The sequence below is a fragment of the Bradyrhizobium iriomotense genome (genome assembly GCF_030160715.1).
In the GTDB taxonomy this organism is placed as follows: Bacteria; Pseudomonadota; Alphaproteobacteria; order Rhizobiales; family Xanthobacteraceae; genus Bradyrhizobium; species Bradyrhizobium iriomotense.
The window spans coordinates 1-54,838 of sequence record NZ_BSOW01000007.1 but is presented as its reverse complement, the minus strand read 5'-3'; the positions used below and the strand labels follow the sequence as shown (position 1 = coordinate 54,838).

The following is a 54,838-nucleotide window of genomic DNA, read 5'->3' as shown; positions in this document are numbered from 1 at the left end:
CCACAACGTGCTCAAGCCCTATCAGGTCAATGCCAAGCTGATGTCGTTCGCCAAACCCGACGCGCTGTTCATGCACTGCCTGCCCGCCCATCGCGGCGAGGAGGTCACCGACGAGGTGATCGATGGCCCGCAATCGGTCGTGTTTGACGAGGCCGAAAACCGCCTGCACGCGCAGAAGGGCATTCTGGCCTGGTGTTTTGACGCGGTGAAGTAACGACGAGCAGTGTGAGGCGTCGCTGTCGCTTCACACACCGCTGTCGTCTCGGACAAGCGAAGCGCAGATCCGGGACCCATAGCCACAGGATTACGTGGTGGCACGAGATGACAACTCCGAGTCTTCGCCAAGCGACTTCCTGTGATTATGGGTCCCGGGCTCGCGCTGCGCGCGCCGGGACGACCCCGAAATTTGCGGCACAATCCGCGTCCGGAACACGCTGCCTCGTCGCCCCCTTCCATTTCATCTCCTCCGACCCCAGATAGAGCGCCATGGTCTCCCAATCCCCTGACATCAAAGCCGGGCCTGAAAGCCCGGTTCGTGCGCCGTCTTCCGTTCCCGTCGACGATGCCGTGCTGCCCTTCGAGGTCGATGCGCTCGACGTGCGCGGGCGCTTGACCCGGCTCGGGCCAGCGCTCGACGATATCCTCACCAAGCACGATTACCCCGCGCCGGTCGGCAAGCTGCTCGGCGAGGCCATCGTGCTGACGACGCTGCTCGGCTCGGCGCTGAAATTCGAGGGCCGCTTCATCCTCCAGGCCCAGACCGACGGCCCGGTGTCGTTCCTGGTGGTCGACCTCAAGGCGCCCGACCGCCTGCGCGCCTATGCTCGCTACGACGCCTCGCGCCTGGGCGAGACCAAGGACTCCGGCACGCTGCTCGGCCGCGGCCATCTCGCCATGACCATCGACCAGGGCTCGGACATGAGCCGCTACCAGGGCCTCGTTGCACTCGACGGCGGCAGCCTGGAAGACGCCGCTCATGAGTACTTCCTGCGCTCCGAGCAGATCCCGACCCAGGTTCGTCTCGCCGTCGGCGAGGAATGGCGCTCGAGCGACGGTGGCAAGCACCGCTGGCGCGCCGGCGGCCTCTTGATGCAGTTCCTGCCGAAGGCGCCGGAGCGCGCGCGCCAGGCCGACCTGCATCCCGGCGACGCGCCCGAAGGCACCACGCCGCATACGGTCGCCGAGGACGATGCCTGGGTCGAAGCGCGCTCGCTGATCGGCACGGTCGAGGACGTCGAGCTGATCGATCCCGATCTCTCCGGTGAGCGGCTGCTGTACCGCCTCTTCCACGAGCGCGGCGTGCGCGTGTTCAATCCGCAAAATCTGAAAGCGGAATGCTCCTGCTCGCGCGACGCAGTGGCGGCGATGCTGAAAAGCTTCACGCCGGACGACCGCGCCGCGATGGTCAAGGACGACAAGGTCGTCGTGACCTGCGAGTTCTGCAGCTCGGTGTATCAATTCACGCCGCACGAGGCGGGCGTGGAAAACGCGTAGCCAAACACTCGGAAATCGTAGGGTGGGTTAGCGAAGCGTAACCCACCAAAATCTATCCGCGTGGAAACCAAAGAGGTGGGTTACGCCTTCGGCTAACCCACCCTACGGCAGCGCACCGTGCGTCAATTCAACACCCGCTTGCCGCCGTCCGGGCTGTCCAGCGAGAACGTTGGCACATCGATCTCGAAGCGCTCGCCGCTTTCGTTGACCATCTGGTAGCGGCCGGTCATGAAGCCCGAGGCGGTCGAGAGCGGGACGCCGGAGGTGTATTCGTAGCGCTCGCCGGGCGCGAGGATCGGCTGCTCGCCGATCACGCCTTCGCCCTTGACCTCCTGCTGCCGCCCCGTCGCGTCGGTGATGATCCAGTGCCGCGTCTTCAGCTGCACGGTTTCGTCGCCGGAATTGGTGATCACGATGGTATAGGCCCAGAAGTAGCGCGAGCGCTCGGCTGACGACTGCTCCGGGACAAAGTTCGGCTCGACGGTCACTTCGATCTGGCGGGTCACGGCACGGTACATGGTTGCCATCATAACGAAAACCTTGCCGGGAACCAATCGTGGCCCGCAGCGTCAGCGACATCGTGCCGCCCGAATTGGTACCGTAGTTACACTCCAATGTGATCCGGTCGCTTTGCGAGCAGGCCAGCCGCCCGGTACACTCCTCAAACGCCGCGATTTGCGCAAGGGTTTTGGCCCCGATGACCATTGCCGACCAAGTGACGGGATTGCCGATCGCCGGAACCGCGGATGCCAAGTCCTTGGATGCCAAGTCCTCGGATGCTAAGTCCTCGGATGCTAAGCCCGTGGAGGCTAAGGCCTTGGAGGCAAAGCCGCGCGCGGCGGCGCCCGCCATCACGCTGCCCGTCATCGGCGAGCGTGAGCTTCGCCTCGACCTGTTCCGCGGGTTGGCGTTGTGGCTGATCTTCATCGACCACCTGCCGCCGAACCTTTTGACCTGGTTCACCATCCGCAACTACGGCTTCAGCGACGCCACCGAGATCTTCATCTTCATCTCCGGCTACACCGCAGCCTTCGTCTACGGCCGCGCGATGCTGGACTCCGGCGTCGTCATCGCCACCGCGCGCATCCTGCGCCGGGTCTGGCAGATCTACGTCGCCCACGTCTTCCTGTTCACGATCTTCCTCGCGGAAATCTCCTACGTCGCGACCAGCTTCGAGAACCCGCTCTACACGGAAGAGATGGGCATCATGGATTTCCTCAAGCAGCCCGACGTCACCATCGTGCAGGCGCTGCTCTTGCGCTTCCGGCCCGTCAACATGGACGTGCTGCCGCTCTATATCGTGTTGATGCTGGCGCTGCCGCTGATCCTCTGGCTGATGAAATGGAAGCCGGATCTCACGCTCGGCCTGTCGGTCGCGCTCTACGCGGTGACCTGGCAGTTCGATCTCTATTTTTCGGCTTACCCGAACGGCTTCTGGGCCTTCAACCCGCTCGCCTGGCAATTGTTGTTCGTGTTCGGCGCCTGGTGCGCGCTCGGAGGGGCAAGGCGCATGTCGCGGATCCTGGCATCACCCGTGACGATGTGGATCTCGATCGCTTATCTGGCCGCGGCGTTCTACGTGACGCTGACCTGGTACGTGCCGCAGCTCTCCCACTTCATGCCGAAACGGATCGAGCAATGGATGTATCCGATCGACAAGACCGATCTGGACGTGCTGCGCTTCACGCATTTCCTGGCGCTGGCCGCGCTCACCGTTCGCTTCCTGCCACGGGACTGGCCGGGCTTGAAATCGCCCCTCCTGAGGCCGCTGATCCTCTGCGGCCAGCATTCGCTGGAGATCTTCTGCCTCGGCGTGTTCCTGGCCTTTGCCGGCCATTTCATCCTGGCCGAGGTGTCCGGCGGCCCGGGCATGCATGCGCTGATTAGTCTCTGCGGAATCCTGATCATGTGGGCCATGGCCTGGGTGATTTCGTGGTACAAGCAGGTGGCTGACAAAAGCGGTTCGAAAACCAAAAACGCCGTCGGCAACGCCGATCTGGCGGGAGGGGGCTGATGAAGGCGAAGGTTCTCCTGAGCCTGGTCCTGCTGTGCAGTGCTTTCGCTGCGCCTTCTGCGCGCGCGGAGGATAATGCTGCGCCTCAAGCTCCCACAGGGCCTGCGGCCTGCGAGGTGCCGTCCTATCTGCTCGCCACCGAGAGTCAGCTGCACAAGGTCGCTGACACCATCAAGGACGCAAAACCGCTGGAAATCCTGGTCATCGGCAGCCGTTCGACCACCATCCCGTCGTCGGAGGACAGCTCCTATCCGGCCCGCCTCCAGGCCATCCTGAAGGAGAAATTACCGTCGGAGCCCGTGCACGTATCCGTAGAACTACAGAGCAAAAAGACGGCTGAAGAAGCCGCAGCCGGCTTCGTTAAGCTCATGGAAGCGAAAAGGCCTACTTTGGTCATCTGGCAGACCGGGACCGTGGATGCTATCCGATCTATCGATCCCGATGAGTTCCGCGGTGCCGTCACTGATGGTGTTACTGCGCTGCAAAATGCGGGGGCCGACGTTATATTGATGAACTTGCAGTATAGCCCGCGGACCGAAACCATGATCTCGGTACCGCCCTATCTCGATAATATGCGCGTGGTGGCGCAGGAGCATGAAATCCCGCTGTTCGACCGTTTCGCGATCATGCGTCAATGGAATGATCAGGGTCAGTTCGACCTGTTCAATCCGTCACGCGGACCCGAGTTGGCGAAACAGGTCCATGATTGCCTTGGCCGGGCGCTGGCGCAGTTCGTCGTCGATGCCGCCCATCTCGGTCCGGCCCAGCAGCAAAATTGAGGTTTAGCGTAAATGAGTTCTTTCCGCCCTTTTGGCCTGACGGCATGGCTGGCTGCGCCCATGGCGGCCGCGCTGCTGATGCCGGTGTCACTGTCGCCTGCCCGCGCGCAGGCCGTGGCTGTCGCGCCGACGGCGCCGCGGGCCGCTAACCCGGCGCCAGCGCCGCAGACCATGCCCGCCGCGACCAGCCAGCAAGAATCTCCCGACCAGCGCGGCCTCACCGCGCGGGCCATCGACAAGGTCAAGCAGGTCGCCAAATCGGCCGGCGACATCTTCAGCCGCGTGCCGTGCCTGCCGCCCAAGGGCGGCGCGAAACCGATGGGTTCGCTGCCGCATGTCGCGAGCAAGCTGGTCGCGGGCAAGCCGGTCGTGATCGTCGCGTTCGGATCGTCGTCGACGGCGGGCTTCGGTGCGAGCTCGCCCGATTTCAACTATCCGAACCGCCTCGCCGGCCAGCTTCGCCGGCAATACCCGACCGCCGACATCACCGTCGTCAACGCAGGTGTCGGCGGCGAGGACGCGCCCGAGATGATGAAGCGCCTCCAGAAGGAGGTGATCGACGTGCATCCGGATCTCGTGATCTGGCAGGTCGGGACCAACGCGGTGCTGCGGAACCTCGATCCCACCGACACCGCCAAGCTCGTCGAGGAGGGCATCACGCGCATCCAGGCGGTCGGCGATGCCGACATCGTGCTGGTCGACCCGCAATATTCGCCGCGCGTCACCGAGCGCCCCGAAAGCGCGAGCAAGATGGTGAAGCTGCTCGGCCACGTCGCCGAGCTCCGCCATGTCGGCATCTTCCCGCGCTTCGAGGTGATGCGCGACTGGCACGAAAAGCAGGCCATTCCGGTCGAGAGTTTCGTGATCTCCGACGGCCTGCACATGAATGATTGGGGCTACGCCTGCTTCGCGCAGCTTCTCGGCGACGACATCATCCGCTCGGTCGGCCAGATCAAGCTCGGGGTCAACGTGCCCGCGGACGTGCGGACCTACCGGCCGATGTAACTCCGCTGCCGTAGGGTGGGTTAGCCGAAGGCGTAACCCACCACGGTCTACCCTCGCTGAAGCAAGGGGTGGGTTACGCTTCGCGAGCCCACCCTACGATTCAACGCAGCCTCACGCCTTCTCCAGCGCCGCGGTGAGATCCTCGATCAGATCATCGGCATGCTCGAGCCCCGCGGAGAAGCGGATAAAACCTTCGCTGATGCCGAGTGCGGCGCGGTCTTCCGGCTTCAGGCGTTGATGCGTCGTGGTGGCCGGATGTGTCACCAGGCTCTTGGCGTCGCCGAGATTGTTGGAAATCCTGGCGAGCCTCAGCGCATTGAGCACGCGGAATGCGGCCTGCTTGCCGCCCTTGACCTCGAAGCCGATCAGCGTCGAGCCGCCGCGCATCTGCTTCTTCACCAGCGCGGCCTGTGGATGATCGGCGCGGCCGGGATAAATCAGCCGCGAGATTTTGGGATGGCTCGCGAGCACCTCGGCAACGCGGGCCGCGGTGTCGGTCTGGGCACGCACGCGCACGCCGAGCGTCTCCAGCCCCTTGAGCAGGACCCAGGCGTTGAACGGCGAGATCGACGGGCCGGTCTGGCGCATGAAATTGTGGATGTGCTCGGCGATGAAGGCTTCCGAGGACAGGATGATGCCGCCGAGGCAGCGGCCCTGGCCGTCGATATGCTTGGTCGCGGAATAGACCACGACGTCGGCACCGAGCGCGAGCGGGCTCTGCCAGATCGGCGTCGCGAACACGTTGTCGACGACGAGCCGCGCGCCGCCCTTGTGGGCGATCTCGGCGATGGCGGGAATGTCGAGCACGTCGAGCGTCGGATTGGTCGGGCTCTCCAGGAAGAACGTCTTGGTGTTGGGCTTGACCGCGCGCTGCCACTGGTCGAGATCGAGGCCGTCGACCAGCGTGGTCTCGATGCCGTAGCGCGGCAACAGATCCTGCACCACGTAGAGGCACGAGCCGAACAGCGCGCGCGAGGCCACGACGTGATCACCAGTCTTCAAGGGCGCCAGGATCGCGGTCGTCACCGCCGCCATGCCGGTCGCCGCCGAGCGGGCTGCCTCCGCGCCCTCGAGCTCGATCATGCGCTGCTCGAACATCGCAATGGTCGGATTGGAGTAGCGCGAATAGATGAAGCCGGGATCCTCGCCCTTGAACCGCGCCTCGCATTCTTCGGCGCTCGCGTAGACGTAACCCTGGGTGAGGAACAGCGCCTCGGACGTCTCGCCATATTGCGAGCGCAGGGTGCCGGAATGGACCAGCCGGGTTTCGGGACGATATTGCGCGGCGGACGCCGGGGACTTCGACATAGGACCTCCAACGTGACCACCTGAAATGGTCACAAAAAAACCGGCCTGGATATCTCCACTGGCCGGGATCACAGAGGTCCCCGGCCTGTTTAGCGATTTATTTAACGTGGCTGCAAGCCGGCCGGCTCAAATCACCACGGGATAAGTCATGCTCATATTCCGCCATGCCCTTTTCGTCAAGGCATCCATCGGATAGCGGTAAAAGGTTCGTTTTTCCGCATTTTTGGATGCGTTTGACCCGAGATGAGGACCACCGGTTGACGTTCACGGTCGCCGCCGACGCCAATGGTATCCTGCCCGACCGCATGATCGCGGCGATGGCGGATGGCGGGCTCATCCTGCCCGCCTACGACTTCGTCGAGAGCCAGATCCAGCCGGCGAGCCTCGATCTTCGCCTCGGCGACATCGCCTATCGCGTGCGCGCGAGCTTCCTGCCCGGACCCGGCGCTACCGTCGCCGAACGCATCGACGAGTTGAAGCTGCACGAGTTCAGCCTCGCCGACGGCGCGGTGCTGGAGACCAACTGCGTCTACATCGTGCCGCTGCTCGAGAGTCTCGCGCTGCCGCCGGAGATCGTCGCGGCCGCCAATCCGAAAAGCTCGACCGGCCGGCTCGACGTCTTCACCCGCGTGATCGCCGACGGCACCCGCCGCTTCGACATGATCGGCGCCGGCTATCACGGTCCGCTCTATGCCGAGATCAGCCCAAAAACCTTTCCGGTGCTGGTGAGCGAGGGCTCGCGGCTGTCGCAGGTGCGCTTCCGCACCGGCGATGCCATCCTCAACATCGATGAGCTCGAGGCGCTGCATGCGGCCGAGCGTCTCGTCGACATCGACGAGGCCGATCTCACCGGCGGCGTCGCCGTCTCCGTCGATCTCTCCGGCGAGAAGGGCGGCGGCTTCGTCGGCTATCGCGCCAAGCGCCACACCGGCGTGGTCGATGTCGATCGCCGCGCCGGCTACGCGGTCGAGGATTTCTGGGAGCCGATCTCCGCACGTCCCGACGGCAGCCTCATTCTCGATCCCGGCGAGTTCTACATCCTCGCGTCGAAAGAGGCCGTGCAGGTGCCGCCGGACTACGCCGCGGAGATGGTGCCGTTCGATCCCCTGGTCGGCGAATTCCGCGTGCACTATGCCGGCTTCTTCGATCCCGGTTTCGGCTATGCCGGCGCCGGTGGGCAAGGAGCGCGCGCGGTGCTCGAAGTGCGCTCGCGCGAAGTGCCCTTCATCCTCGAGCACGGCCAGATCGTGGGCCGCCTCGTCTACGAGAAGATGCTGGCACGCCCCGACGCCATGTACGGCCAGCGCATCGGCTCGAACTACCAGGCGCAGGGCCTGAAGCTCTCGAAGCATTTTCGAGTGTAGCGTCGTACTCCGCCGTCATCCCCGCGAAGGCGGGGATCCAGTACGCTGCGGCGTCTCGATTCAATCATAGCCGTCTCTGGAATACTGGATCGCCCGGTCTTCGCCGGGCGATGACAGCGAGTGTGTGTCTGGTTGCACCGCTCCACCTGCGATGACACACTCCGCCAAAACAAGATTGGGAGCGAGACCGTGACCGCAGCAGACTCCGCGCAGGAAGCCCAATGGAAACGCTGGCGCGCGGTCGCCGATCTCTACCACGCCTATTTCACCGGCCTCATCCTGACCGTGGTGACGCGGCGCGGCACGGCGGACGCTGCTGAATTCGTGTTCCGCGTGTTTCGCCGCCAGCAGCAGGAGCGCTTCCTGCCCGGGCTCGACAAGCTCGGCTTAAGTCATCTGCCGCCGGCGGTCGCGGCTGCGCAATATCACTATCTCTCCAACTGGATCGGCGGCGTGCATGTCGAATACATGTACGAGAGCGACGCCAAGGCCTGGATCCGCTATCCACCGCCGCGCTGGATCTGGAAGGGCACCGCGATCTGCGGCATTCCCGGCGAAGTATCGCGCGCGATGCTGCGCGGCTGGCACGCCAACAACGGCGTCGCGCTCGGCGATCTCAGATTGGGCTTCGTCTGCACGAAGCAGAGCGTCGACGGCCAGGACGGGCTCGAAGGCTATTACTACCAATACGACCATCCGCTCGAACTCGATCAGCGCCTCGTGTTCGCGCGCCATCTCGAAGCACCACCGTTCGATGCGAAAGCCGCTCCGGCATTGCCGGTCGCGAGCTGGCCAAAGCCGCGGCTGGAAAAGGCCTATCGCAACTACGCGATGGAATATGTCCGCACGGCGGCACCCGTGATGGTGCAGTTGTTCGGGCCGGAGGATGCCGGCTATCTGCTACACCTCACGGGCAAGCTGATCGGCATGCAGTATTTTGATGAGGTAGCGGCGGCGCTGGGGCTGAGCCGCGGCCGCACGAAGGAATTTGCATCCTTCCTGAACGCGCTGCTCGCCGCGCAGGACGATGCGGCCGATCTTGCGCAGTCCGAAGGCGGCTTCGAGATCTACCAGCAAAGCTGGAGGCTGATGGACGATGTCGCCGATTATCACCGCGCCTGCGCAAAAGTGTTGGAGGGACTGTTCGATGGCCTCGCTGCGGGATGCGGGCGGCACATCAGCGTCGGCCTGAGGGCTGGTGCGGGCGGCAAGCCTCCGCTGGTCTGGACGATCAGTTAGCGAATTCTGTCCCCTGAAATGCGCTGCCGCAGGGGCACGATTGCGCCGGACGCAGGAGGAATCCGCCCGTGGCGTGCTAACACGAGCCGTTCATCGCGTTCGTTCAGGGGTTGCATCAGTCAATTGACCGTGAACGTGATCATATTGACAGACGCTCCGGCCAAACCGCCCTAGCGCTCTTTAAAAGTCTTTATCGGAGAGGAAATGTCCGACGTCGGCGTTGCCGAGATTCCGGTCGATCAGGAGGAGCGTCCCAAGCCGCCACGGTCGCGGCCGGCCAAGGCTGGCGCGCCACGCAGCGCGCTGGTCGACGGGCCGATCCTGCGCACGCTGCTCAATCTCGCCTGGCCGAACGTGATCGGGCTGTCGGCGGGCACCTGTGTGGTGATCGCGGAGACCTCCTATATCGGACGCCTCGGCGTGGAATCGCTCGCCGCGATGGCGCTGGTGTTTCCCTGCGTGATCCTGATGATGACGATGTCCGGCGGCGCCATGGGCGGCGCCGTGGCTTCCGCGATCGCGCGTGCGCTGGGTGCGGGCGACCGCGAGCGTGCCGGCACGCTCGCCGCGCATGCGCTACTGATCGGCATCACCTTCGGCCTCGTCTTCATGCTGGGCATGCTGATCTTCGGGCCGCATCTGCTCGAATTGCTCGGCGGCCGCGGCAATGTGCTGGCGCAGGCGATTGCCTACACGCAGGTGTTTTTCGGCGGCGCGGTGCTGGCCTGGCTGCTCAATACCCTGGCCGGCGTGCTGCGTGGCACCGGTAACATGAAACTGCCGTCGCTGCTAATGCTCAATTCGGCGGTGTGCCAGATCATCTTGGGCGGCACGTTGGGTCTCGGGCTTGGGCCGATCCCGCAATTCGGCATGCGCGGCGTCGCCGCCGGTGCGCTGATCGCCTACACGATCAACATCGGCGTGATGAGCTGGTATCTGTTTTCCGGCCGCGCACGCGTCGTGCCCAAGCTGGCCGGCTTGAAGGTCCAGTGGGCGATGTTCTTCGATATCCTGAAAGTCGGTGCGATCGCCTGCTTCTCGCCGCTGCAATCGGTGCTGACCGTGTCGATCCTCACCCACATGCTGGCGAAATTCGGCACCGCGATTCTCGCAGGCTACGGCGTCGGCGCGCGGCTCGAATTTTTGCTGATCTCGATCGCGTTCGCGTTCGGCATCGCCTCGGTGCCGATGGTCGGCATGGCGATCGGCGCCGGCAAGATCGCACGCGCGCGCCGCATTGCCTGGACGGCCGGCGTGGCCGCGTTTCTCGCCGTCGGCACGCCCGCGAGCCTCGTTGCCATCTTCCCCGATCTCTGGGTCAATATCTTTACCGACAGCGCGACCGTGCGCGCGACGAGCCATCAATATCTCTCCACCGTCGCGCCCTTCTACGCCTTCATGGGCCTCGCCACGGCAATGTATTTTTCATCGCAGGGCGCGGCCAAGGTGCTGGGACCGGTGCTGGCGCAGACCGCGCGGCTCATCTACATCGCAATCTGCGGCTGGTGGCTGTCGACGCATGACGCGACCGCGCAAAGTTTCTTCTGGCTCGCGGCAAGCTCGATGGTCGTGCTCGGAACGCTCTCGTGTTCCAGCGTCGTGCTGACGCGCTGGGGACCGCGCGCGAGCAAGCCGAATATCCGTACCGCCTTGTCTGGCGCTGGGGACTAACGCACGATCCGGAGAAGTGTGCAGCGGTTCTCCGAAGAGATCGTGCGCAAACAAAAAGCTAAAGCGCGATGATAAAGATCGCGCTTTAGTGACGTCTGTGGCGGCGATGGCCGCCACCGCCGACATTCGCGAGCCGCATCAATTGCGGGATCATCGCCATCATGTCGCCAGCGCCCGAACCGCCGAGCATGCCCATCATGTCGCCGCCGCCCATGCCACCCATGCCCATGCCGCCCATGTTCGGGGGCATGTAGCCGCCATAGCTGCCCATCGGCATGCCGCCGCCCAGGCCGCTGCCGCCCATCATGCCGCCAAAACCGCCGCCGTTCTCCATCATGCGGCTCATCATCGGGCCCATGGTCTGCATCAGCATGGCGAAGCGGCGCTTGCCCATCTTCGCCTTCATCATCTCCAGCATCGGCGCCATCTGGGTCATCATGTCCTGACCGCCGGCGCCTCCGCTACCGCCGCCGAGACCTGCGAACTGTGCGCGGGCCGGCGTGCTCGTGATGGAAAACAGCAGCAGCACGGCGGCTGCCTGGCAGATTACCTTGTCAGCACCTCTCATCGCCTGCTCCTTTGGCTTGCTCCCTGCACGCGTGGCGCCGCGGGGAGCGCGGAGCCAAACGGACACATGGCGCCATGGTTACAGCCGGCGAGGGGAGGGCTCTGTGAGAATTCTCACAGAGGAACCGCCAAAGCACGATCCGGACCCGAAGGGCCGCGTTAGCGCAAAGTGTGCAGCGGTTTTCCGAAAAGATCGTGCGCAAAAGAAGCTAAAGCGCGATAGCGCTTTAGCCCGGGAATGCTTTGTGCATGGCGTGCACGGCCTCCTTCGTCTGACCCTGCACATAGGGTGCGAGCTCGTTTGGCAGCATGTCGATGATCCAGACCAGCCGGCACCTCGCCTCGCCGTCGGCGATCACCTGAACCGAGGCGCTGTAGTGCTTCAGCCGCTCATTGTTGATCGCATAGACCAGCCGCTGCCGCGCCTCGTCGCAATCGACCAGTGTTTCGCGTGCCACCGAGCCGTTGGAGAAGGTGACGATGCGCGCATCGCCGTCGAGCGTGCAGGCGGTGACGAAGCCCGGCACCAGGCGTTCGTGCAGGGCGCCGAAATCGCGCACCGCGTCCCACACCTTTCGCGCGGGGGCGTTGAGAGGAACGTCATTGTGGATGGAGGCCATGGGAGGTGTCCTTGATTGGGAAAGTAGCTGCCGCAGGCACCGTCATTGCGAGCGTAGCGAAGCAATCCAGGAATGTATCCGCGGAGGCAGTCTGGATTGCTTCGTCGCTTCGCTCCTCGCAATGACGGAATTAGCGACAAGAGCTCACGTGCACACCGCCTCGACATTGTTGCCGTCAGGATCGATCAAAAACGCTGCGTAGTATGTCGGGCTGTAGTCCTTGCGCGGGCCGGCGCCGCCATTGTCGCGGCCGCCGGATTTCAGGCCTTCGCTGTGGAATTTCTTGACGGCGTCGTGGTCCTTGGCGCGGAAGGCGATGTGGGCGCCGTCGGCTTTCCGTCCCTTGTTCAGATGCAGCCAGAGCGCCGGCTCGCCTTTCGGTCCGAAGCCGGCATAGCCGTCGCCGCTCGAGCACAGGACATGGCCGAGCGGGCCAAGCACAGCGGTGTAGAATTTCGTGCTGGCGTCGAGGTCGGCAACGCGCAATCCGATGTGGTCGTACATGATCGTCTCCATTCCAAAAGCGCACGCGTGTCGGCGCTGTCGGAGACGACCCTAGTCAGTTGAGGGCCAACTGCTCTTGGAAAATCTTGCGCATCCCGCGCGAGGCCTGGCGGAACTTGGTCGGCGACACGCCGGCGGCGCGATGGAAGGTGCGGACGAAGTTGGAAAGATCGCCGAAGCCGACGTCATAGGCGATGTCGGTGACCGCGATGTCATCATCGCTGAGGAGGCGCGCGGCGTGCCGCAGCCGCGAGCGCACCAGATATTGATGCGGGGTGACGCCGAGCACGTTTGAAAACAGGCGCAGGAAGTGGAAGGGACTGAGGCCCGCCTGCCGCGCGGCGTCGTCGAGGTCGATGTCCTCTCCTGAATTCTCGTCGATCCACAGCGCGGTCTCCACCGCGCGGCGGCGGTCGCGTGCCGTCGGCGCAACCTGTTTGCGCGCCTTGCCCGAGACCACCTCGACGAAGCGGCCCGCAAAAATCTGGCCGATCTCGTCGATGCCGAGGTCGCTGTTGCCATCTGCTGCCGTCTGGGCCAGCTCGCCCAGCACCATCAGCTCGGGCAGTGGCGGCGTGGCGCCGACCCGCCAGACCTCGCGCCGTCCGCCCAGCGCTTCGACGAGGTCCTCGCCGATGAAGAACGACAGGCACTCGTCGCCACTGACATGCTCATGCGTGCAGGTGTATTCGTCGCCGGGATGGCCGACCAGCACCGAGCCTGCTACCAGCTCGAAGAAGCCGGCCCGGCAGTGGCAGCCAAAGCTGCCTTCGCGGACATAGGCGAGCGAATGGCCGGTGCGGTATTCGGCAAACGGCGTGTCGTCCGGTCCCGCATCGCAGCGAAACCGCGACACCGTCATCGAAGGCGTCGTCTTCAGCGTGGTCGCTTCCATCCGCTCTATCTAGGTCTGCACCCGTGGCGGGGCAACGGGCAGCAGCACCTCGAATAGCGTCTTGCTGGCGACCGGATGGGCGCCCTCGAGCGAGAGCAGGCGGCGTTTCGAGATCACCCCGCCATAAGGCGAGATCCGGTCGGCGTAGTTCCCGACCTCGAGCACGCGGTGGCAGGGCACGATGATCATGAATGGATTTTTGCCGATCGCCTGCGCCACCGAATGCAAGGCGCCGGAGGCGCCCAGCGCCTTGGCGATCTCGCCATAGGTGCGCGTCGCCCCGCGCGGGATGGCGCGGGTGAAGTCGTAGACGCGCCGGTTGAAGCCGGGCACGCCGCTCATGTCGAGGCTGATGTCGGGGACATCCGCGGCGTCGCCATGCAGGAAGGCCGCGATGGCCTCGATCGCAAGCTCGGTATTGCCAGACGGCCGCTGCTCGCGGGCTTCAGGGTGGACCTGGAAAATCCGGCGGCGGGTGTCGAGCTCCCGCGCCTCCGGCAATTGCACGGCCACGATGCCGGCGCCGCTCCAGACGATGCCGCAGCGGCCGATCGCCGTATCGAATATCGTGTAAGACCGCCCCACCATGTGCACGCCCCATTCATGCACGTCCTTGCCCACCAAGGATCATAACACCGCCACAGTCCGGCGCACCCAGAATCTTGCCAACAAGTTAAGAAGTGTCAGGGCGACCGCGCCAAAGCGCTTGGCGCGAGGCGCCGTCTCGGCTAATCAGGAGAGCGCGGACCACGCATCAAGCGGGCGTAGTTCAATGGTAGAACGGCAGCTTCCCAAGCTGCATACGAGGGTTCGATTCCCTTCGCCCGCTCCAAGCTCTCGCTTTTCGAGCCAATCTGAACGTTCGTGACTGTCGGCGTGCGCGTCCGTTGCCGCTAGATCGGCAGGCTCCGCAGGAACTCGATCATCGCCGCATTCACCTCCGTCGGCCGCTCCTGCTGGGTCCAGTGGCCCCAGCCGGGGAGCATCTGGATGTCGCGGAGCAGCGGCACGGAGTGTTTCGTGTTGGCGAGATGCTCAGCAGCACCGGGGAATGCGATGACCATGTGGTGGTCGCCGGCCATGAAGAGTGTGGGCACCGTGACCTTCACGCCTTCGAAGGCGGCCATCATCTCCAGTTGCGATCGAGGTTGCGATAATAGTTGAGGGGGCCGCGAAATCCGCTGCGGGCGAATTCGGCGGCATCAAGGGTTAGAAGGACAAGCTCAATGACCACAATCAAGCTCTTCGCGACTGGATTGATCGCGATCACCATGCTTACAACGACCGCCGTGGCTCGCGAGAAATTCGCAGCCAGGCGAACGCGCATCACAGTACACGGCACACCCTGTCTTATATTCAATACCGGCCCCGTCGGCTGCTGGATTGTCTGGGAGGGCATTCCAATATGGTTCGGTCCGTCGGTCCGGGGCGTGCCCGGCCACATTTGCGACGATGGCGACAATGCGAGGATATGTTGAGATGCGAAGGGCCATGCCGCGATAAATCTTTGATTCTCGGAACCGTGGAGAGGGCGATGCTTGATGAGCCTCGAGCGCTCGAGCAAATTGATGGGCAGATTTGGGGAGATGTGGAGACGGCTCCGACGGGTATGGTGGCGAGGGTGATCGAGTAAGCTGTTGAACAGCTGCACGGCAGGAGTCCGTTAATGGCCCTTCTCGGACCATCGGCGATATGCGCTTTGGGCGCGACCGCATGGAAACCGCTAGCTGCCAGCGCCGCGAGCTGATGGCGCCAGGAGTACCAGCTCTCGGGAAAGCTGTGGCAGAGCAGCACGAGCGGCCCATCACCCTGCTCGGCGACGTTGAGGCCGTTGGTCCGGATCATCCGCTGCGTAGGCTGGCTCATGTGATTGCCTCGCTCACGCATTGTCCGTGCCGTCGATGCATTCTAACCGGGCGTACGAGGCGCGCAAAGATTCTAATATATTAGCCTCTCGATCCCGGCGTTCACCGCTCCCCGCGCTAAGTTCTTCTTGCCTCGGCGGGTGCGGTCCAGCCGCCGGGCGATGTTCGGATGAGGGCGAGGACCGGCAAGACAATGGACCAGCAAAAGCTCGACCGTGCGATCGGTCGCCGATTGAAGACGCTGAGGATGCAGGCAGGCATGACCCTGAATGAACTCGCCGCACGCTCGGGCGTCAGCCGCGCGATGATCGGGCGGGTCGAGCGTGCGCAGAGCAGCGCGACAGCGTCGCTGCTCAACAAGCTTTGCGCCGCGCTCGACGTGTCGCTGAGCGGCGTGGTCGCGCTTGCCGACAAGCCGCCGGAGCGCCTGGTGCGGCTCGCCGACCAGCCGCAATGGCGCGATCCCGAGAGCGGCTATCGCCGGCGTCACGCCTCGCCGACGGATGCGGCGAGCGGCATCGAGATCATCGTCGTCGACCTGCCGGCCGGTGCGCGCGTGCCCTACAGCCCCTGGGGCCGCACCGCCTTCACCCAGCAGCTCCTGATGCTGCAGGGCGCGATCTCCGTGCACATCGACGCCAAGACGCTGCGCCTGCGCGAAGGCGATTGCCTCGACTTCGACGTCATGCGCGCGGTCACCTTCGAGAACGAAAGCCGGCAGGATGCGCGCTATGTCATCGTCATCCGGCGCGGTACAGCCCAAGGGAAAGCCTGATGCCGCTGATCGTGCGCGATGCCACGCTGGAAGACGCCGCCGATATTTTGGCAATCTATAATTTCGCGGCGGTGAACACCACCGCAGTGTGGACCGACGGCCCGTCGGATCTCGAGTCGCGGCGCGACTGGATCCGCGCCCGCGGCGAGGCCGGCTATCCCGTGCTGGTTGCGATGCGTGGATCGGATGTCGTGGGCTTTGCCTCCTTCGGCGACTTCCGCCCGTGGCCCGGCTATCGCCACACGGTGGAGAATTCGGTTTATGTCGACGTGCGCCATCACCGCTGCGGCATCGGTCGCAGCCTGATGGCAGCGCTGATCGAGCGCGCCACCGCGATGCGCAAGCACATGATGATCGCGGGGATCGAGGCCACCAATGCGGGCTCGATCGCGCTCCACGCCTCGTTCGGCTTTAGCGAAGTGGCGCGCATGCCAGAGGTCGGCTGCAAGTTCGGCCGTTGGCTCGATCTCGTGTTCATGCAGAAGCGGCTCGCCACCGACATCGCGCCGTGAGATGAGGAGCGACATGCAGATCCGCACCGGCGATACCTACGATCCGCGCGTCATCGCGATGCTCGACTATCACAGGACGAGCGCGGCCGCGCAGACGGCGCCGGGCAGCGCGCATGCGCTCGATCTCAGCGGCTTGCGTGCGCCCGACGTCGCCTTCTGGACCGGCTGGGATGACGAGACGCTGGTCGCCGTCGGCGCGCTGAAGTCGCTCTCCGCCTTCCATGGCGAGGTCAAGTCGATGCATACGCTCCAGACCGCGCGCCGGCGCGGTTTTGGCGCACTCATGCTCGGTCACATCATCGCAGAGGCCCGCGCCCGCGGCATGGCGCGGCTGAGCCTCGAAACCGGATCGTGGGATTATTTCAAGCCCGCGCACGCCCTCTACCGGGCGCATGGCTTCGTCGATTGCGGACCGTTCGAGGGCTATGTCGAGGACCCCAACAGCCTGTTCCTGACGCTCGACCTGACCGGGCGCTGAGGTCCGCAGCGCAAGCGACGGGCGCACAATCGGGCGGCCGGTCGTCCCCAGCCCGGTCCTCAAAATGAGTTGCGCACCTCAGAAAACCTCTGCTAGCCTTCAGCCCATGAAGCAGGACGCCCCCGCCGCGCTGACATTGAGGGACATCGCCCGCCAGGCTGGGGTCAGCCTCGCGACGGTCGACCGCGTCCTGCACAACCGGCCCGGCGTGCGGCCGGATACGGTCCGGCGCGTCAAGGATGCGATCGAGCGCAATTCCTTCCAGCCGCATGTTGCTGCCGCCGAGCTCGCCCGCGGCCGCGCCCGGCGCTTCGCCTTCGTGATGCCGTCCGGGCCGAACCTGTTCATGCAGCAGATCCAGTCCTATCTCGGCGAGATGACGGCCTGGCTTTCGGCCCGTCGCCTCGCGGTCGAGATGATCGCGACCGACGTGTTCGACGCTTCCGTGCTCGCCTCCTCGCTCGAAGAGCTCGTCGGCACCTATGACGGCATCGCCGTGGTGGCGCTCGATCATCCCGGCGTGCGGGCGGCGATCAACGATCTCGTCGATGGCGGCACCAAGGTGGTGACCCTGGTCTCCGACGTGCCGTCGTCGCGGCGTCACCATTATGTCGGCATCGACAACATCGCAGCCGGGCGCACCGCGGGTGCGCTGGTCGGCCGGCTCGTGGGGCCAAGGTCTGATTTAAGCTCCGGCAAGGTCGCGATCGTCGCGGGCTCGCAGGGCCTGCGCGACCATGCCGAGCGCATCTTCGGCTTCAACCAGGTGATGGCCTCGGAGTTTGTCGAGCTGAGCGTGCTGCCGGTGTTGGAGGGGCGCGACGAGGACGAGCGCTCCTGGCAGCTCTTGGCGCGGCTGCTTGCCAAGCATCCTGACATCGTCGGCCTCTATAACGTCGGCGCCGGCACGCAAGGCGTGGCCAGGGCGCTGATGGAGTCCGGTCGCGACAAGCAGATCGTGTTCGTCGGACACGACGTCACGGTCCTGACGCGCAAGCTGCTGCTGCAGGGCGTGATGGATGCCGCGATCTCGCAGAACCCCGGGCACGAGGCGCGCGCCGCCGTGCGCGTGCTGCTGGCGCTGGCGCGCGGCGAGCCGATCTTGAGCGAACAGGAGAAGATCCGCATCGACATCGTGATGCGGGACAATCTGCCCTAAGAGGCAGAACGGATGTGAGGACGGCCCGTGCGGGACAGGCGACAGAGATCGCCAGCCGGGCCGGAAAGGGAGGACGAAAATTGTTTCTCGGATTGGACGTCGGCACGTCCGGTGTGAAGGCGGTGCTCGTGAGCGAAGCCGGCGCGATCGTCGCGACGGCCGCGCGCGAGCTTGCGCTGTCGCATCCCGCGCCGCTGTGGTCCGAGCAGGATCCAGACGCCTGGGTCGAGGCCGCGATCGGTGCGGTCGACGATCTCGCCGCCGGCCATCCAGCCGAGGTCGCGCAAGTTCGTGGCATCGGTCTCTCCGGCCAGATGCATGGTGCGACGCTGCTGGGTGATGACGGCCGTCCGCTGCGCCCGGCCATCCTCTGGAACGACGGCCGCTCGCATGCCGAATGCGTCAAGCTGGAGCGGCGCTGCCCGTCGCTGCACGCAATTGCGGGCAATCTGGCGATGCCCGGCTTCACCGCGCCAAAACTCCTGTGGGTGGCGGGGCACGAGCCCGAGATCTTCAGGCGCGTCGCAAAAGTGCTGCTGCCGAAGGCCTATGTCCGCTATCGCCTGACGGGCGAGATGGTCGAGGACATGTCTGATGCCGCCGGCACCCTGTGGCTCGACGTCGGCCAGCGCCGCTGGTCCGCGCTGCTGCTGCATGCCACGGGCCTCGATCTGCATCACATGCCGCGCCTCGTCGAGGGCAGCGAGGTCAGTGCGTTGCTGGCGCCGGAATACGCGCAGCGCTGGGGCATGGCGAACAACGTGGTGGTTGCCGGCGGCGCCGGCGATAACGCGGCGAGCGCGATCGGGCTCAGCGCGATTGCTCCCGGCGATGCCTTCCTGTCGCTCGGCACCTCCGGCGTCATCTTCCGCGTCACCGACCGGTTCGCGCCGGCGCCAGCTTCGGCCGTGCACGCCTTCTGCCACGCGCTGCCCGGCCTGTGGCACCAGATGGGCGTGATGCTCTCGGCGGCCGCTTCGCTCGCCTGGCTTTCGAACGTGATGGCGACGCCGACGGCCGCGCTGCTCGCGCCGCTCGGCGAGGGCGTCGACGGGCCGAGCCCGATCAAATTCCTGCCCTACCTCGATGGTGAGCGCACGCCGCACAATGATGCCGCGGCGAGCGGCGCCTTCGTCGGCTTGCGCGGCGCCAGCGGCCGCGACCAGATCGTGCAGGCGGTGCTCGAAGGCGTCGCCTTCGCCGCGCGTGACAATCTCGCCGCGCTCGGCAGCGCAAGCTCGGCGATTTCGGAGGTCGATCTCGTCGGCGGCGGCTCGCGCTCGGCCTTGTGGGCGCAGATCTGCGCCGACGTGCTCGGCATTCCCGTGCACCGCGTCGAGGAAGGCGAGGTCGGGGCTGCGCTGGGCGCCGCGCGGCTCGGCCGCCTTGCCGCGACCGGCGAGGAGCCCGCGCAGGTCTGCACACGTCCGCGGCGGCTCGCGAGCTTTGCGCCGCGCGCGTCCGCTGCGGCTGCCTATGACGACGCCTATCATCAGTGGCGAAAACTGTATCCTGCGCTGAAGGAGTTCTCCCCGTGAACGCATCCCCAAATTTCTTCGGTGCGACCGTGCCGGTCGCCTATGGCGGCACAAATGCCAAGAGCCCGCTCGCGTTCCGCTGGTACGACAAGGACCGTATCGTCCACGGCCGCAGGCTGGAGGATCATCTGCGCTTTGCCGTCTGCTACTGGCATTCGTTCTGCTGGCCCGGCGGCGATCCCTTCGGCGGTGAGACATTCTTGCGGCCCTGGCATCACGGCAGCGATGCCATGGCGATGGCGCGCGCCAAGGCCGATGTCGCCTTCGAGCTGTTCCGCCTGCTGGATGTGCCCTTCTTCACCTTCCACGACGTCGACGCAGCGCCCGAGGGCGCTTCGCTCGCCGAATCCGTCGCCAATCTCAATGCGATTGCGGATCTGTTCGAACAGAAGATGGCCTCCGCCAAGGTGCGCCTGCTCTGGGGCACGGCCAATCTGTTCACGCACCGACGCTACATGGCGGGCGCAGCGACCAATCCCGACCCTGACATCTTCACCTATGCCGCGGGACAAGTGCGCGCCGCGCTCGAGGTCACGCATCGGCTCGGCGGCCAGAATTACGTGCTGTGGGGCGGCCGCGAGGGCTATGAGACGCTGCTCAACACCGATATCGGCCGCGAGCTCGACCAGCTCGGCCGCTTCGTCTCGCTCGTCGTCGAGCACAAGCACAAGATCGGCTTCAAGGGCCCGATCCTGATCGAGCCCAAGCCGAGGGAGCCGACCAAGCATCAATACGATTTCGACGTCGCCACCTGCTATGGTTTCCTCCAGCGCTATGACCTCCTCAAGGATGTGAAGCTCAACGTCGAGCAGAACCACACCATCCTCGCCGGCCATTCGTTCCACCACGAGGTTGCGCTCGCCGAAGCCCTCGGCGTGTTCGGCTCGCTCGACATCAACCGCGGCGATGATCTGCTCGGCTGGGACACCGATCAGTTCGCGATGAACGTGGGCGAGCTTGCGCTGGTGTTTCACGAGATCCTGAACCGCGGCGGTTTCACCACCGGCGGTCTCAATTTCGATGCCAAGATCAGGCGGCAATCCATCGACGCCGACGATCTGATCCATGCCCATGTCGGCTCGATGGATGCCTGCGCGCGGGCCTTCCTCGCGGCGGCCGACATGCTCGACACCAGCGCGCTCACGGCGCCGCTCGCCGAGCGCTACCAGGGGTGGGCCGGCAACGAGGGCCGCGCCATCCTTGCCGGCCAGCGCTCGCTCGCCGATCTCGCCGATCGCGCGCTCGCCCCCGGCTTCGATCCGCAGCCGCGGTCGGGCCGTCAGGAATATCTGGAATCCCTGGTCAACCGGTACGTCTGAGCGAGGCTGCTGATGACAAGCGTTGAAGCAACACGGCAGCCGGTCCTCGAACTGACCGGGATCGGCAAGGAGTTCGGCGCCATCCGCGCGCTGCACGACGTCGACATGCAGGTCTATCCGGGCGAGGTGGTCGGCCTGATGGGCGACAACGGCGCCGGCAAGTCGACGCTGGTGAAAATCATCGCCGGCAATTTTCGTCCCAGCCACGGCGAGATCCGCTTCGATGGTAACGCAGTGCACTTCCACCGGCCGATCGACGCCCGCGCCGTCGGCATCGAGGTGGTCTACCAGGACCTCGCACTCGCCGACAATCTGACGGCGGCGGCGAACGTCTTTCTCGGCCGCGAGCTCAAGCGCAATTTCGGTCCCGTGTCCCTGCTCGACCACAGAGCGATGGCGGCGCGGGCGCTGGAATTGTTCGGCGAGCTGCGCTCGGAGACGAGGCCGCATGATCTCGTCAAGCAGATGTCGGGCGGCCAGCGCCAGGCGGTCGCGATCGCGCGGACGCGGCTGTCCAATGCGAAACTCGTGATGATGGACGAGCCGACCGCGGCGATTTCGGTGCGCCAGGTCGAGCAGGTTCTGAGCCTGATCCACCGCCTGAAGGAGCAGGGCGTCGCCGTGATGCTGATCTCCCACCGCATGCCCGACGTGTTCGCGGTGTGCGACCGTGTCGTCGTGATGCGCCGCGGCGAAAAGCGCGCCGACAAGGCGATCCACGATACCAGCCCCGAGGAAGTCACCGCCCTCATTACCGGCGCGAAGGAGGCTGCGTGATGGCCATCCAGATCGAATCCCCGATCACCTTCACCAATGTCGGCAAGGCAAGATGGTGGCAGCGCGGTCTCTTTGCGACGCAGACCGGCTACGTCCTGCTCGCGCTCCTGATGCTGCTCGCCATCATGCATTTTGCCAGCCCCTATTTCTTCACCGAGGGCAACATGCAGAACGTGGCGAAGAACTTTTCCTTCATCGCCATCGCCACCCTCGGCATCACCTTCGTCATCATCACCGGCGGCATCGATCTCTCGGTCGGCTCGATGATGTGCTTTTCCGCGATGATCACCTCGATGGTCATGGTCGAGCTGTCGGCGCCCGGATCGCTGTTCGTCCACCTGGCCGCTGACGGCAAGACCGTGGTCGCCAATGTGCCGGGCCTGATCCTGCTGGTGTCGGTGCTTGCCGGGCTCGGAGTCGCGCTGATCGTCGGGCTCGTCAACGGCTTCTGCATCGCGGTGCTGGGACTGTCGCCTTTCGTCACCACGCTCGGCATGCTCTCGATCGTGCGCGGGCTCGCTTATGTCGTCTCGAACGGCCGCGGCAGCTTCCCGGGCGGGCCCGACGCCGATTATTTCTACGCGCTCACCTCGGGCGATGTGCTTGGCGTGCCCGCGCCCTTCATCTACCTCGTGATCCTCGCGCTGGTGATGGCCGTCGTGTTGCACCACACGACCTTCGGCCGCCACGTGTTTGCGCTTGGCGGCAACGAGAAGGCGGCCGAATTGACCGGCATCTCGGTCGTGCGGGTGAAGATCGAGGTCTACGTCATCTGCGCGCTCGCCGCCGGGCTCCAGGGCATCATCATCTCCGGCTGGCTCGGATCGGCGCCGGCGAACATGGCGACGTCCTACGAACTCAACGTGATCGCGGCCGCCGTCATCGGCGGCGCCAATCTCGCAGGCGGCATCGGCGGCCCGCTCGGTGCCATCGTCGGCTGCGTGCTGCTCGAGGTGATCCGCAACGGCCTCGTGCTCGCGCAGGTCAACTCCTACTGGCAGCAGACGCTGGTGGGCGTGATCATCATCATGGCCGTGCTGGTCGATCGCATCCGTTCGCGCATGGCCTGAAAGAGTTACTCCGGGGGGACAAGAATGTGTGGTCTATCCGCCTCCCGGAGTCATGGTTTTCAAAAGGATAGGCACAAAAGCGGAGGGAACGTAATGAGGAAGATCCTACTTGCCGGCATGGCCATCGCGATGATGGCGACCCCGGCGTTTGCCCAGACCTACAAGTTCGCGGTCGTGCCCAAGGCGATGAACAATCCGTTCTTCGACGTCGCGCGCGACGGCTGCCTCAAGCGCGCCAAGGAGCTCGGTAACGTCGAATGCATCTACAAGGGGCCGATCGAGCACGAGCCGGCGACGCAGGCGCAGATCATCCAGGACTTCATCACCCAGAAGGTGGATGGGATGGCGATCTCGGTCGCCGACGTCGCGGCGATGACCAAGTCGATCGAGGCGGCGACCGCGGCGGGCATCCCCGTCATCACGTTTGACGCGGACGCGCCGGGCTCCAAGCGCATCGCCTATATCGGCACCAACAACAAGGACTTCGGTCTCGCGCTCGGCAAGCAGCTGCTCCAGCTCCGCCCCGAGGGCGGCAAATACGCCATGGTCTCCGGCGGCCCCGGCGCCAAGAATCTCGCCGAGCGCGTTGACGGCGTGCGCGAAGCGCTCAAGGGCTCGAAATGGGTCGAGGTCGCGGGCTCGCCGACCTTCTGCAACGACGATTCCACGCTCGCGATCCAGCAGATGGCGGACCTGCGTACCGCTACGCCGGATCTCGCTGCGATCGTGCCGGTCGGCGGCTGGCCGATGTTCGCGCCGGAAGGCTTCAAGGCCTTCGTCAACAAGAACAAGAAAGACATCGATTCCGGGAAGCTGACGCTCGTTGTCGCCGACACGCTCAAGATGCAGCTTGAGCTGTTGCGCGACGGCTATTCCAACGCGCTCACCGGCCAGCGCCCGTTCGAGATGGGTGAGAAGTCGATGGACGCCCTGCTCGCGATCAAGAAGGGCGAGAAGGTGCCGGAGATCATCTACACCGGCCTCGACCTCGTGACGAAGGACAACGTCGCGAAACTCTTGAAGTAGGAGTGTTGTCCAGCCCCGACACTTCTGCAAACCCTCTCCCGCTTGCGGATATCGCAAGCGGGAGAGTTCAAGGGTCGTCAGCGGCGCACGAGGAGCGTAGTATAAAACGCGTGCGAGGCGCGGATCGGCGTTGTCGCGGTGCGGAGTGCCAGACATGATCATCGACGCACATCAGCACTTCTGGGACCCGGCCCGCGCCGACTATTCCTGGATGGAAGCAGCCGAACTCGCCCCGATCCGCCGCGCCTTCGGCCCCGCCGATCTCGCACCGCTCCTGAAGCAGAACGGCATCGACGCGAGCATTTTGGTGCAATGCCGCTCCTCGGTCGCGGAGACCGAGGAGTTCCTGCGCATTGCTGCCGCGACGTCCTTCGTCGTCGGCGTCGTCGGTTGGGTCGATCTGACCGATGGGGCGGTCGGCGAAACGCTCGACCGGCTGCGCGCCGCGCCGGTAGGCGACAGGCTGGTCGGCATTCGCCATCAGGTCCACGACGAAGCTGATCCCGACTGGCTGCTGCGCGAGGACGTGCAGCGCGGGCTGGCCGCGGTATTCGCGCACGGTCTCACCTACGATCTTCTGGTCCGCACCCGCGAACTGCTCGCTGCCATCGCGACCGCGCAGGCCTTTCCGCAAGCGCGTTTCGTGCTCGACCACGCCGCCAAGCCGCCGATCGCCGAAGGCTTCAGCCGCGACTGGGCCGACCGCATCGCCGCGCTCGCGGCCTGCGGCAATGTCTGGTGCAAGGTCTCGGGTCTCGCGACCGAGGCCAAATGGAACGACTGGGACGTCGAGCGGCTGTTGCCCTATGTCGAACACGTAGCAAAGTGTTTCGGCGAGGATCGCCTGATCTTCGGCTCGGACTGGCCGGTGTGCCTGCTTGCAGGAAGCTACGTTGAGATCAAGGGCGCGCTCGCGGAGTGTCTTGCGAAGCTTGGTCCACACGTACGTGACAAGGCGTTTGGAGCGAACGCGCAGCGGGCATATCGACTGGTTTCCACGTAGGTCTGGCAATGCGCCGGAGGGCTCGCGCCCTATCCCTCCGATGGATCGGCGAACTCTCCGATCTTGTTGACCGTGACGCTGACCGACATGCCCAGATAGTCCTTCGCGTCCCCAAACCACGAGCCTTCCAGCGGGATTGCCTGGCCGGGATGCCGGGCAACTGCAACGGGGATCAAGTCGAAGCCGGCATTGATCTGGTTTGTCGGATCATAGTCCATCCAGCCTCCACCCGGCAGAAACACCTGCAGCCATGCATGCGTTGCGCCTGAGCCGGTCATGCCCACTTCGCCGCCGTCCAGCGCCTTGTCATACAGGTAACCGCTGACGAAGCGGGATGCAAAGCCGAGACGGCGCAGCGCCTCCGTCATGAGCCAGGCATAGTCGCGGCAGGTGCCGGATTTCGTCCGAAGCGTTTCACCGGGCGTCTGGGTCCCTTCCGTTTCCCTCGCACGGTAACTGAATTGGTTGCCGAACGCGGCCAGCATCCGCCGCAGCACATCCACCGTTTGATCCCGATCGCCGGCAACGAAGCTCTTGGTCCATGTGGCCAGGCTACCGTCGGGATCTTCCGCGTGAGGACGCAAATAGCCTACGAGATCGTTCCACTCATCAGGCGTGTACTGGATCGGCACCTCGTCGGCCCGAGCCTCCAACGGAAAAGCCTCGATGCCCCTTATGCCGAAATAGACTCCGCGAACCCTGAAGGTAAATGTCAACTCGCTGCCTGGTTCGCTGGGAGCGATCACCGTGACGGCGTTCGAGCGGGCATCACTGACCCAATGTATCTTTGAGCGGATATTGGTCTCAGCCGACCAGCCGAGAAGGCGAGCGGTCGAGCCACGCCTCGGCAGGAACATCGCTCGGTGCGCGCCGAAGGTGACGGGCTTCGCATATTTGTAGGTGGTGGTATGTGTGATCAGGCCAAGCACCGCCATGCGTCTCTCCCGCTCTCTCGTCGAACGACGTCAAGAGTGACCTTGCCCAGGGGCTTCGACCGCGGTTGTCATGACGTCGATGATGCGGTTATGACATTCGTCGCTCGCAAGCCTGGCCAAAGGCAAGTGAGGATGGTCCAGCACCTTCGGGCTTGACATAGGTCAAGGGCTTTCGAAGGCTCGCATCGATCGATGCGCCACGCTTTGGGAGATATGCGGGAAACTCGATCCAGCCTGATCGGCAGGATCGGCGTGAAGCGGGTTCAACCACCGCCTACTTCTGCCCGCGCTCGAGGCGCCGCCTCTGGGCTCTCATGCGCTCGATCTCTTCGTTGAGTGCATCGATCTTTTCACCGTGCAGCGCGTCTTTGGTTTTCTGATCGGATTCGCGGAGCTTTTCCAGCGCCTTCTCAACGGAGAGCTTGGTGGTTTCCGCCATGATGGTTCTCCCGACTCGCCGGCATGAGATCACCGAGTGTCGAGAAGCACCATTGTCCTGACGGGCAGTTGTAGGACAGTGAGACTGCCTCACCCGGCGTCGCGTCGCGGAGCCACCCTCTTCCACAAGGGAAGAGGGGAAGACGGCGTGCGCGTCCTTACGCGCCGGCGGGCACCTGGTCCAGAAATCCCGTGATGCTTTTGATGCGGCCGTCCTTCAGCACGGCGAAATCGGTGCCCTTGATCGGGCTGTCGACGCCGTCGGGGCCGAGGCCCCAGGAAAAGCGTAAGTTGTCGCCGTAGCCATTGGGCTCGCCGATCAGCTTGAACCTAAACTCGGGAAACCGCTGCTGTACGTCGGCGATCAACGCGTCGACGCCGTCACGGCCGTCACCGCGCATCAAAGGATCGACGTAGCTCGCATCCGCCGTCCAGTTCTCGCTGAGCAATTCGCGCCGCCGGCTCGGTGTGCGCTCGTTCCAGAGATCGATATAGCGACGGGCGAGGGTGATGTGGTCGGTCATGATGGCCTCCTTCGAAAAGCGCCGGATGGTTCGGCTGTCCCTGACTATCGAAGGTTTGCGCGCGCCAATCGATTACCTCGGAGGTCATGCGCATGATCCGGAGAAGTGTGAAGCGATTTCCCCTCGCGACAAACGCAAAACGCGTTTGCGCGGAGATCATGCGCCAAAAAGGAACTGAAGCGCGATGATGTTTTCATCGCGCTTCAGACGCACGTCATAGTCTTCGCGCGAAAATTACTTCGCTGCGGTCACCATGATCTCGACGGTGTATTGCGGGGCGGCGAGCTTGGCTTCCACAGTGGCGCGCGCCGGCGTGTTGCCAGGCGACACCCACGCGTCCCACACCGCGTTCATCTCCTGGAACGTCTTCATGTCGGTGATGTAGATCGTTGCCGACAGCAGCTTCGACTTGTCGGTGCCGGCCTTGGCGAGATGGCCGTCGATGGTCGCCAGAATGTCCTGGGTCTGCTTCGTCACGCTTTCACCGCCGGCCTTGCTGGCGACGACACCGGCGAGATAGACGGTGTTGCCGTGCACGACGACCTGGCTCATGCGCGGGCCGGCCTCAAAACGCTCAATGCTCATGTGGATCTCCTGTTGGAATGGCGGCCCTGTCTAGCCCAGCGCCTTGTGCTCTGCCACCCCGGTGACGCATGCGTCGCCGGTGACGCATGCATCGCGGCCGATGTATGCGCGGCTTAGGGAAAGCGGCTGAAGAACGCCCAGATCGTGTCGGCGCCGTCGATGTCGCCGTTCTGCGGGCCGAGCAGGCCGTTCGCGAGTTTTGGGAAATGTGCGTCGGGGAAATGCCCGGGCATGCGATGACCGCCGCCATTGACGCGATAGAGCACGACGTCGTGCCCTTTCGGGCAGCGCGAGGTAATCTGCGTCACCGTGGACTCGTCGTGAGGATTCCTGTCGGGCAGATCGGTCGCACCGACGTCGCCAGCTTCGCAGCCATCGATGCTGCGCCAGAACGCCAGCGTCTTCGCGGTCGACCAGAAGCCGTCGGCCGCGAAATAGCTCGAGCCTCGGCCGCCGTCATAGGGGATCAGCGGATCGACCGTGCCGTTCATCAGCAGCATCGGCAGTGGGTGCGACGGATGGCAGCCGGCGGCCGATTCGTCGGTGAGGTTCATGATCACGCTGGCGGCGGCTGCGAACAGATCGGCACGGGCGCAGGCCAGCGTCATGGCCATGGCGCCGCCATTGGAGATGCCGGTGATGTAGATACGGCGCGGGTCCGCCGTTCCGTTCTTGACGAACCTGTCGACCAAAGCCGCGATGAAGGCGACATCGTCGGTGCCCTCGGGCGGCCCGCGGCCGGCGCGTCGCGCGTCGGATCGCGCATCGGCCCAGGCGTTGTTGAGTCCATCGGGAAACACCACGGCAAAGGAGTCGCGCCTGGCGATCAGCGGCCAAGATGTCCGCGTCACCATGTCGGCGCCGCGCTGGGTCTTGCCGTGCAGCACGATGACGAGCGGCGCCGGCTTGGTCGGCGCCGGCATCATGATGAACGTGCGCGTCACACCATTGACGTCGATCGTGTCGGCCTGCGCCGGCATGGCGAACAGCACGACCGCAGCCAGAACTCCGATGCCCACCCGCCTCAGCACGATGCTACCCCGCAGCCTTCGCCGCCGCGCGCCCGGCGTTGCGGCCGGAGAACAGGCAGCCGCCGAGGAACGTGCCTTCCAGTGAGCGGTAGCCGTGCACGCCGCCGCCGCCGAAGCCGGCGGCTTCGCCCACAGCGTAGAGGCCTGGAATGACCTGTCCGCTCTCGCCGAACACGCGCGAGTCCAGATCGGTCTCGAAGCCGCCGAGCGTTTTGCGCGTCAGGATGTTGAGCTTGACCGCGATCAGCGGCCCGTGCTCGGGATCGAGGATGCGATGGGGGGAGGCGGTGCGGATCAACTTGTCGCCGATATAGCGGCGCGCATTGTGGATGTTCATCACCTGCGCGTCCTTGACGAAGGGATTGGCGATCTCACGGTCGCGCGCCTCGATCTGCATCCTGACATGGTCGAGCCTGAGAAGATCGTTGCCGGCGAGCTTGTTCATGGCAGCCACGAGCTCCTCGAGCTTGTCGCGCACGATGAAGTCGACACCATGGCTCTTGAACGCTTCAACCGGCGCCGGCGCGCCCTTGTTGGTGGCGCGCCGCAGGGTCATGCGCCAGCTTTTTCCCGTGAGATCCGGATTCTGCTCGGAGCCCGACAGCGCAAATTCCTTCTTGATGATGCTCTGCGTCAGCACGAACCAGGAATAATCATGGCCGGTCGCCATGATGTATTTGAGCTGGCCGAGCGTGTCCGAGCCCGGAAACAGCGGCGCCGGCAGCCGCGTGCCCGTGGCGTCGAACCACATCGAGGAGGGGCCGGGCAGGATGCGGATGCCGTGGCGCGGCCAGATCGGTGACCAGTTCTGGATGCCCTCGACATAATGCCACATGCGGTCTCGGTTGATCAGCCGCGCGCCGATGCCTTCCGTGATGCCGATCATGCGGCCGTCGACATGCTCGGGCACGCCGGAGATCATGAACTTCGGCGGCTCGCCAAGCCGCTTCGGCCAGTTCTGCCGCACCAGATCGTGATCGCCGCCGATGCCGCCGGAGGCGACGATCACAGCCTGCGCCTTCAGCGCGAAGTCGCCGACCACGTTGCGCGAGGAGCTCTTGCCCCGCTCGACACTCGTCGGCTCGAGGATTTTTCCGCTCACGCCGTCGACCGTACCGTTCGTGACATTCAATGCATCGACGCGATGGCGGAACTTGAAGGTCAGCCGGCCGCTTCTGGCCGCCTCGCGCGCACGGCGCTCGAACGGCTCGACGATGCCGGGTCCCGTGCCCCAGGTGACGTGAAAGCGCGGCACTGAATTGCCGTGCCCCATCGCGTCATAGCCGCCGCGCTCGGCCCAGCCGACCACCGGAAAGATGCGGTGGCCCATCGCGCGCAGCCATGATCGCTTCTCGCCGGTCGCGAAAGCCACATAGGCCTCCGCCCATTTCCGTGGCCAGAAATCCTCGTCGCGGTCGAAGCCCGCGGTGCCGAGCCAGTCCTGCAATGCGAGCTCGAAGGAATCCTTGATGCCGAGCCGGCGCTGCTCCGGCGAATCCACCAGGAACAATCCGCCAAACGACCAGAACGCCTGACCGCCGATCGATTGCTCGCCCTCCTGATCGAGGACGATCACGCGCTTGCCGGCGTCGGCAATCTCGGTTGCGGCGACCAGTCCTGCAAGTCCGGCGCCGACGACGATGACGTCCGCCTGCTCAGCCATTTTTGGTTCCCCCCTGTATTCATCCGGATTGAAGCCAGCCGCTGTCGCTGAGATCAAGGGCGCTAGGCGTAAGAGTCCGTTAACTTGTTCCACTTTGGGATAGAGACCGGTCAAGTGCAGCGCGGGCGCAACACCGGATTTGAATTTGTTTTGAGCGAGCCGGCCTGCCTAGACAAAACCGCGGTTACGACGGACGCTGGCGCCGCATCACCACCTGACACACAGATTCGAATTGGGCTGGGGCGGGGGACATGAAGTTTCTGACGGGGTTGCTGGCGGCAGTGCTGCTCATCGCGGGGATGGGGGCAAGTCATGCGGTGGTTCGGATTGCCGATGACCGTGGCGGCCGGATCGGAACCTACGTCGACAGATATCAGGACCTCCGGCAATCCGGCGAAACCGTGATCATTGACGGGCTCTGCGCCTCAGCCTGTACCATCGTCCTCGGTGCCATCCCGCGCGACCGGATCTGCGTGACCTCGCATGCAACCCTCGGTTTTCACGCCGCCTGGGATTTCGGAACCAACGGCCGCGCCGTCACTAATCCCGAAGCAACCCAGATGCTGTACTCCATGTATCCCTCGCAGGTGCGGCGCTGGATCTCGCTGCGTGGCGGTCTCACCCCGCATATGATCTTCCTGAAGGGCAGGCAGCTCCAGTCGATGTACAAGCCCTGCTACATGGACGCGCAGGCCTCGACCAACCGGCCGTCGCGCCGGGCTCTCCCGCAAGCGGACCAGCTGGAGTCGGCCCGGGGTCAGCTGCTTCACTGATGTCATCCTGATTCCGGGGCAGGCTTTCGTTAGCCCGCCCGTGGCGCTTGCCCGGGCAGGGGCCAGCGCCTATTTGAAGGGCAGGGAACCGGCGCGTATCGCCCCGGTCATTGCCATGGCTCAACCACTGCAATCAGCACATCCGGTATCGGACAATTCGCCCACTGCCGGCAGGACGCCGTCCGTGCTGCTATTTGCGGGCGCGGGGCTCGGCGGACTTGCCGTGCTCGCCACGCTGGCGCTGTGGTTCCACTACGGCACCCAGGTGTTCTTCGAAACGATCAGGGTCGGCCTGTCCGCCTGCTTCTGATCCGTAAAACGGGATTCTCTCCACGATGAGCCGGACTGCCCGCCCGCTGGTGATCGCGACCGCCTTCGCCGCAAGCCTCGTCGTCGGACTGCTCGTGATGTTCTGGGCCATGGGCGGCGTCAGCAAGGTGGCGCAGCCGGCCGCGATCGGCGGGCCGTTCGCGTTCACCGACCAGAACGGCAAGACCGTCACGGACAAGAGCCTGAAGGGCAAGCCGACCCTGATCTTCTTCGGCTACACCCATTGCCCGGACGTCTGCCCGACCTCGCTGTTCGAGATCTCGGAAGTGCTGCGCGCGATGGGCAAGGACGCCGACAAGGTCAACGCCTATTTCATCTCGGTCGATCCCGAGCGCGATACGCCGTCGACGATGAAGGACTATCTGTCGAGCTTCGATCCGCATCTGGAAGGCCTCAGCGGCGATCCGGCCGAGACCACCAAGGTGCTGACGTCCTACCGGGTCTACGCCAAGAAGGTCCCGACCAAGGACGGCGACTACACCATGGACCACACCGCGCTGATCTACCTGATGGACCGCGACGGCAGGTTCGTCGCGCCGTTCAACCTGAAGCGCACGCCCGAAGAGGCCGCGGTCGAGCTCAAGCGGTATCTTTGAGGTCTCCGACCAGCCGCAATCGGCGCTCGCGTTCCGGGCCGAATGGTCTATAAGGCCCTCCGATCCCAACGAAATCCCGTTAATCTCAAGCCGATGGCCCCGTCGCAACAGGCGAAATCGCTCAAAACTGTGTGCCGCTTCCTGATCGGGCTGGCGGCCGGTGCCTGCCTGTTCTCGGCAGTGCCCGGCGCCCTTGCGCAGACCCCGGCCAAGCCGGCCCCCGGCGCGCCCCAAGCCGCAACTCAAGCCGCCCCCCAGGCGGTGCCCGGCTTCTGGGACCCCCGGCGCCGCCCTGAACGGCCGGACCTGTCGCGCCTGACGGTGATCCGCTTCCTGACCGAGACCGACTATCCGCCGTTCAACTACACCGGCGCCGACGGCAATCCGGCCGGCTTCAACGTCGATCTCGCCCGCGCGCTCTGCGAGGAGATCAAGGTCACCTGCACGGTGCAGATGCGCCGCTTCGAGACGCTGGTGGATGCGCTCAGCTCGAACCGGGGCGATGCCATCATCGCGTCCATGGCGGTGAGCCCGCAGCTCCGCGCGCGCGCCGATTTCACCGATCCCTATTACCGCGTGCCGGCGCGCTTCGCCTCGCGCAAGGACGCGGTGATGCCGGAGATCCGGCCCGAATATCTCGAGGGCAAGAAGGTCGGCGTCATCGCGGGCTCCGCGCATGAGGCGTATCTCAAGGCGATGTTCACCGACGCCGAACTGCACGGCTATCCCAACGACGACGCCTTGCGCGGCGCGCTTCGCCGCGGCGAGGTCGACTTCATCTTCGGCGACGCCATCTCGCTCGCGTTCTGGATCAACGGCACGGATTCCGGTGATTGCTGCGCCTTCTCGGGCGGCCCCTTCGTCGAGAGCCGCTTCTTCGGCGAAGGCGTCGGCATCGCCGTGCGCAAGGGCAACGACCTGTTGCGGCAGGCGCTGAACTGGGCGCTGTTCCGCGTCTGGGAAAAAGGCCGCTACACCGATCTGTGGCTGCGGTACTTTTCGGTGAGCCCGTTTTAGTCCAGCCGCGGCCATCTTCGCCGTCATTGCGAGGAGCGCAGCGACGAAGCAATCCAGAGCGTTTCCGCGGAAGGATTCTGGATTGCTTCGCTTCGCTCGCAATGACGGCGCAGTGGGCACCATCGCCCCACAAAATTGCATTCTGCCCGGAAATCGCTATTTTCCGCGGCCCGGAGGCCCCTGAATGTCCGTTGTTGATCCTGCCGCCAGCCCGAGCGATCTGCGTGCGCTCGCCGAACAATCCAACGCCTGGCCGTTCGAGCAGGCCAAGGCGCTTGTCGCGCGGCTGAAGAAGAGCCCGAAGGACGAGGTGCTGTTCGAGACCGGCTACGGCCCGTCCGGCCTGCCGCATATCGGCACTTTCGGCGAGGTGGCGCGCACCTTGATGGTGCGCCATGCGTTCCGCGTGCTCACCGAGGACAAGATCAAGACGCGGCTGCTCGCGTTCTCCGACGACATGGACGGCCTGCGCAAGGTGCCGGACAACGTGCCCAATCGTGAGATGATGGCGGCCCATCTCGGCAAGCCGCTCTCGCGCGTGCCGGACCCGTTCTCCAACGAGCATCCTTCTTTCGGCGCCGCCAACAATGCGCGGCTGCGCGCGTTCCTCGACCATTTCGGCTTCGACTACGAGTTCGCCAGTTCGACCGACTACTATACATCAGGCCGTTTCGACGCGACGCTGCTCAAGATGCTCGCGGCCTACGACAAGGTGATGGCGATCATTCTGCCGACGCTCGGGCCGGACCGCCGCGCGACCTATTCGCCGTTCCTCCCCATCAGCAAGATCACCGGCGTCGTCTTGCAGGTGCCGATGATCCGCCGCGACGTCGCTGCCGGGACCGTCACCTACGTCGACCCTGATACGGGCGAGGAGGTCGAAACCCCCGTCACCAGTGGCAACGTGAAGTGCCAGTGGAAGGCGGACTGGGCGTTGCGATGGGTCGCGCTCGGCGTCGACTACGAAATGGCCGGCAAGGACCTGATCGACTCCGTGAAGCTGTCGGGCCAGATAGCCCGCGCGCTCGGCGGCACGCCGCCGGAAGGCTTCAACTACGAGCTCTTCCTCGACGAGCAGGGCCAGAAGATCTCGAAGTCGAAGGGCAACGGCCTCACCATCGACGAGTGGCTGCGCTACGCATCGCCGGAATCGCTGTCGCTGTTCATGTACCGCGAGCCGAAGGCGGCGAAGCGGCTTTATTTCGACGTCATCCCGCGCAACGTCGACGACTATCAGCAGTTCCTCGACGGCTTTCCGCGGCAGGATGCCAAGCAGCAGCTCGGCAATCCCGTCTGGCATATCCATGACGGCCATCCGCCGAAGGCCGATATGCCCGTCACCTTCCAGCTTCTGCTCACGCTGGTGTCGTCGTCGAACGCGGAGAACGCCGAGACGCTGTGGGGCTTCATCGGCCGCTATCGCGCCGGCGTGAGCCCGCAGACGCACCCGAAGCTGGATGCGATGGTCGGCTACGCCATCAACTATTATCGCGACTTCGTCGCGCCGACGAAGCAGTTCCGCGAGCCGACCGATAGCGAGCGCGCCGCGTTGCAGGACCTGCGCGATGCGCTCTCGCAACTGTCGCAGGAGTCCTCGGCCGAAGATATCCAGAACGTCGTCTACGAGATCGGCCGCCGCGAGCCGTTCCTCGACCAGGTCAAGAAGGGCAAGGACGGCCGTCCCGGCGTGACGCTGGACTGGTTCAACATGCTCTACCAGGTCCTGCTCGGCCAGGAGAAAGGCCCGCGCTTCGGCTCCTTCGTCGCAGTCTATGGTATCCAGAACGCCGTCAACATGATCGACGGCGCACTGGCAAGGAGCGCGTAGCCGCGCCTCCCGATTTCCGTTCTCTGTTGTCTTCGTCCATCTGTCCCGACCCCGGCGCAGGCAGGGACCCATACCGCGTGATCTATCGAGGAATGGCGGTCTTCGTAGCGAAGAGCGGGCAACTCCTATCCGCCGCCAAACTTCTCCCTGTGGTTATGGGTCCCGGCCTGCGCCGGGACGACACCGAGAGTGAGGCCACAGCATCCGCCCCCTCACTGGCTCGCCCACACGATCCTTGCGATCCAGGCGACATCGGCGACCGCGAGCGTGCGCTCGTCCTGCGCGCCGTCGAGCGACTGCAATTCCAACAACTTCGCGGTGCGGCGTTTCAGCGCCTTCACCAGCATCTCGCCGGCCCTCGTCTTCACCACCACGCGGTCGCCCTTGCGGATCGGTGTGCCCGGCGACACCAGGAGGACATCGCCGTCGCGATAGGGGGCGAGCGCATCGCCGGAGATCTCCAGCGCAAAGCTGTGATCGTCCTCCGCCGAGGGCAGCGCGACTTCGCTCCAGCCTTTGCCGGAGGGAAGGCCCTGCTCGTCGAAATGGCCGCTGCTGGCTGCCTGCGCGAAGCCGAGCAGCGGCACCGAGCGTCCGTCGCGTACGCCGTCGCCGATCAGCTGCACGAAGATATCGATCGAGGAGCCGGCCGCAGTGAGCGCCTTGGCGATCGATTCGGTCGAGGGCCAGCGCTCCCGGCCGTCGGAGGTCACGCGCTTGGACTTGTTGAAGGTGGTGGGATCGAGCCCGGCCCGTTTGGCAAGCCCCGACGGCGACAGGCCAGCGCGCGCCGCGAGCCGATCCAGGGCGCCCCAGATCTGCTCATGGGTCAGCATCCTCTGCGCCTTGGCCTGTCTGATCATGCCCGATCCGGCCCGCCTAGGAAAACTAGCCTCAAATCAACCGGTTTTCCGTTTTCGGTGCAAGAGGAGGCAGGCAAGTCTTGAGTTCGAAAGTTGTGGCCTTTACGGTCGCGCCCGGGTTCTGGCCCCTTGGGAGCGAAAACCCCAAGAGACTCAACGAGCAAGCGCAAGCAGGACACCGCAACAGGTGGTCAAGATCTATAAAATTTGTGCCGCTTCGGCCTGGCGGGAGGCTGAGCGGCAGGGTGTGTACCTCGGCAGCGCGGACGATGCGCGCGACGGCTTCATCCATTTCTCGACCGCCGCCCAGGTTCCCGAGACCGCGCGGAAGCATTTTTTCGGGCAGCGTGCGCTGTTCCTGGTCGAGGTCGACGGCGATGCGCTCGGCGACGCCCTGCACTGGGAGCCCTCGCGCAACGACGAGCTGTTTCCGCATCTCTATGGCGAGCTCGATCTCGGCGCGGTGATCTCGATCATCAATCTCAACATGCGCTCCGACGGCAATCACGACATTCCGGAGCTTGCCCCGTGATCCGCGCGTTCGATGCTCTCTCGCTGCCGGTCCTGCGCTGGCTGGATCCGGAGGATGCGCATCGCCTGGCGATCCAGGGCCTGCGCTTCATGCCGCCGACCAAGCCGCGCGCCGATGATCCGAAGCTGGCGGTGCGGGCCTTCGGTCTGAATTTTCCCAATCCGATCGGCATGGCGGCGGGCTTCGACAAGAGCGCGGAAGTGCCGGATGCGCTGCTGCGGCTCGGCTTTGGTTTCGTCGAGATCGGTTCGGTGACGCCGCGCCCCCAGAGCGGCAATCCGCGGCCGCGGCTGTTTCGGCTGGAGCACGATGAAGCCGTCATCAACCGCATGGGCTTCAACAATGACGGCGCGGCCATCGCGCTGCGGCGGCTCGCCGCGCGCGCGGAGAACGGCGGCATCGTCGGCGTCAATGTCGGCGCGAACAAGGACTCGCCCGACCGCGTCGCCGATTACGTCAAGCTGATCGAGACCTTTGCGCCGGTCGCGAGCTATTTCACCGTCAATGTCTCCTCGCCGAACACGCCGGGCCTGCGCAATCTCCAGGAGGGCGCGCTGCTCGACGATCTCCTCGCACACGTGATCGACGCGCGCGAGCGGGTGCGCGAGAAGGCCGGCGACACCCCGGTGCTGCTGAAGATTGCACCGGATTTGAGCCTTGCCCAGCTCGACGACGTCGTGCAGGTCGCCCGCGCGCGCAAGGTCGACGGCATGATCGTGTCGAACACGACGATTGCGCGGCCGAGCACGCTGCGCGAGCAGATGCGCGCGAAGGAGCAGGGCGGTCTCTCCGGCCGGCCGCTGTTCCGCCTGTCGACGCGCATGGTCGCGGAGACCTATGTGCGGGTCGAGGGCGCATTCCCGCTGATCGGCGTCGGCGGGGTGGATTCCGGCGGCGCGGCGCTGACCAAGATCCGCGCCGGCGCGAGCCTGATCCAGCTCTATTCGTCGCTGGTCTACAAGGGCCTCGGCCTCGTCGATGAGATCAAGCGCGATCTTTCTTCCACGCTGCTGCGAACGGGACGCGACTCGCTGTCCGAGATCGTCGGCGCCGACGCCGCGACGCTCACGGCCGAGGACTGGCCGGGGATGTGAGGTGCTCTTCACCTCGCCCCGCTTGCGGGGAGAGGTCGGATTGCATCGAAGATGCAATCCGGGTGAGGGGGACTCTCCACGAGAGCGACTCTCACCGTCCCTGCGGAAGCTCCCCCTCATCCCGACCTTCTCCCCGCAAGCGGGGAGAAGGAGAAGAAAACGTCGCCCTGAACAGCGCCGGATAGCGCATTCCTTGCAAGCCGCCGCGCGCGACGTAGAAGCCGAGCAGCGCGATCCATAGCCCGGCATTGCCGAACGATTGCAGCGCCCACCAGATCCCCAGGAAGATCGCGAGCGAGACCAGCATCAGATTGCGCATCTCGCGCGCCCAGGTCGCGCCGACATAGATGCCGTCGAAGCCGAAGGCGAACACGCCGGGCAGCGGCGCCAAGATGATGAAGACGAGGAAATCCCGCGCGCTGCGGCGGACCTCATCGCTCGCCGTCATCAGGTTGATCAGCGCGGGGCCGAACAGCGCGAACAGCACCGCGACGACGACCGAGAAGCCGACGCCCCAGAGCAGCACCAGCCGCGTCGAATCGGCAAAGCCGCGTGCGTCGCGCGCGCCAAAGGTGCGGCCGCAGAGCTGCTGCGCGGCGTTGGCGAGGCCATCGAGGAAGAAGGCACTGACCAGCAGGAAGTTGTTCAGCACCGCATTGGCCGCAAGCGTGATGTCGCCGGCCCGCGCGCCCTTGGCGGTGAAGAACAGGAACACGGTGATCAGCGCGGCGGTGCGCACCATGATGTCGGAGTTCACCGAGAGCATCCGGATCAGCTTGGCGCGGTCGAACAGCCTCGCGAGCGGAATGGCAAGGCCGCCTTGGGCGAGGCGCCGCGCCACCATCACGCTGAGCAGGAAGCCTGCGGCCTCCGCGATGACGGCCGCGATTGCCGCACCAACAATGCCGGTGTCATAGACCAGCACCAGCAGCACGGTGGCCGTCACGTTGATGAGGTTGATCACGATCTGCTGGAGCAGCGCCAGATTGGGGCGGGCCAGTCCCACCAGCCAGCCGAGCACGACATAGTTCGCGAAGGCCAGCGGCGAGGACCAGATGCGGATCGCGAAATAGGACTTTGCGGCGTGGGTGACGCCCTCGCTGCCGCCCATCAGGCTGAACAGTCCGGCGCCGAGCGGCACCTGGAGCGCGATCAGCGCGACGCCAATCAGGCCGGCCACGATGAAGCCGCGCATGAGGATCGCGCTCATTTCCTGCGTCTCGCCCGCGCCGAGCGATTGCGCGGTGAAGGCGAGCGTGCTCATGCGCAGGAAGCCGAACAGCCAGAACAGGCAGTCGAAGATCACCGACGCCATGGCGACGCCGCCGAGCAGCGCGGCGTCATTCAGCCGCCCGATCGCGGTGGTCGAGATCACGCCGATCAGCGGCGTGGTGAGGTTCGCGACCATCGCGGGGCCCGCGATGGCGAATACCTGACTTGTGGTGACCCTGGGATGGACGGGCGCGTGCATGATCAGGTGCCTGTACCTGACCTCCGCATCGAATACACCACCGCGGCCGACATGGCGTGATTGTGCCGGTCGCGCATCAAAGGCTTACCGGCCGCGCGGCGCGCCGAACAGGCGCGACAGGAACCACACGGGGATCACGATGACGGCGCCAAGCAGGAAGTAGCGCCACAGCCAGTTGACCGCGTCGAAGCCGAGGTCCCACAGCCGCTGGAACAACAGGCGGATGCTGTGGATGATATTCCAGGGATCGAAGCCGATCGCGGCCAGCACGACGCCGACCAGGATTGAGAGCAGGATCAGGCGGAATGCGACCGCCAGCGGCGAGCCACCGAGAAAGCGGTACAGGCCGTCATGGCTTGCCGGCAAATCTCTGACGTCGTTGGCCATCGCAAAAAAACTCCTCAGCGGATTAGATCCCCATTATAGGGCACGGCGAGGCAGATGGGGAACCCGCGTCCCCCCGTCAATTGGCTTACCGCATTTTAATTCGGGCGCACGCCAGAGCTTCGATTTGGGTGCGCCGCTGGCGCCGGGCTCTCGAACCTCTCCCGCTTGCGGGAGAGGTCGCGCCGAAGGCGCGGGTGAGAGCTCTCTCCTCTTGGGGAATCCCATTGCGGAGACACCCTCACCCCAACCCTCTCCCGCAAGCGGGCGAGGGGGCGCATCGCCGTCGTGGCGGCGATCGAGCCCGATCTTCTTCAAGCTTCAATCTCGACCGCTTCCGCCTTCAGCATCCTTTCCAGCGTCTCCAGCCGGTCGGCCTCGCGCGGCGGCTTGTCCCAGCGCAGGCGGCTGATGCGGGGAAAGCGCATGGCGACGCCGGATTTGTGCCGCGGCGAGCGCTGCAACCCCTCGAAGGCGACCTCCAGCACCAGCCCCTTGTCGGGCTCGTGCACGACATGGCGCACGGGGCCGAACTTTTCCGTGGTGTTGCGGCGGACGAAGCGGTCGATCTCGAGCAGCTCCTCGTCGGTGAAGCCGAAATAAGCCTTGCCGACCGGCACCAGCTCGTCACCGTCATTGCCTTGGGTCCAGACGCCAAACGTATAGTCGGAATAATAGGACGAGCGCTTGCCATGGCCGCGCTGCGCGTACATCAAGACGGCGTCGATGATGTGCGGGTCGCGCTTCCACTTCCACCACTGTCCCTTCGGCCGTCCCGGCAGGTAAGGCGCATCGCGCCGCTTCAGCATCACGCCTTCGACGGCTTCGGCATCCTCGCCAGCGCCGGCGCTTGCGGGATCGGCGCGCGCGGCGGTGAGCGCGTCCCAGCTCTCGAATGGCACGGTCGGCGACAAGTCGATGCGGACATCGCCGAGCTTCTTGATGAAGGTTTCGAGCCGCTCGCGCCGCTCGGCGAAGGGCAGCTCGCGCAGATCGTTCTCGTCGTCGCCGAGCAAGTCATAGGCGCGCAGGTGGATCGGAAAATCCTTGATCAGTTTTGGCGAGACGACCTTGCGGTTGAGGCGTTGTTGCAGGACGTTGAAGCTCTGCACCCGGCCGTCGCGCACGACCAACAGCTCGCCGTCGACCGCGCCGGGCAGATGCAGTGACGGCACGAGATCCGGAAAGCTCCCCGTGATGTCCTCGCCGGTGCGCGAATAGAGCCGCACGGTGATGTGTCCGCGATCGTCGCGGCCTGCGACGGCCTGCACGCGGATGCCATCCCATTTCCACTCGGCGATGTAGTCCGCGGGATCGAGGCTTTGGAAATCCGAGTCCTCGATCGCATGCGCCAGCATCACCGGGCGGAACGGCGCGGGATCGCGATTGACGGGTTTTTCCGCGCGGCCCTCGAGCCAGGCGAACAGGTCGAGATAGGGCGGGGCGAGGCCGGGCCAGATCAGCTCGATCTCATGCGGGTCCTTGTCGCCGAGCGTGGCGGCCGCGGTTTTTGCCAGCCGCGCCGAGATGCCGATGCGAAGCGCGCCGGTGACGAGCTTTAGCAGCGCCCAGCGGCCGGTCTCGTCGAGCTCGTCGAGCCATCGCGCGAGCTGGCCCGGCAGCTCGGTCTTGCCGAGCGTGCGCAGCGTGGTGACGACGTCGGTGAGGGTTGGGGGCGGTGGCTTGTTGTGGCTTTGGCTACCGTCTTTGATGGCGCTCTTCGGCCACATCAACGCCACCGTCTCCGAGAGGTCGCCGACGTAGTCATAGGACAGCCCGAACAACACCGGATCGGTGCGCGCTGCAATCAGGTCGCGGATCAATCCCGGCTTCGCGTGCTTGAAGCTGAGCGCGCCCGTCAGCGCGGCGAGCGCGTAGCCACGGTCGGGATCGCCGACCTCGCGGAAATAGCCGGTGATCAGCCGCAGCTTGTTGTTGCGGCCGGGTTCGTAGGTGAGGCGGTCCAGCAATTCGGCGAAGCGGTTCATGCTTCGGCCTCGCCTGCAATTGGCGTCTCGCTCTCCTCTTCGTCACCATAGCCAACGAGATCGAGCGGCTGCGCCTGCAATCCCTTGGTCTTGCACCAATGCACCAGCGCGTCTTCCTGGCCATGGGTGACCCAGATCTCGCCCGCGCCGGTCGCAGCAATGGTCGCCGTGAGGCCGTCCCAATCGGCATGATCTGAAATCACCAGCGGCAATTCCACGCCGCCCTGCCGCGCCCGCGCGCGCACCCGCATCCAGCCCGAAGCAAATGCGGTGACCGGATCGGGAAACCGCCGCGTCCAGATATCGGAGGTGGCGGAGGGCGGGGCCAGCGTAATGGTGCCGGCGAGATCGGCCTTTTTCGTGCCCTTCACCGGGCGCAGCTCGCCGAGCGCGATGCCGCGGCTCTGATAATAGTGCGTGATCGTCTCCATCGCGCCATGCAGGTAGATCGGCGCGTCGTAGCCCGCCCCGCGGAGCAGCGCGATCACGCGCTGCGCCTTGCCGAGCGAATAGGCGCCGACGAGATGCGCGCGCTCCGGAAATAGCGCGACGGAGGCGAGCAGCTTCTTCACTTCGTCCGCCGCATCGCCATGGCGAAACACCGGCAGGCCGAACGTCGCCTCGGTGATGAAGACATCGCAGGGCACGAGTTCGAACGGCGTGCAGGTCGGATCCGGCGCATCCTTGTAGTCGCCGGAGGCGACGATGCAGGTGTCCTTACAGGTCACAGCAATCTGTGCCGAGCCCAGCACATGGCCTGCAGGGTGAAACTTCACGGTCACGCCGCCGAGCCGGATCTCCTCGCCATAGCGGATCGCCTGCGTCGTGCCGGCAAAATTCTCGCCATAGCGCAGCCGCATCATGTCCAGCGTCTCCTGCGTCGCCAGCACGGCGCCATGGCCGGCGCGCGCATGGTCGGAATGGCCGTGGGTGATCACGGCGCGCTCGACCGGGCGAATAGGATCAATGTGGAAGCCGCCTGGCTTGCAGCACAGGCCGGCAGCAGTTGGCAACAGGATGTCTTGCGGGCGCATGGTGGTCATATAGGGCGCCGCTGCCCCAATGTTCACCCGTCATGCGCGGGCTTGACCCGCGCATCCATCTCCCTAAACAGTTCCCTTTTTGATGGATTGCCGGGTCAAGCCCGGCAATGACGAACACTGGTTCCGCCATGCCCCTGCGTCTGTTCCTGTCCTCCGGCGATCTGATGGCCGACCGCCGTTTCGAGTTCGCGCGCGACCTTCAGCTCAAGGGCGATTTGCCGGCCGCCGCCGATCTGCTGGAGCAGGCGATCGAGCTGGCGCCGAATTTCACCTCGGCCTGGTTCACGCTCGGTGAAATCCGCGAGCAGCTGGGTCAACGCGACAAGGCGATCGCGGCGTTTCGAGAAGCACGCCGATCCGACGCGAGCGATCAGCATGGCGCGGGCCTGCATCTGATGCGGCTCGGTGATGAGCAATTGTCGGAGATGCCGAAGGCCTATGTGCAGGCGCTGTTCGATCAATATGCGCCGCGCTTCGAGCATGCGCTGATCAATGATCTCGGCTACCGCGCCCCAGCGTTGATCTTCAAGGCCGTGCTGGCGGCGCGCGTCGCCGCGAAGAAGCCGGCGTTCTTCCAGCGCGCGATCGATCTCGGCTGTGGCACGGGGCTCGCGGCCAGCGCCTTCGCCAAGCAGGTCGACCAGTTCATCGGCATCGACCTGTCGCCCGGAATGATCAAGGAGGCGCGTGCCACCGGCCTCTACGCCGAGCTCGAGGTGGTCGACATGATCGAGGGCCTGCGCGTCAAACCGGACGCGAGCGCCAATCTGATCGTGGCTGCGGATGCGTTCGTATATCTGTCCGATCTTGCGCCGGTGCTGATGGAAGCAAGGCGCGTGCTCGCAGCCGGCGGCACGCTCGCCTTCACGCTCGAGACGCATGACGGCAGCGGCGTCGTCCTGGGCGAGGGCCTGCGCTATGCCCATGCTGCGGAATATGCGCGCAGCGTCATCGCGAAGGCCGGCCTCAAGCTCCTGACGCTGGAGCCGGCCTCGCCGCGCAACGAGAACAACGAGCCGGTGCGCGGCCTCGTCATCGTCGCCGAGAAAACTTGAGTCTAGGCGCTAGGATCGCCCCGAATTGAGCGGCATTGCGCCGCAACGCGCCGCCTTCCCACTTGCGATGCGCGCCCTGATGTCAGCACAATGCGCGGCATTAGGGAGACAACGCCAATGACAAAAAATCCATCGCGGCGCGATTTCAGCGCCGGCGCATTTGCCACGATCGCAGCTTCCACCTTGCCTGCGCCCTACGTCTGGGCGGCAGAGAAGAAATATGATGCGGGCGCGAGCGACACCGAGATCAAGATCGGTCAGACCGTGCCGCATTCCGGCCCCGGCTCGCTCTATGGCGTTTTGGGGCGCGTTGGCGAAGCCTATTTCCAGATGCTGAACGAGAAGGGCGGCATCAACGGGCGCAAGGTGAAATTCCTCACCATGGACGATGCCTACAGCGCGCCGAAATGCGTCGAGGCGACGCGCAGGCTGGTGGAGCAGGAGGAGGTGCTCGCGCTCTACGGCTCGCTTGGCACCGCGCCGCAGACCGCCGTGCACAAATACCTCAACTCCAAGGGCGTGCCGCAGCTCCTGCTCAATACCGGCGCGTCGAAGTGGAACAACCCGAAGGAGTTCAAATGGACGATGGCGGGCCTGCCTCTCTATCCGACCGAAGCGCGCATCCTCGCCAAGCACGTCGTCAGCGTGAAGCCGAACGCGAAGATCGGCATCCTCTACCAGAACGATGATTTCGGCCGCGACTTCCTCGGGCCCTTCAAGAAGGTCCTGGCCGATGCCGGCGGCGCCGCGCAGGTGATCCTGGAGCAGACCTACGACCTGACCGATCCGACGATCGACTCCCAGCTCGTCAATCTCTCCAAGTCCGGCGCCGACGTCTTCTACAACATCTCCACCGGCAAGGCGTCGTCGCAGTCGATCCGCAAGGCCGCCGAGCTCGGCTGGAAGCCGCTGCAATTGCTCTCCGCAGGCTCGACCGGCAAATCCATTCTCAACGCCGCCGGCTTCGAGAACGCATCCGGCATCGTCGCGATCCGCTACTCCAAGGACGCCGGCCCCGGCCCCTGGGAGAACGACAAGGACGTGATGGCGTTCGACACGCTGCGCAAGAATTATCTGCCGAACGTCGATCCGGACAACACCATCGCCTATGCCGGTTACGGCCAGGCCGTGACCATGGGCGAGATCCTGCGCCGTTGTGGCGACGAGCTTACGCGCGAAAACGTGCTCAAGCAGGCCGCGAACCTCAACGGCTTCCACTCGCCGTTCTTCCTCGACGGCGTCGACTACAGCTACACGCCCGGCGACTACACGCCGATGAAGACGCTCTTCATCTCGACCTTCAACGGCAAGGACTGGCAGGTCTCCGACAAGCCCGTGACGGAGTAGCGGGGCGCTGCCTCTCCCTCTCCCCGCTCTTACGGGTGAGGGGCTCTCTCCGCGTTCACGGTGGCAATTGGATTCGCGGAGGCTCCCCCTCACCCGGATCGCATCTAGCGATGCGACACAGCCGAAGCTTCGCTTCGGCGTTCTTCAGAACGGCCGCCGAAGGCGGCCTATGCCTCTCCCCGCAAGCGGGGCGAGGCAGAGCCCTCTCGACGAACGCGTCTCCACGGCTTACCTCTATCGCCGTGCCGCCCCGTATCCTCAACCTATCGGCCGAGCCGGCCGCGCTGTTGCCCGACCGCTTCCAAGAGTGGTTCGCGGCCCGCGGCTGGTCGCCGCGCGCGCATCAATTGGCGCTGCTGGAGAAGGCGCGCGAGGACGCTAGCGCGCTGTTGATCGCGCCAACCGGCGCCGGCAAGACGCTGGCGGGATTTCTGCCGACGCTGGTGGAGTTGAGTGGCGGGAGGTGGCGGGAGCAGGCATCCGGCGCGACGCGTCCCAGCCTGATCTCCATCGGCCGCGCCGTTCAGCGCAGCGGCGGCCTGCATACCCTCTACATCTCCCCGTTGAAGGCGCTCGCCGTCGACATCGCGCGAAACCTGGAGCGGCCGATTGCGGAGATGGGGCTCCCGATCAAGGTTGAGACCCGCACCGGCGATACGCCGGTGTCGCGGCGGCAGCGCCAGCGCCGCTATCCGCCGGACATCCTGCTGACGACGCCGGAGCAGCTCGCATTGCTGCTCTCCTCCGACGATGCGCCGTTCCTGTTCTCTTCGCTGAAGCGCGTGGTGCTCGACGAGCTGCATGCGCTCGTCACATCCAAGCGCGGCGATCTGCTCTCGCTGGGGCTCGCGCGGCTGTGGCGACTCGCGCCCGCGATGCGCATGATCGGCCTGTCGGCGACGGTGGCCGAGCCCGACTCGCTGGCGCGATTCCTCATGCCACAACCGGGCGGCAAGGCAGCGGCCGCTGATATCGTGATGGCTGGCGGCGCGGCGGCGCCGATCGTCGAGATGCTCGACACGAGCGAGCGCCTGCCCTGGGCCGGCCACACCGCGCGCCATGCGCTCGCTGAGGTCTACGAGCTGATCAAGGCGAACAAGACGACGCTCGTCTTCGTCAACACCCGCAGCCAGGCCGAGATGCTGTTCCAGGATCTCTGGCGCATGAACGACGATGGCCTTGCGATCGCGCTGCATCACGGCTCGCTCGACGTCGCGCAGCGGCGCAAGGTCGAGGACGCGATGTCCGCGGGAAAATTGCGCGGCGTGGTCTGCACTTCGTCGTTGGATCTCGGCGTCGACTGGGGCGACGTCGATCTCGTCATCAATATCGGCGCACCAAAGGGCGCCTCGCGCCTGATGCAGCGCATCGGCCGCGCCAACCACCGCCTCGATGAAGCCTCGCGCGCCGTGCTGGTGCCGGCCAACCGTTTCGAGGTGCTGGAGTGCCGCGCCGCCATCGATGCGATCGCGGAGAATGCGCAGGATACCCCGCCCTTGCGCATCGGCGCGCTCGACGTGCTCGCCCAGCATGTGCTGGGCTGCGCCTGCGGCGAGCCGTTCCTCAGCCACGAGCTCTATGACGAGGTGCGCACGGCCGCGCCTTACGCCGATCTGTTGCGGCAGGATTTCGACGACGTCGTCGATTTCGTCGCCACCGGCGGCTACGCGCTGAAAACCTATGAGCGCTTTGCCCGCATCAAGCAGGACAAGCAGGGGCGCTGGCGCGTCGCCAATCCAAAGGTGCGGCAGAGCTATCGCCTCAACGTCGGCACCATCGTCGAGGAGCCGATGCTCAAGGTGAGGCTGGTGCGCTCGCGCTCCACCGGCACCGGATCTACGGGTGCGATTGCGCGCGGCGGACGCGTGCTCGGCGAGATCGAGGAATATTTCATCGAAGGCCTGAGCCCCGGCGACACCTTCGTGTTCGGCGGCGAGGTGGTGCGCTACGAGGCGCTGGCCGAGGACCAGGTCTATGTCTCCCGCGCGCATGATGCGGATCCCAAGGTGCCGTCCTATATGGGCGGCAAATTTCCGCTGTCGACCTATCTGGCCGAGCGCGTGCGCCGGCTGCTGGACGACAAGCGCGCATGGGGTGCGCTGCCCGAGCAGGTGCGCGACTGGCTGTCGCTGCAAAAGGATTTTTCGCGCGTGCCGGCGGTGCGCGAGCTCCTGGTCGAGACGTTTCCGCGCGGCAACAAGCACTACCTGATCTGCTATCCCTTCGAGGGGCGACTCGCCCACCAGACGCTCGGCATGCTGCTGACGCGCCGGCTGGAGCGTGCCCGCGCCCGGCCGCTCGGCTTCGTCGCCAATGAATATGCGGTCGCGATCTGGGGGCTGGGTGATGCCTCCTTCATGATCCGCAACGGCCAGCTTGATCTCAACGCGTTGTTCGACTCTGACATGCTCGGCGACGACCTCGAGGCCTGGCTCGCCGAGTCCGCGCTGATGAAGCGCATGTTCCGCAATTGTGCGCTGATCTCCGGCCTGATCGAGCGCCGGTTCACCGACGAGGACAAGAGCCGGCGGCAGGTGCTGTTCTCGACCGATCTCGTCTACGACGTCCTGCGCAAGCACCAGGCCGACCACATGCTGCTGCGCGCCGCGCGCGCCGATGCCGCGACCGGCCTGCTCGACCTGCGCCGGCTAGGGGATATGCTCGCGCGCATCCACGGTCACATCACGCACCGGGAACTCGACCACGTCTCCCCGCTCGCCGTCCCCGTGATGCTGGAAATCGGCCGCGAGTCAGTTTATGGCGAAGCTGCAGACGAGCTTTTGGCGGAGGCCGCCGACGAGCTCGTCAAAGAGGCGATGGGATAAGCGGCAGGACGAAGGTGACGGCAAGCGCGCAGGTTTCGGGGGATGATGAGGACATGCGCGTTTCGAAGGTCACCATCGCAGATGTGACGTTCGCTGCCGATCTCTCCGGCGCGCTGTTCTGGGACGAGCAGCGGCTGCTCGTCGTCTCCGACCTGCACCTGGAAAAAGGCTCGAGCTTCGCCACGCGCGGCGTGCTGCTGCCGCCTTACGACACCGTTGCGACGCTCAGCCGGCTCGCGGCGGTAATTGCGCGGCACGATCCGCGAACCGTCATCGCGCTTGGCGACAGCTTTCATGATCGCAGCGCCCATGAGCGACTGTCGAATGAGGATCGCGAGGTCATGATCTCGCTCCAGACCGGACGCGACTGGATCTGGATCTCGGGCAATCATGATCCGCTTCTGCCGCGCGATCTCGGCGGCAGCGTCGCCGACGAAGTCGCGATCGGCCCGATCATTTTCCGTCACGAACCGACCGGCGCGCATGGCGAGATCGCCGGCCATCTCCATCCCAAGGCGCGCGTCGCCGCACGCGGCCGCTCGATGGAGCGGCGCTGCTTCGCCTCCGATGGGATGCGCGCCGTGATGCCCGCCTTCGGCGCCTATGCCGGCGGCCTCAGCATCCGCGACGCCGCCTTCGCAAAGGTTTTTGGCGCGCGGCACTTCACGGCACACCTCCTCGGCGACCGCCGCGTCCACGCCATCGCTGCGTCGCGGTGCTATTAAGCCGCCTTCGCCTGCACCGTATCGCAGAACTCCGCCAAACGATCCGCAAGTCGCAATGTCGCGGGGCTCGCACCCGGTGACGCCATCAGCGCGACTTCGGTCCTGTTGATCGGCGCAAAGCCGTCCTTGGCGGTCAGCACGCGGTGATCGGACTGGATCGCCATCTCCGACAAGATGCTGAGGCCCATGCCGGCGGCGACGGCGGCCTGGATGCCGGCGAGGCTCGATGACGTATAGGCCATGTGCCAGGGCCGGCCGGCGCTTTCCAGCGCGTGGATGGCGCCGGTGCGGTAGAGGCAGCCGAGCGGAAATCCAATCAGCGGCACGGACGACACCTCGGCTTGAATCGGATGGCTCTTGCTGGTGACCCAGTGCACCCGTTCCGGCCACACCGCGATCGCGCCCTTCTCGCCGGCCTCGCGCTTGTACAGCGCCAGATCGAGCTCGCCGCGCTCGAGGTCGCGCGACAGGTTCATGCTCTGGTCGGCGCGCACATCGAGCCGCAGGGTGGGATGCGAGCGCGAGAACGTGCCGAGCAGTTTCGCCAGCCGATAGGCGGCAAAATCCTCGGGGATGCCGAGCCGGATCGCGCCTTCGCTGCCGGGCTGGCTGAGCACGTCGCGCGCCTCCTCGGCGAGTGACAGCAAGCGTCGCGCGTAGGACAATAGCCGTTCGCCGGCCTCCGTCGGTCGCACGTCCTTGCCGTCACGGTGCAGCAGCACCTGGCCGACGTCCTCTTCCAGCCGCTTGATTTGCTGGCTCACCGTCGACTGCGTGCGATGGACGCGCTCGCTCGCGCGGGTGAAACCGCCGGCATCGACCACAGAGACGAAGCTGCGCAACAGCTCCAGATCGAGCATCGCCCGCCTCCATTCATAAATCCACTGACAAGAAGTTAATCATTTAATTTCCAAATGGCAAGCGACCTCCCTAGATCGAGAGGCAAGGAGAAGTCCCATGTCCCTCGCTCCCTCGATCGCCGTCCCCCGCAGCCGCTTCAACCCGTTGCCGCTTTACATCGGCCTGTTCTGCCTGCTCTGGAGCTTTGCCTTCGTCGCCGGCAAGATCGGCGTCACCGACTGCCCGCCGCTGATCCTGCTCGCGGCGCGCTTCTCGCTCGCCGGCATCCTGATCCTCGGCATCTCGGCGCTGCGCCGCGATGCCTGGGAGATGACTTGGCGCGACGCCGCGATGTTTGCCGTGCTCGGCATCGCCAACAACGCGCTGTATCTCGGCCTCGGCTATACCGGCCTGCAATCGGTCTCGGCCGGCCTCGGCGGATTGATCGTCTCTGCCAACCCGGTGTTCACGGCAGCGCTCGCCGCGCTGCTGCTCGGCGAGGGCATGACCTGGCGCAAGGCGGCGGGCCTCTTGCTCGGTGTCCTCGGGGTCACCTTCATCGTCTGGCATCGCCTCGCGGTCGGCACCGACAGCCTGCACGGAATCATGTTCACGCTGGCCTCGCTCGCCTCGATCGTCGCCGGCACCATTTTGTTCAAGCTGTTCGCGCCGAAGGGTAGCTTGTGGATCGGCAACGGCATCCAGAACATGGCGGCGGGCATCGTGCTCACGCCGATTGCGTTGACCTTCGCGGACGTCCACGCCATCCAGTACACGCCCGGCCTCATCGGTGCCTTCGCCTTCCTGGTGCTCGGCGGCTCGATCCTCGCTTATCTGCTCTGGTTCCATCTCCTGAAAGTGTGTGGCGCGACCGCGGCCAGTGCCTATCATTTCCTGATGCCGCCGCTCGGCATGCTGTTCGCGTTTCTGGTGTTGGGGGAGCATGTCGAGGCGCGCGATCTGCTCGGCATCGTTCCGGTGGCGATCGGCATCTATCTGGTGACGCGTCCCGCGCAATCCGCTGCGATCAAGCCCGTCTCGTAACAGGAGTCCGTCATGGCCATTTCCATCACCCTGATCGGCGGCCCGACTGCGCTGATCGAGATCGACGGTTTTCGGCTCCTCACCGATCCGACCTTCGATGCTCCGGGCGCCTATCAGCTGCCGCATGTGAAGCTGGAGAAGACGATCGGACCCGCGCTGAAGGCCGATGCGATCGGCCCGGTCGATGCGGTGCTGCTCAGCCACGACCAGCACTCGGACAATCTCGACAATTCCGGTCGCGAGCTTCTGTTCAAGGTGAAACGCGTGCTGACGACGGAGGCCGGCGCAAAACGGCTCGGCGGTCACGTCGAAGGCCTTGCGCCCTGGGACACGGCGCAGGTCAGAGATCGCGACGGCAACACGCTGACCGTCACCGCGACGCCGGCGCGCCACGGTCCGGCCGGCATCGAGCCGCTGTCGGGTGACGTCATCGGCTTCGTGGTGTCCTCCATCAACAAGGACAGCCGCTCGATCTATATCAGCGGCGACACCACCTGGTTCGACGGCGTTGCGGAAGTGGCGCGCCGTTTCGATTGCGGCGTGGTGCTGCCGTTTGCCGGCGCAGCGCAGACGCGCGGGCCGTTCCATCTGACCATGGATACCAACGACACGGTCGAGACCGCGCGCGCCTTTCCCGATGCGGTGATCGTGCCCGTGCATACCGAAGGCTGGGCGCATTTCCGCCAGAACGGCGAGGATCTGCGCAAGACCTTCGACGTCCTCGGCTTCGGCCCGCGCCTGCGCCTGCTCGAGCCCGGCGTGCCCACGGTGCTCGAGGCGCCGTAGTTGCCACCCCCGTCATTGCGAGGAGCGAAGGCGAACTGCTCCCCAACGTCGTCCTGGCGAACGCCAGGACGACTCGGAGATATTGTTGTCCGCCTGCGCCCACAACGAGCGCCCCTCAATCCTTCCTGAACACGATCGACGCGGACCAGCCGCACGTCAGCGCCAGGGCGGCGGTGACGAGGCCGTAGATGAATCCGTTCTGCCGCGCGCTGGTGGCGACGAACTGCTCGAAGCCGACCTTGACGATCTCGAACGCCGTCTCGGTCTTGGTCACGAGCGCACCGTTCGCGAACAGCTTGATCTCGACCTCATAGGTCCCGATCGGCACCTCGGCGGGCAGCGGAATGCCGGTACGGAACAGCGTCGGCGTCAGGAACGTGACCGCGGACGGATCCTCGCGGTAGAGCCCGCGCTGCGTGCGCAGCCGGATGAAGGCGCTGCGGAACGCATCGTCCGGCACGACGTCGGCATAATCGGTGCCGACGCGCTGGGTCAGCAGCACGTTGTTGAGCCCGATCTGCTGGCGCCGCGCGATCTCGGGCGAGGTGATCTGGTCGAAGGGGCGATTGGCGAACAGCGCGAGATAGCTCGGCACCTGCAGGAATTGCCGGTAGTCGGTGTTGATCCAGATGCCGAACTTTCGTTCCTTGCGCCGCGTCACCATGTCCGCACGCGGGCCCAGCACGGTGACGACGAGATCGTAGGCGTTGCGATTCGCCGGCGTCGCCGCATCCCTCTCCACCGAGCCGAACAGCACCAGCTCCTCGCCGGAATAGTTCGGCGTCACGGTGACGCGATGATTCGAGACCGACACGATCAGCCGCTCGGCCCAGGCAGTGCCGCCGAGCTGCAGCATCAGGAGAGCAGCGATGATTGCACGCGCGATCATCCCGTCACTCCGATCTCGCGGATGGTGAAGAGGTCTTCGGGGCGGATCACGAGCTCGACGGCGAAGCGCAGGCCGACGGCGAGGATCAGCAGGCCTAGGAGCAGCCGCAGCTGCTCGCCGCGGATCTTCTGTCCGGCGCGCGCGCCGAACTGCGCGCCGGTGACGCCACCGACCATCAGGATCAGCGCCAGCACCGCATCGACCAGATGATTGGTCATTGCATGCAGCATGGTCGCGAACAGCATGGTGACCAGCGTCAGGATCATCGACGTCCCGATCACCGTCGAGGTCGGCACCCGCAACAGATAGATCATGACGGGCACCAGGATGAAGCCGCCGCCGATGCCCATGACGGCGCCGATGAAGCCGATGATGATGCCGACCACGACGACGGGGATCACCGACAGATAGATCTTCGAGCGCTTGAAGCGCATCTTCAGCGGCAGGCCGTGGATCCAGTTGTGGGTGCGCCGCGGCGGCACGGCGCCGCGCCGCGTCCGCATCATCGCGCGCAGGCCTTCCGAGAACATCAGGCTGCCCACGGTCGTGAGCAGCACCACGTAGGAGAGCGCGATCATCAGGTCGAGCTGGCCGAGCGCGCGAAGCTGCGTGAAGGTCCATACCCCGAGCGCGGTGCCCGTCACGCCGCCACATAACAGCACGGTTGCGAGCGCCGGATCGATCGCGCGCCGCCGCCAATAGGAGATCGCGCCGGAAAAGGACGAGGCCGCGATGTGGCTCGCGACGGACGCGACCGCGACCGCGGGCGCAATGCCGATGAAGATCAGGAGCGGCGTCATCAGGAATCCGCCGCCGATCCCGAACATGCCCGAGACGAAACCGACCGCAGCGCCCATCGCGAGCACCAGGAACACATTGACCGGAAGATCAGCGATGGGGAGGTAAAGCTGCATCGTGCGGCGTTCCGGCGAGACGGATCGGATTGCGGAATGCTCGCGGGAAGGCGGAACGATTGCCGCGTCCCTCATTAGCCGAATTCGCCGGACGACGGACCAGGAATTTTCCGGCGTGCGGCGTTTTTCGCCCGTGATCCGAACAGGACCGCTCAGCGTGGTGAATCGTTCAGATTAACGAGAGTTCGATCCTCAGGGCTTGCCGACGGGATTGGTGATCAGGTTCATCGCCAGGGCCTGGTCGGGCGCGAGCCAGCGCACTTCCCTGGTCTGCGACATGGCCTCGACGATCGAGGACGAGACGCCCATGCGCGTCACGTAGCCGAGCACGGCGCCGGCCGTGCGCTGGGCGTCGGCGACGGGGTCGCTGACTGCGACCGTATTCACGAACCGATGGACCCCGAGCGCCGATCCCGCGACGCCATAGCGGATCTTGCCGCCGGCATAGACCAGCACGCAGGCGCTGGCGCAATAGGCCGGCCGCACGCGATCCGAGGCATCGGTGACACCAACGGCGGTCGAAAGCCCGCGTGCGCGGATCGCCTCGCCCATGATGACGGCCTGGTTGAGATTGCCACCCGGCGATGACAGCAGGACGAGATCGCCGGGGGCGAGATGCGCATCATCCAGCCGGTCACGCAGCCAGCTCGCGGCCGCCGGCCCGATCTCGCCGCTGATGGCGAGTGCGCGTCGGCCGCGCACGGCGCCGCCGAGATCGGCATTGGCGATGACGGCCGAGCTCAGGCTCGGCGAGACATACTGGTCCTTCCAGTAGGCCCAGGCCTCGGGCCGCGACAGGTCGCGGTAAGCACGAACGAGGACGCTTGAGGACAGGAGCAGGAAGATGACCACCGACCAGAACAGCCGCCTGTGCGTCCGCAGGGGCACCGGCCCCTCGACTGCCGGTCGAGGAGCCGCAGCGCGCGGAGGCGCGATCCGCGGACCGGTGGGAGAGCTGCGGAAGGAGCCTTTCTCCCGGCGATCAGTCTCGGACAAGGGAACCTCGTGCTGCTGGACACGCGCGCGGGCGATGCGCAGTTCTACACGGCTTCAGCAGAGAGGCATAGGACGACGCAACCGCAGGTCGCGACGTGATTTGTCCTAATGCGCGGCCAACGCCTGGCGCTTGATCGCGACAGGCTTGGGCGCGGGCTTGGTGCTGGCCTGCGCCGGGGCGCTGTCCCAGCCGCCGGCGGGCGCTGCGACATTGACGGCATCGTCGGGCTGCGGCTCGGCGCTGAACGTCTGGATCGCGAGCTTGGCAGCGGCGAGCGACTGCGGGTCGAGGCGCTTGGCAACGTCGTCGCGCTTGGTCGCCGCATCCGAGTCGCCCTGGGCAGCGGCGAGGCTGAACCATTTGTAGGATTCGGCAAGGTTCTGTTCGACGCCGATGCCGCGGGCATAGAGGATGCCGAGATTGTACTGGCTGTCGGCGACGCCGCGATCGGCCGCCTTGCGGAACCACTGCGACGCGCTCTTGTAATTGGGGCCGCGTCCGCCGCCGTCGGCATCGAGCACCGCGAGATTGTGCATGGCCTTGGCGTTGCCGCGCTCGGCGGCCTGCGTGTAGTAGCGGCGGGCGATGTCGGCGTCCTTCTTCACGCCGAGACCCTTCTCATAGAGCGTGCCGAGCCGGAAGGTCGCGGGCACCACGCCGGCCTGCGCCGCGCGGTCATACCATTTGACGGCTTCCTCGTAATTCGCTGCCACGCCTTTGCCTTCGGCGAAGCGCAGGCCGATCTCATAGGCCGCGGTCGCATCACCCTTCATCGCGGCGGCGCGCAGCACCGGACCGCCGATGCCGTCGGCCAGCCGCTCGCTCGGCGGCACCTGAACGGTGCCGAGCCGCGTGCGCGACGGCGTCGTCGGGATCGTGCCGGTGATGTCGTTATTGCCCGCGGCGGGCGGCAGCGCAGGTATCGCCGGCGGCGGCGGGATCTCGACGGACGCGGTGCTGCCGGAGTTGACGGGAGCGGCATTGTTCAGGGATTGCCGACCGAGCGGGGTCGGTGAGGTCATCGACGGCGTGACCTGCTCGGGCACGGCGGGCTTTGCGTTGTTCTCGGCAGGCGCAGGCGCTTGCGATGCGGGCGCGCTTGCGGGGCTCTCCATCGCCGGTGCCGGTGGGGCGCTGCCGCCGCCTTCGAGCAGGTTCATCGCCATCTTGAAGGTGCCGAGCACGATGACGACCACGCTCGCGCCGACCAGCAGCGAGCGGATCTTCGAGGTGATGGTCGAACCTTCCTTGCTCTTGTCCTTGGCGCCGCCGGCGGCGGCCTTGCCGCCACGGCCGGGCTTCTCGGGCTGCGCGGCGGCGGCCTGTGCGGCCCGGCGTG

The 54,838-nt window shown here is 65.3% G+C and carries 56 protein-coding genes, 1 tRNA gene, 1 pseudogene and 1 riboswitch (1 of these 59 cut by a window edge); of the genes and pseudogenes, 32 read left to right on the top strand and 26 right to left on the bottom strand.

The window, feature by feature from the left end:
* Together argF and QQL28_RS11925 are read left to right on the top strand one after the other, a co-directional pair.
* On the top strand, positions 1-214 hold the final stretch of the coding sequence (argF, locus tag QQL28_RS11930) for an ornithine carbamoyltransferase (protein WP_284265137.1). 710 nt of this gene lie to the left of the window's left edge; the window shows 214 of its 924 coding nt (coding positions 711-924); its start codon lies beyond the left edge, outside the window; the stop codon is at positions 212-214.
* A gap of 272 nt (positions 215-486) precedes the next feature.
* Positions 487-1,494 (top strand): Hsp33 family molecular chaperone, encoded by a 1,008-nt coding sequence (locus tag QQL28_RS11925; protein WP_284265135.1) that lies wholly within the window; start codon positions 487-489, stop codon positions 1,492-1,494.
* A gap of 122 nt (positions 1,495-1,616) precedes the next feature.
* Here the strand turns inward: QQL28_RS11925 and apaG are convergent, their stop codons facing one another.
* A complete protein-coding gene (gene apaG, locus QQL28_RS11920; protein WP_284265133.1) occupies positions 1,617-2,012 on the bottom strand; it encodes a Co2+/Mg2+ efflux protein ApaG in 396 nt (131 codons plus the stop codon).
* Positions 2,013-2,191: 179 nt separating this feature from the next.
* Here apaG and QQL28_RS11915 point away from each other — a divergent pair, with 179 nt between their 5' ends.
* The 3 genes from QQL28_RS11915 to QQL28_RS11905 are packed head-to-tail and all read left to right on the top strand — an operon-like array spanning position 2,192 to position 5,292.
* On the top strand, positions 2,192-3,508 hold the full coding sequence (locus QQL28_RS11915) for an OpgC domain-containing protein (RefSeq protein WP_284265131.1): 1,317 nt from the start codon (positions 2,192-2,194) through the stop codon (positions 3,506-3,508).
* Positions 3,508-4,287, top strand: coding sequence for an SGNH/GDSL hydrolase family protein (locus tag QQL28_RS11910; protein ID WP_284265129.1), 780 nt, complete (start codon positions 3,508-3,510; stop codon positions 4,285-4,287). The genes QQL28_RS11915 and QQL28_RS11910 overlap by 1 nt, the downstream gene beginning before the upstream one ends.
* A 12-nt stretch (positions 4,288-4,299) precedes the next feature.
* The gene (locus tag QQL28_RS11905) at positions 4,300-5,292 is read left to right on the top strand and encodes an SGNH/GDSL hydrolase family protein (protein WP_284265127.1); all 993 of its coding nucleotides are present in this window, start codon (positions 4,300-4,302) and stop codon (positions 5,290-5,292) included.
* Between the two features lie 111 nt (positions 5,293-5,403).
* Here QQL28_RS11905 and QQL28_RS11900 read toward each other — a convergent pair whose 3' ends face one another.
* On the bottom strand, positions 5,404-6,600 hold the full coding sequence (locus tag QQL28_RS11900; RefSeq protein ID WP_284265121.1) for an O-succinylhomoserine sulfhydrylase: 1,197 nt from the start codon (positions 6,598-6,600) through the stop codon (positions 5,404-5,406).
* 68 nt (positions 6,601-6,668) lie between these two features.
* Positions 6,669-6,748: riboswitch (SAM riboswitch) on the bottom strand.
* Between the two features lie 79 nt (positions 6,749-6,827).
* Between QQL28_RS11900 and QQL28_RS11895 the strand changes: the two genes are divergently transcribed.
* The 3 genes from QQL28_RS11895 to QQL28_RS11885 all read left to right on the top strand — a co-directional run bounded on the left by QQL28_RS11895 (position 6,828) and on the right by QQL28_RS11885 (position 10,874).
* Positions 6,828-7,964: a 2'-deoxycytidine 5'-triphosphate deaminase gene (locus QQL28_RS11895; RefSeq protein WP_431309594.1), complete on the top strand. Its 1,137-nt coding sequence runs from the start codon at positions 6,828-6,830 to the stop codon at positions 7,962-7,964.
* A 189-nt stretch (positions 7,965-8,153) separates the two neighbouring features.
* Positions 8,154-9,203, top strand: coding sequence for a hypothetical protein (locus QQL28_RS11890; protein ID WP_284265117.1), 1,050 nt, complete (start codon positions 8,154-8,156; stop codon positions 9,201-9,203).
* Positions 9,204-9,407: 204 nt separating this feature from the next.
* Positions 9,408-10,874 carry an MATE family efflux transporter gene (locus QQL28_RS11885; protein WP_284265116.1) on the top strand — a complete coding sequence of 489 codons (1,467 nt, stop codon included), beginning with the start codon at positions 9,408-9,410 and terminating at the stop codon, positions 10,872-10,874.
* Positions 10,875-10,959: 85 nt separating this feature from the next.
* Here the strand turns inward: QQL28_RS11885 and QQL28_RS11880 are convergent, their stop codons facing one another.
* The 5 genes from QQL28_RS11880 to QQL28_RS11860 form a co-directional block, all read right to left on the bottom strand.
* A complete protein-coding gene (locus QQL28_RS11880; protein WP_284265114.1) occupies positions 10,960-11,442 on the bottom strand; it encodes a hypothetical protein in 483 nt (160 codons plus the stop codon).
* Between the two features lie 226 nt (positions 11,443-11,668).
* Entirely contained in the window at positions 11,669-12,061 is a 393-nt protein-coding gene (locus tag QQL28_RS11875) for an SRPBCC family protein (RefSeq protein WP_284265112.1), read from the bottom strand.
* 144 nt (positions 12,062-12,205) lie between these two features.
* On the bottom strand, positions 12,206-12,565 hold the full coding sequence (locus tag QQL28_RS11870; protein ID WP_284265110.1) for a VOC family protein: 360 nt from the start codon (positions 12,563-12,565) through the stop codon (positions 12,206-12,208).
* A 55-nt stretch (positions 12,566-12,620) separates the two neighbouring features.
* Entirely contained in the window at positions 12,621-13,460 is an 840-nt protein-coding gene (locus tag QQL28_RS11865; RefSeq protein WP_284265108.1) for a helix-turn-helix transcriptional regulator, read from the bottom strand.
* Between the two features lie 9 nt (positions 13,461-13,469).
* Positions 13,470-14,048 carry a methylated-DNA--[protein]-cysteine S-methyltransferase gene (locus QQL28_RS11860; RefSeq protein ID WP_284265587.1) on the bottom strand — a complete coding sequence of 193 codons (579 nt, stop codon included), beginning with the start codon at positions 14,046-14,048 and terminating at the stop codon, positions 13,470-13,472.
* Positions 14,049-14,218: 170 nt separating this feature from the next.
* Between QQL28_RS11860 and QQL28_RS11855 the strand changes: the two genes are divergently transcribed.
* Positions 14,219-14,292: transfer RNA gene (locus tag QQL28_RS11855), tRNA-Gly, on the top strand.
* Between the two features lie 61 nt (positions 14,293-14,353).
* Here the strand turns inward: QQL28_RS11855 and QQL28_RS11850 are convergent.
* The 3 genes and pseudogenes from QQL28_RS11850 to QQL28_RS11840 form a co-directional block, all read right to left on the bottom strand.
* Positions 14,354-14,590: an alpha/beta fold hydrolase gene (locus QQL28_RS11850; RefSeq protein ID WP_284265106.1), complete on the bottom strand. Its 237-nt coding sequence runs from the start codon at positions 14,588-14,590 to the stop codon at positions 14,354-14,356.
* Positions 14,587-14,787, bottom strand: coding sequence for a hypothetical protein (locus QQL28_RS11845; protein ID WP_284265103.1), 201 nt, complete (start codon positions 14,785-14,787; stop codon positions 14,587-14,589). Before QQL28_RS11845 ends, QQL28_RS11850 begins: the two co-directional genes overlap by 4 nt.
* 374 nt (positions 14,788-15,161) lie before the next feature.
* A pseudogene (locus QQL28_RS11840) lies at positions 15,162-15,326 on the bottom strand (alpha/beta fold hydrolase); the annotation flags it as partial.
* Between the two features lie 192 nt (positions 15,327-15,518).
* Here QQL28_RS11840 and QQL28_RS11835 point away from each other — a divergent pair.
* The 10 genes from QQL28_RS11835 to QQL28_RS11790 all read left to right on the top strand — a co-directional run bounded on the left by QQL28_RS11835 (position 15,519) and on the right by QQL28_RS11790 (position 24,982).
* Positions 15,519-16,100, top strand: coding sequence for a helix-turn-helix domain-containing protein (locus QQL28_RS11835; RefSeq protein ID WP_348522489.1), 582 nt, complete (start codon positions 15,519-15,521; stop codon positions 16,098-16,100).
* Positions 16,100-16,612, top strand: coding sequence for a GNAT family N-acetyltransferase (locus QQL28_RS11830; protein ID WP_284265099.1), 513 nt, complete (start codon positions 16,100-16,102; stop codon positions 16,610-16,612). The genes QQL28_RS11835 and QQL28_RS11830 overlap by 1 nt, the downstream gene beginning before the upstream one ends.
* A gap of 13 nt (positions 16,613-16,625) precedes the next feature.
* Entirely contained in the window at positions 16,626-17,090 is a 465-nt protein-coding gene (locus QQL28_RS11825; RefSeq protein ID WP_284265097.1) for a GNAT family N-acetyltransferase, read from the top strand.
* A 106-nt stretch (positions 17,091-17,196) separates the two neighbouring features.
* Positions 17,197-18,249, top strand: coding sequence for a LacI family DNA-binding transcriptional regulator (locus QQL28_RS11820; RefSeq protein ID WP_284265095.1), 1,053 nt, complete (start codon positions 17,197-17,199; stop codon positions 18,247-18,249).
* Between the two features lie 80 nt (positions 18,250-18,329).
* Positions 18,330-19,787: a xylulokinase gene (gene xylB / locus QQL28_RS11815; protein WP_284265093.1), complete on the top strand. Its 1,458-nt coding sequence runs from the start codon at positions 18,330-18,332 to the stop codon at positions 19,785-19,787.
* On the top strand, positions 19,784-21,106 hold the full coding sequence (gene xylA / locus QQL28_RS11810; protein WP_284265091.1) for a xylose isomerase: 1,323 nt from the start codon (positions 19,784-19,786) through the stop codon (positions 21,104-21,106). Before xylB ends, xylA begins: the two co-directional genes overlap by 4 nt.
* A gap of 12 nt (positions 21,107-21,118) precedes the next feature.
* Positions 21,119-21,883 (top strand): ATP-binding cassette domain-containing protein, encoded by a 765-nt coding sequence (locus tag QQL28_RS11805; RefSeq protein ID WP_284265089.1) that lies wholly within the window; start codon positions 21,119-21,121, stop codon positions 21,881-21,883.
* A complete protein-coding gene (locus QQL28_RS11800) occupies positions 21,883-22,953 on the top strand; it encodes an ABC transporter permease (RefSeq protein WP_284265087.1) in 1,071 nt (356 codons plus the stop codon). The genes QQL28_RS11805 and QQL28_RS11800 overlap by 1 nt, the downstream gene beginning before the upstream one ends.
* Positions 22,954-23,046: 93 nt before the next feature.
* Positions 23,047-23,979: a sugar-binding protein gene (locus tag QQL28_RS11795; protein ID WP_284265085.1), complete on the top strand. Its 933-nt coding sequence runs from the start codon at positions 23,047-23,049 to the stop codon at positions 23,977-23,979.
* A 154-nt stretch (positions 23,980-24,133) separates the two neighbouring features.
* Positions 24,134-24,982 (top strand): amidohydrolase family protein, encoded by an 849-nt coding sequence (locus QQL28_RS11790; protein ID WP_284265082.1) that lies wholly within the window; start codon positions 24,134-24,136, stop codon positions 24,980-24,982.
* 29 nt (positions 24,983-25,011) lie between these two features.
* On the opposite strand, the gene QQL28_RS11785 is transcribed toward QQL28_RS11790, so the two are convergent.
* The 6 genes from QQL28_RS11785 to QQL28_RS11760 form a co-directional block, all read right to left on the bottom strand.
* Positions 25,012-25,917 (bottom strand): transglutaminase family protein, encoded by a 906-nt coding sequence (locus tag QQL28_RS11785; protein ID WP_284265078.1) that lies wholly within the window; start codon positions 25,915-25,917, stop codon positions 25,012-25,014.
* A 274-nt stretch (positions 25,918-26,191) separates the two neighbouring features.
* Positions 26,192-26,356 carry a hypothetical protein gene (locus tag QQL28_RS11780; protein ID WP_284265076.1) on the bottom strand — a complete coding sequence of 55 codons (165 nt, stop codon included), beginning with the start codon at positions 26,354-26,356 and terminating at the stop codon, positions 26,192-26,194.
* Between the two features lie 157 nt (positions 26,357-26,513).
* The gene (locus QQL28_RS11775; protein ID WP_284265074.1) at positions 26,514-26,879 is read right to left on the bottom strand and encodes a nuclear transport factor 2 family protein; all 366 of its coding nucleotides are present in this window, start codon (positions 26,877-26,879) and stop codon (positions 26,514-26,516) included.
* Between the two features lie 234 nt (positions 26,880-27,113).
* Positions 27,114-27,464 (bottom strand): RidA family protein, encoded by a 351-nt coding sequence (locus QQL28_RS11770; protein WP_284265072.1) that lies wholly within the window; start codon positions 27,462-27,464, stop codon positions 27,114-27,116.
* Positions 27,465-27,577: 113 nt separating this feature from the next.
* A complete protein-coding gene (locus QQL28_RS11765; protein WP_431309593.1) occupies positions 27,578-28,495 on the bottom strand; it encodes a CE1 family esterase in 918 nt (305 codons plus the stop codon).
* 4 nt (positions 28,496-28,499) lie between these two features.
* Positions 28,500-30,158: an FAD-binding dehydrogenase gene (locus tag QQL28_RS11760; protein WP_284265070.1), complete on the bottom strand. Its 1,659-nt coding sequence runs from the start codon at positions 30,156-30,158 to the stop codon at positions 28,500-28,502.
* A gap of 251 nt (positions 30,159-30,409) precedes the next feature.
* Here QQL28_RS11760 and QQL28_RS11755 point away from each other — a divergent pair, with 251 nt between their 5' ends.
* From QQL28_RS11755 to QQL28_RS11735, 5 genes are all read left to right on the top strand, one after another.
* Positions 30,410-30,931 carry a Clp protease/crotonase-like domain-containing protein gene (locus tag QQL28_RS11755; RefSeq protein WP_284265068.1) on the top strand — a complete coding sequence of 174 codons (522 nt, stop codon included), beginning with the start codon at positions 30,410-30,412 and terminating at the stop codon, positions 30,929-30,931.
* A gap of 184 nt (positions 30,932-31,115) precedes the next feature.
* On the top strand, positions 31,116-31,241 hold the full coding sequence (locus QQL28_RS11750; RefSeq protein ID WP_284265066.1) for a hypothetical protein: 126 nt from the start codon (positions 31,116-31,118) through the stop codon (positions 31,239-31,241).
* Between the two features lie 25 nt (positions 31,242-31,266).
* A complete protein-coding gene (locus tag QQL28_RS11745; protein ID WP_284265064.1) occupies positions 31,267-31,857 on the top strand; it encodes an SCO family protein in 591 nt (196 codons plus the stop codon).
* A gap of 93 nt (positions 31,858-31,950) precedes the next feature.
* Positions 31,951-32,874, top strand: coding sequence for a transporter substrate-binding domain-containing protein (locus QQL28_RS11740; protein ID WP_284265062.1), 924 nt, complete (start codon positions 31,951-31,953; stop codon positions 32,872-32,874).
* Between the two features lie 184 nt (positions 32,875-33,058).
* Positions 33,059-34,702 (top strand): lysine--tRNA ligase, encoded by a 1,644-nt coding sequence (locus tag QQL28_RS11735; RefSeq protein ID WP_284265060.1) that lies wholly within the window; start codon positions 33,059-33,061, stop codon positions 34,700-34,702.
* Between the two features lie 212 nt (positions 34,703-34,914).
* Here QQL28_RS11735 and QQL28_RS11730 read toward each other — a convergent pair whose 3' ends face one another.
* A complete protein-coding gene (locus QQL28_RS11730) occupies positions 34,915-35,565 on the bottom strand; it encodes a S24 family peptidase (protein WP_284265059.1) in 651 nt (216 codons plus the stop codon).
* A 187-nt stretch (positions 35,566-35,752) separates the two neighbouring features.
* Between QQL28_RS11730 and QQL28_RS11725 the strand changes: the two genes are divergently transcribed.
* Positions 35,753-36,097 carry a DUF952 domain-containing protein gene (locus QQL28_RS11725; RefSeq protein WP_284265057.1) on the top strand — a complete coding sequence of 115 codons (345 nt, stop codon included), beginning with the start codon at positions 35,753-35,755 and terminating at the stop codon, positions 36,095-36,097.
* Complete coding sequence (locus QQL28_RS11720; RefSeq protein ID WP_284265055.1) at positions 36,094-37,191, top strand: quinone-dependent dihydroorotate dehydrogenase; 1,098 nt, start codon at positions 36,094-36,096, stop codon at positions 37,189-37,191. The genes QQL28_RS11725 and QQL28_RS11720 overlap by 4 nt, the downstream gene beginning before the upstream one ends.
* A 91-nt stretch (positions 37,192-37,282) precedes the next feature.
* On the opposite strand, the gene QQL28_RS11715 is transcribed toward QQL28_RS11720, so the two are convergent.
* From QQL28_RS11715 to QQL28_RS11700, 4 genes are all read right to left on the bottom strand, one after another.
* Complete coding sequence (locus QQL28_RS11715) at positions 37,283-38,662, bottom strand: MATE family efflux transporter (protein ID WP_284265052.1); 1,380 nt, start codon at positions 38,660-38,662, stop codon at positions 37,283-37,285.
* Positions 38,663-38,746: 84 nt separating this feature from the next.
* Positions 38,747-39,049 carry a DUF6460 domain-containing protein gene (locus QQL28_RS11710; RefSeq protein WP_284265050.1) on the bottom strand — a complete coding sequence of 101 codons (303 nt, stop codon included), beginning with the start codon at positions 39,047-39,049 and terminating at the stop codon, positions 38,747-38,749.
* A 311-nt stretch (positions 39,050-39,360) separates the two neighbouring features.
* Complete coding sequence (locus tag QQL28_RS11705; protein WP_284265048.1) at positions 39,361-41,034, bottom strand: cisplatin damage response ATP-dependent DNA ligase; 1,674 nt, start codon at positions 41,032-41,034, stop codon at positions 39,361-39,363.
* Positions 41,031-42,068, bottom strand: a complete 1,038-nt coding sequence (locus QQL28_RS11700) for a ligase-associated DNA damage response exonuclease (RefSeq protein WP_284265582.1) — start codon at positions 42,066-42,068, stop codon at positions 41,031-41,033. Before QQL28_RS11700 ends, QQL28_RS11705 begins: the two co-directional genes overlap by 4 nt.
* A gap of 137 nt (positions 42,069-42,205) precedes the next feature.
* Between QQL28_RS11700 and QQL28_RS11695 the strand changes: the two genes are divergently transcribed.
* The 4 genes from QQL28_RS11695 (at position 42,206) to pdeM (ending at position 48,029) form a co-directional block, all read left to right on the top strand.
* Entirely contained in the window at positions 42,206-43,132 is a 927-nt protein-coding gene (locus tag QQL28_RS11695; RefSeq protein ID WP_284265580.1) for a class I SAM-dependent DNA methyltransferase, read from the top strand.
* A 117-nt stretch (positions 43,133-43,249) separates the two neighbouring features.
* The gene (locus QQL28_RS11690; RefSeq protein WP_284265045.1) at positions 43,250-44,479 is read left to right on the top strand and encodes an ABC transporter substrate-binding protein; all 1,230 of its coding nucleotides are present in this window, start codon (positions 43,250-43,252) and stop codon (positions 44,477-44,479) included.
* 242 nt (positions 44,480-44,721) lie between these two features.
* Positions 44,722-47,304 (top strand): ligase-associated DNA damage response DEXH box helicase, encoded by a 2,583-nt coding sequence (locus QQL28_RS11685; RefSeq protein ID WP_284265042.1) that lies wholly within the window; start codon positions 44,722-44,724, stop codon positions 47,302-47,304.
* 53 nt (positions 47,305-47,357) lie between these two features.
* Entirely contained in the window at positions 47,358-48,029 is a 672-nt protein-coding gene (gene pdeM, locus QQL28_RS11680) for a ligase-associated DNA damage response endonuclease PdeM (protein WP_284265040.1), read from the top strand.
* Here pdeM and QQL28_RS11675 read toward each other — a convergent pair.
* Positions 48,026-48,889, bottom strand: a complete 864-nt coding sequence (locus tag QQL28_RS11675) for a LysR family transcriptional regulator (RefSeq protein WP_284265039.1) — start codon at positions 48,887-48,889, stop codon at positions 48,026-48,028. The genes pdeM and QQL28_RS11675 overlap by 4 nt on opposite strands.
* Before the next feature lie 97 nt (positions 48,890-48,986).
* On the opposite strand from QQL28_RS11675, the gene QQL28_RS11670 reads away from it, so the two are divergent.
* Together QQL28_RS11670 and QQL28_RS11665 are read left to right on the top strand one after the other, a co-directional pair.
* Positions 48,987-49,913 (top strand): DMT family transporter, encoded by a 927-nt coding sequence (locus QQL28_RS11670; protein WP_284265036.1) that lies wholly within the window; start codon positions 48,987-48,989, stop codon positions 49,911-49,913.
* Between the two features lie 12 nt (positions 49,914-49,925).
* On the top strand, positions 49,926-50,699 hold the full coding sequence (locus QQL28_RS11665; RefSeq protein ID WP_284265034.1) for an MBL fold metallo-hydrolase: 774 nt from the start codon (positions 49,926-49,928) through the stop codon (positions 50,697-50,699).
* 115 nt (positions 50,700-50,814) lie between these two features.
* Here the strand turns inward: QQL28_RS11665 and QQL28_RS11660 are convergent, their stop codons facing one another.
* The 4 genes from QQL28_RS11660 to QQL28_RS11645 form a co-directional block, all read right to left on the bottom strand.
* Positions 50,815-51,585 (bottom strand): TIGR02186 family protein, encoded by a 771-nt coding sequence (locus QQL28_RS11660; RefSeq protein WP_284265578.1) that lies wholly within the window; start codon positions 51,583-51,585, stop codon positions 50,815-50,817.
* Entirely contained in the window at positions 51,585-52,502 is a 918-nt protein-coding gene (locus tag QQL28_RS11655; protein WP_284265032.1) for a sulfite exporter TauE/SafE family protein, read from the bottom strand. The genes QQL28_RS11660 and QQL28_RS11655 overlap by 1 nt, the downstream gene beginning before the upstream one ends.
* A 192-nt stretch (positions 52,503-52,694) precedes the next feature.
* The gene (locus QQL28_RS11650) at positions 52,695-53,498 is read right to left on the bottom strand and encodes a COG3904 family protein (protein WP_284265030.1); all 804 of its coding nucleotides are present in this window, start codon (positions 53,496-53,498) and stop codon (positions 52,695-52,697) included.
* 105 nt (positions 53,499-53,603) lie between these two features.
* Positions 53,604-54,838 (bottom strand): tetratricopeptide repeat protein (locus QQL28_RS11645; RefSeq protein WP_284265028.1); only part of this gene is annotated, 1,235 nt, incomplete at its 5' end.

Excerpts from the sequence above, each read along its gene's own strand:
- QQL28_RS11925 (WP_284265135.1), top strand. The coding sequence starts at position 487 with ATGGTCTCCCAATCCCCTGACATCAAAGCCGGGCCTGAAAGCCCGGTT.
- apaG (WP_284265133.1), bottom strand. The coding sequence starts at position 2,012 with ATGTACCGTGCCGTGACCCGCCAGATCGAAGTGACCGTCGAGCCGAAC.
- QQL28_RS11915 (WP_284265131.1), top strand. The coding sequence starts at position 2,192 with ATGACCATTGCCGACCAAGTGACGGGATTGCCGATCGCCGGAACCGCG.
- QQL28_RS11910 (WP_284265129.1), top strand. The coding sequence starts at position 3,508 with ATGAAGGCGAAGGTTCTCCTGAGCCTGGTCCTGCTGTGCAGTGCTTTC.
- QQL28_RS11905 (WP_284265127.1), top strand. The coding sequence starts at position 4,300 with ATGAGTTCTTTCCGCCCTTTTGGCCTGACGGCATGGCTGGCTGCGCCC.
- QQL28_RS11900 (WP_284265121.1), bottom strand. The coding sequence starts at position 6,600 with ATGTCGAAGTCCCCGGCGTCCGCCGCGCAATATCGTCCCGAAACCCGG.
- QQL28_RS11895 (WP_431309594.1), top strand. The coding sequence starts at position 6,828 with ATGCGTTTGACCCGAGATGAGGACCACCGGTTGACGTTCACGGTCGCC.
- QQL28_RS11885 (WP_284265116.1), top strand. The coding sequence starts at position 9,408 with ATGTCCGACGTCGGCGTTGCCGAGATTCCGGTCGATCAGGAGGAGCGT.
- QQL28_RS11880 (WP_284265114.1), bottom strand. The coding sequence starts at position 11,442 with ATGAGAGGTGCTGACAAGGTAATCTGCCAGGCAGCCGCCGTGCTGCTG.
- QQL28_RS11875 (WP_284265112.1), bottom strand. The coding sequence starts at position 12,061 with ATGGCCTCCATCCACAATGACGTTCCTCTCAACGCCCCCGCGCGAAAG.
- QQL28_RS11870 (WP_284265110.1), bottom strand. The coding sequence starts at position 12,565 with ATGTACGACCACATCGGATTGCGCGTTGCCGACCTCGACGCCAGCACG.
- QQL28_RS11865 (WP_284265108.1), bottom strand. The coding sequence starts at position 13,460 with ATGGAAGCGACCACGCTGAAGACGACGCCTTCGATGACGGTGTCGCGG.
- QQL28_RS11860 (WP_284265587.1), bottom strand. The coding sequence starts at position 14,048 with ATGGTGGGGCGGTCTTACACGATATTCGATACGGCGATCGGCCGCTGC.
- QQL28_RS11850 (WP_284265106.1), bottom strand. The coding sequence starts at position 14,590 with ATGATGGCCGCCTTCGAAGGCGTGAAGGTCACGGTGCCCACACTCTTC.
- QQL28_RS11845 (WP_284265103.1), bottom strand. The coding sequence starts at position 14,787 with ATGCGCGTTCGCCTGGCTGCGAATTTCTCGCGAGCCACGGCGGTCGTT.
- QQL28_RS11835 (WP_348522489.1), top strand. The coding sequence starts at position 15,519 with ATGGACCAGCAAAAGCTCGACCGTGCGATCGGTCGCCGATTGAAGACG.
- QQL28_RS11830 (WP_284265099.1), top strand. The coding sequence starts at position 16,100 with ATGCCGCTGATCGTGCGCGATGCCACGCTGGAAGACGCCGCCGATATT.
- QQL28_RS11825 (WP_284265097.1), top strand. The coding sequence starts at position 16,626 with ATGCAGATCCGCACCGGCGATACCTACGATCCGCGCGTCATCGCGATG.
- QQL28_RS11820 (WP_284265095.1), top strand. The coding sequence starts at position 17,197 with ATGAAGCAGGACGCCCCCGCCGCGCTGACATTGAGGGACATCGCCCGC.
- QQL28_RS11805 (WP_284265089.1), top strand. The coding sequence starts at position 21,119 with ATGACAAGCGTTGAAGCAACACGGCAGCCGGTCCTCGAACTGACCGGG.
- QQL28_RS11800 (WP_284265087.1), top strand. The coding sequence starts at position 21,883 with ATGGCCATCCAGATCGAATCCCCGATCACCTTCACCAATGTCGGCAAG.
- QQL28_RS11795 (WP_284265085.1), top strand. The coding sequence starts at position 23,047 with ATGAGGAAGATCCTACTTGCCGGCATGGCCATCGCGATGATGGCGACC.
- QQL28_RS11790 (WP_284265082.1), top strand. The coding sequence starts at position 24,134 with ATGATCATCGACGCACATCAGCACTTCTGGGACCCGGCCCGCGCCGAC.
- QQL28_RS11785 (WP_284265078.1), bottom strand. The coding sequence starts at position 25,917 with ATGGCGGTGCTTGGCCTGATCACACATACCACCACCTACAAATATGCG.
- QQL28_RS11780 (WP_284265076.1), bottom strand. The coding sequence starts at position 26,356 with ATGGCGGAAACCACCAAGCTCTCCGTTGAGAAGGCGCTGGAAAAGCTC.
- QQL28_RS11775 (WP_284265074.1), bottom strand. The coding sequence starts at position 26,879 with ATGACCGACCACATCACCCTCGCCCGTCGCTATATCGATCTCTGGAAC.
- QQL28_RS11770 (WP_284265072.1), bottom strand. The coding sequence starts at position 27,464 with ATGAGCATTGAGCGTTTTGAGGCCGGCCCGCGCATGAGCCAGGTCGTC.
- QQL28_RS11760 (WP_284265070.1), bottom strand. The coding sequence starts at position 30,158 with ATGGCTGAGCAGGCGGACGTCATCGTCGTCGGCGCCGGACTTGCAGGA.
- QQL28_RS11755 (WP_284265068.1), top strand. The coding sequence starts at position 30,410 with ATGAAGTTTCTGACGGGGTTGCTGGCGGCAGTGCTGCTCATCGCGGGG.
- QQL28_RS11745 (WP_284265064.1), top strand. The coding sequence starts at position 31,267 with ATGAGCCGGACTGCCCGCCCGCTGGTGATCGCGACCGCCTTCGCCGCA.
- QQL28_RS11740 (WP_284265062.1), top strand. The coding sequence starts at position 31,951 with ATGGCCCCGTCGCAACAGGCGAAATCGCTCAAAACTGTGTGCCGCTTC.
- QQL28_RS11735 (WP_284265060.1), top strand. The coding sequence starts at position 33,059 with ATGTCCGTTGTTGATCCTGCCGCCAGCCCGAGCGATCTGCGTGCGCTC.
- QQL28_RS11730 (WP_284265059.1), bottom strand. The coding sequence starts at position 35,565 with ATGATCAGACAGGCCAAGGCGCAGAGGATGCTGACCCATGAGCAGATC.
- QQL28_RS11715 (WP_284265052.1), bottom strand. The coding sequence starts at position 38,662 with ATGCACGCGCCCGTCCATCCCAGGGTCACCACAAGTCAGGTATTCGCC.
- QQL28_RS11710 (WP_284265050.1), bottom strand. The coding sequence starts at position 39,049 with ATGGCCAACGACGTCAGAGATTTGCCGGCAAGCCATGACGGCCTGTAC.
- QQL28_RS11705 (WP_284265048.1), bottom strand. The coding sequence starts at position 41,034 with ATGAACCGCTTCGCCGAATTGCTGGACCGCCTCACCTACGAACCCGGC.
- QQL28_RS11700 (WP_284265582.1), bottom strand. The coding sequence starts at position 42,068 with ATGCGCCCGCAAGACATCCTGTTGCCAACTGCTGCCGGCCTGTGCTGC.
- QQL28_RS11695 (WP_284265580.1), top strand. The coding sequence starts at position 42,206 with ATGCCCCTGCGTCTGTTCCTGTCCTCCGGCGATCTGATGGCCGACCGC.
- QQL28_RS11690 (WP_284265045.1), top strand. The coding sequence starts at position 43,250 with ATGACAAAAAATCCATCGCGGCGCGATTTCAGCGCCGGCGCATTTGCC.
- pdeM (WP_284265040.1), top strand. The coding sequence starts at position 47,358 with ATGCGCGTTTCGAAGGTCACCATCGCAGATGTGACGTTCGCTGCCGAT.
- QQL28_RS11675 (WP_284265039.1), bottom strand. The coding sequence starts at position 48,889 with ATGCTCGATCTGGAGCTGTTGCGCAGCTTCGTCTCTGTGGTCGATGCC.
- QQL28_RS11670 (WP_284265036.1), top strand. The coding sequence starts at position 48,987 with ATGTCCCTCGCTCCCTCGATCGCCGTCCCCCGCAGCCGCTTCAACCCG.
- QQL28_RS11665 (WP_284265034.1), top strand. The coding sequence starts at position 49,926 with ATGGCCATTTCCATCACCCTGATCGGCGGCCCGACTGCGCTGATCGAG.
- QQL28_RS11655 (WP_284265032.1), bottom strand. The coding sequence starts at position 52,502 with ATGCAGCTTTACCTCCCCATCGCTGATCTTCCGGTCAATGTGTTCCTG.